The sequence below is a fragment of the Hyunsoonleella flava genome (assembly GCF_004310325.1).
Classification (GTDB): domain Bacteria; phylum Bacteroidota; class Bacteroidia; order Flavobacteriales; family Flavobacteriaceae; genus Jejuia; species Jejuia flava.
The window spans coordinates 57,672-115,342 of sequence record NZ_SIRT01000010.1 but is presented as its reverse complement, the minus strand read 5'-3'; the positions used below and the strand labels follow the sequence as shown (position 1 = coordinate 115,342).

The 57,671-nt window shown below is 34.8% G+C and carries 53 protein-coding genes (2 of these 53 cut by a window edge); 20 read left to right on the top strand and 33 right to left on the bottom strand.

The genetic code is table 11. The features are described from left to right. The 8 genes from EYD45_RS12060 to can form a co-directional block, all read left to right on the top strand. A protein-coding gene (locus EYD45_RS12060; protein ID WP_130964812.1) for a BatD family protein crosses the window boundary here: on the top strand, nt 1-112 show its 3' portion. The gene continues 1,661 nt to the left of window position 1, outside the view; the window shows 112 of its 1,773 coding nt (coding positions 1,662-1,773); the start codon falls outside the window, past its left edge; its stop codon occupies nt 110-112. 1 nt (nt 113) lies between these two features. Beyond that, a complete protein-coding gene (locus EYD45_RS12055) occupies nt 114-875 on the top strand; it encodes a tetratricopeptide repeat protein (RefSeq protein WP_130964811.1) in 762 nt (253 codons plus the stop codon). A 368-nt stretch (nt 876-1,243) separates the two neighbouring features. Continuing rightward, complete coding sequence (locus tag EYD45_RS12050; protein ID WP_130964810.1) at nt 1,244-2,689, top strand: proton-conducting transporter transmembrane domain-containing protein; 1,446 nt, start codon at nt 1,244-1,246, stop codon at nt 2,687-2,689. 3 nt (nt 2,690-2,692) lie between these two features. After that, complete coding sequence (locus EYD45_RS12045; RefSeq protein ID WP_130964809.1) at nt 2,693-5,056, top strand: DUF2309 domain-containing protein; 2,364 nt, start codon at nt 2,693-2,695, stop codon at nt 5,054-5,056. Nucleotides 5,057-5,089: 33 nt separating this feature from the next. Further along, complete coding sequence (locus EYD45_RS12040; protein WP_130964808.1) at nt 5,090-5,629, top strand: universal stress protein; 540 nt, start codon at nt 5,090-5,092, stop codon at nt 5,627-5,629. Nucleotides 5,630-5,992: 363 nt separating this feature from the next. Next, entirely contained in the window at nt 5,993-6,247 is a 255-nt protein-coding gene (locus tag EYD45_RS12035) for a hypothetical protein (protein ID WP_130964807.1), read from the top strand. A gap of 82 nt (nt 6,248-6,329) precedes the next feature. After that, a complete protein-coding gene (locus EYD45_RS12030; RefSeq protein ID WP_130964806.1) occupies nt 6,330-7,919 on the top strand; it encodes a SulP family inorganic anion transporter in 1,590 nt (529 codons plus the stop codon). A 101-nt stretch (nt 7,920-8,020) separates the two neighbouring features. Further along, the gene (gene can / locus EYD45_RS12025) at nt 8,021-8,662 is read left to right on the top strand and encodes a carbonate dehydratase (RefSeq protein ID WP_130964805.1); all 642 of its coding nucleotides are present in this window, start codon (nt 8,021-8,023) and stop codon (nt 8,660-8,662) included. Nucleotides 8,663-8,737: 75 nt separating this feature from the next. On the opposite strand, the gene EYD45_RS12020 is transcribed toward can, so the two are convergent. Further along, a complete protein-coding gene (locus EYD45_RS12020; protein ID WP_130964804.1) occupies nt 8,738-9,700 on the bottom strand; it encodes a sodium-dependent bicarbonate transport family permease in 963 nt (320 codons plus the stop codon). 92 nt (nt 9,701-9,792) lie between these two features. Here EYD45_RS12020 and EYD45_RS12015 point away from each other — a divergent pair, with 92 nt between their 5' ends. Next, nucleotides 9,793-10,719: a LysR family transcriptional regulator gene (locus EYD45_RS12015; protein ID WP_130964803.1), complete on the top strand. Its 927-nt coding sequence runs from the start codon at nt 9,793-9,795 to the stop codon at nt 10,717-10,719. Here the strand turns inward: EYD45_RS12015 and EYD45_RS12010 are convergent. Continuing rightward, nucleotides 10,716-11,237, bottom strand: coding sequence for a CvpA family protein (locus EYD45_RS12010; RefSeq protein WP_130964802.1), 522 nt, complete (start codon nt 11,235-11,237; stop codon nt 10,716-10,718). The genes EYD45_RS12015 and EYD45_RS12010 overlap by 4 nt on opposite strands. Before the next feature lie 71 nt (nt 11,238-11,308). On the opposite strand from EYD45_RS12010, the gene EYD45_RS12005 reads away from it, so the two are divergent. Next, nucleotides 11,309-11,665 (top strand): hypothetical protein, encoded by a 357-nt coding sequence (locus EYD45_RS12005; RefSeq protein ID WP_130964801.1) that lies wholly within the window; start codon nt 11,309-11,311, stop codon nt 11,663-11,665. A gap of 24 nt (nt 11,666-11,689) precedes the next feature. Here the strand turns inward: EYD45_RS12005 and dxs are convergent, their stop codons facing one another. After that, nucleotides 11,690-13,444 carry a 1-deoxy-D-xylulose-5-phosphate synthase gene (gene dxs / locus EYD45_RS12000; protein WP_130964800.1) on the bottom strand — a complete coding sequence of 585 codons (1,755 nt, stop codon included), beginning with the start codon at nt 13,442-13,444 and terminating at the stop codon, nt 11,690-11,692. 136 nt (nt 13,445-13,580) lie between these two features. Here dxs and EYD45_RS11995 point away from each other — a divergent pair, with 136 nt between their 5' ends. Further along, nucleotides 13,581-16,316 carry a T9SS-dependent M36 family metallopeptidase gene (locus tag EYD45_RS11995; RefSeq protein ID WP_130964799.1) on the top strand — a complete coding sequence of 912 codons (2,736 nt, stop codon included), beginning with the start codon at nt 13,581-13,583 and terminating at the stop codon, nt 16,314-16,316. Nucleotides 16,317-16,413: 97 nt separating this feature from the next. Further along, entirely contained in the window at nt 16,414-16,863 is a 450-nt protein-coding gene (locus EYD45_RS11990) for a nucleoside deaminase (RefSeq protein WP_130964798.1), read from the top strand. 159 nt (nt 16,864-17,022) lie between these two features. On the opposite strand, the gene EYD45_RS11985 is transcribed toward EYD45_RS11990, so the two are convergent. The 9 genes from EYD45_RS11985 to EYD45_RS11945 form a co-directional block, all read right to left on the bottom strand. Beyond that, nucleotides 17,023-17,268: a hypothetical protein gene (locus EYD45_RS11985; protein WP_130964797.1), complete on the bottom strand. Its 246-nt coding sequence runs from the start codon at nt 17,266-17,268 to the stop codon at nt 17,023-17,025. After that, nucleotides 17,268-17,621 (bottom strand): hypothetical protein, encoded by a 354-nt coding sequence (locus tag EYD45_RS11980; protein WP_130964796.1) that lies wholly within the window; start codon nt 17,619-17,621, stop codon nt 17,268-17,270. Before EYD45_RS11980 ends, EYD45_RS11985 begins: the two co-directional genes overlap by 1 nt. A gap of 8 nt (nt 17,622-17,629) precedes the next feature. Then, nucleotides 17,630-19,411: a chloride channel protein gene (locus EYD45_RS11975; RefSeq protein ID WP_130964795.1), complete on the bottom strand. Its 1,782-nt coding sequence runs from the start codon at nt 19,409-19,411 to the stop codon at nt 17,630-17,632. A 2-nt stretch (nt 19,412-19,413) separates the two neighbouring features. Continuing rightward, nucleotides 19,414-20,124, bottom strand: coding sequence for a DUF6503 family protein (locus EYD45_RS11970; RefSeq protein ID WP_130964794.1), 711 nt, complete (start codon nt 20,122-20,124; stop codon nt 19,414-19,416). A 50-nt stretch (nt 20,125-20,174) separates the two neighbouring features. Further along, a complete protein-coding gene (gene aspS, locus EYD45_RS11965; protein WP_130964793.1) occupies nt 20,175-21,929 on the bottom strand; it encodes an aspartate--tRNA ligase in 1,755 nt (584 codons plus the stop codon). A gap of 208 nt (nt 21,930-22,137) precedes the next feature. After that, on the bottom strand, nt 22,138-25,677 hold the full coding sequence (locus tag EYD45_RS11960) for an efflux RND transporter permease subunit (RefSeq protein ID WP_130964792.1): 3,540 nt from the start codon (nt 25,675-25,677) through the stop codon (nt 22,138-22,140). 17 nt (nt 25,678-25,694) lie between these two features. Continuing rightward, nucleotides 25,695-26,873, bottom strand: a complete 1,179-nt coding sequence (locus EYD45_RS11955; protein ID WP_130964791.1) for an efflux RND transporter periplasmic adaptor subunit — start codon at nt 26,871-26,873, stop codon at nt 25,695-25,697. 15 nt (nt 26,874-26,888) lie between these two features. Beyond that, nucleotides 26,889-28,229 carry a TolC family protein gene (locus tag EYD45_RS11950; RefSeq protein ID WP_130964790.1) on the bottom strand — a complete coding sequence of 447 codons (1,341 nt, stop codon included), beginning with the start codon at nt 28,227-28,229 and terminating at the stop codon, nt 26,889-26,891. Beyond that, nucleotides 28,226-28,837, bottom strand: a complete 612-nt coding sequence (locus EYD45_RS11945) for a TetR/AcrR family transcriptional regulator (protein ID WP_130964789.1) — start codon at nt 28,835-28,837, stop codon at nt 28,226-28,228. Before EYD45_RS11945 ends, EYD45_RS11950 begins: the two co-directional genes overlap by 4 nt. A gap of 180 nt (nt 28,838-29,017) precedes the next feature. Here EYD45_RS11945 and EYD45_RS11940 point away from each other — a divergent pair, with 180 nt between their 5' ends. Together EYD45_RS11940 and EYD45_RS11935 are read left to right on the top strand one after the other, a co-directional pair. Then, nucleotides 29,018-29,992 carry a polyprenyl synthetase family protein gene (locus EYD45_RS11940; RefSeq protein ID WP_130964788.1) on the top strand — a complete coding sequence of 325 codons (975 nt, stop codon included), beginning with the start codon at nt 29,018-29,020 and terminating at the stop codon, nt 29,990-29,992. Then, nucleotides 29,992-30,408 carry a hypothetical protein gene (locus EYD45_RS11935; protein ID WP_394343499.1) on the top strand — a complete coding sequence of 139 codons (417 nt, stop codon included), beginning with the start codon at nt 29,992-29,994 and terminating at the stop codon, nt 30,406-30,408. The genes EYD45_RS11940 and EYD45_RS11935 overlap by 1 nt, the downstream gene beginning before the upstream one ends. On the opposite strand, the gene EYD45_RS11930 is transcribed toward EYD45_RS11935, so the two are convergent. The 11 genes from EYD45_RS11930 to EYD45_RS11880 all read right to left on the bottom strand — a co-directional run bounded on the left by EYD45_RS11930 (nt 30,339) and on the right by EYD45_RS11880 (nt 40,770). Next, nucleotides 30,339-32,324 carry a TonB-dependent receptor plug domain-containing protein gene (locus EYD45_RS11930; RefSeq protein ID WP_130964787.1) on the bottom strand — a complete coding sequence of 662 codons (1,986 nt, stop codon included), beginning with the start codon at nt 32,322-32,324 and terminating at the stop codon, nt 30,339-30,341. The genes EYD45_RS11935 and EYD45_RS11930 overlap by 70 nt on opposite strands. Before the next feature lie 82 nt (nt 32,325-32,406). After that, complete coding sequence (locus tag EYD45_RS11925) at nt 32,407-33,252, bottom strand: hypothetical protein (RefSeq protein WP_130964786.1); 846 nt, start codon at nt 33,250-33,252, stop codon at nt 32,407-32,409. A gap of 95 nt (nt 33,253-33,347) precedes the next feature. Continuing rightward, nucleotides 33,348-33,743, bottom strand: a complete 396-nt coding sequence (locus EYD45_RS11920) for a hypothetical protein (protein ID WP_130964785.1) — start codon at nt 33,741-33,743, stop codon at nt 33,348-33,350. An 84-nt stretch (nt 33,744-33,827) separates the two neighbouring features. Further along, nucleotides 33,828-34,610, bottom strand: a complete 783-nt coding sequence (locus EYD45_RS11915) for an ABC transporter permease (protein ID WP_130964784.1) — start codon at nt 34,608-34,610, stop codon at nt 33,828-33,830. Beyond that, nucleotides 34,603-35,310, bottom strand: coding sequence for an ABC transporter ATP-binding protein (locus EYD45_RS11910; RefSeq protein WP_130964783.1), 708 nt, complete (start codon nt 35,308-35,310; stop codon nt 34,603-34,605). Before EYD45_RS11910 ends, EYD45_RS11915 begins: the two co-directional genes overlap by 8 nt. Beyond that, nucleotides 35,304-36,545, bottom strand: coding sequence for a nitrous oxide reductase family maturation protein NosD (locus EYD45_RS11905; protein WP_130964782.1), 1,242 nt, complete (start codon nt 36,543-36,545; stop codon nt 35,304-35,306). Before EYD45_RS11905 ends, EYD45_RS11910 begins: the two co-directional genes overlap by 7 nt. A gap of 1 nt (nt 36,546) precedes the next feature. After that, the gene (locus tag EYD45_RS11900) at nt 36,547-36,975 is read right to left on the bottom strand and encodes a nitrous oxide reductase accessory protein NosL (protein ID WP_130964781.1); all 429 of its coding nucleotides are present in this window, start codon (nt 36,973-36,975) and stop codon (nt 36,547-36,549) included. Beyond that, nucleotides 36,972-37,589 carry a hypothetical protein gene (locus tag EYD45_RS11895; protein WP_130964780.1) on the bottom strand — a complete coding sequence of 206 codons (618 nt, stop codon included), beginning with the start codon at nt 37,587-37,589 and terminating at the stop codon, nt 36,972-36,974. The genes EYD45_RS11900 and EYD45_RS11895 overlap by 4 nt, the downstream gene beginning before the upstream one ends. A 115-nt stretch (nt 37,590-37,704) precedes the next feature. After that, nucleotides 37,705-39,660, bottom strand: coding sequence for a Sec-dependent nitrous-oxide reductase (nosZ, locus tag EYD45_RS11890; protein WP_130964779.1), 1,956 nt, complete (start codon nt 39,658-39,660; stop codon nt 37,705-37,707). 24 nt (nt 39,661-39,684) lie between these two features. After that, nucleotides 39,685-40,266: a fasciclin domain-containing protein gene (locus EYD45_RS11885; RefSeq protein ID WP_130964778.1), complete on the bottom strand. Its 582-nt coding sequence runs from the start codon at nt 40,264-40,266 to the stop codon at nt 39,685-39,687. A gap of 6 nt (nt 40,267-40,272) precedes the next feature. After that, nucleotides 40,273-40,770 (bottom strand): c-type cytochrome, encoded by a 498-nt coding sequence (locus EYD45_RS11880; RefSeq protein ID WP_130964777.1) that lies wholly within the window; start codon nt 40,768-40,770, stop codon nt 40,273-40,275. 115 nt (nt 40,771-40,885) lie between these two features. Between EYD45_RS11880 and EYD45_RS11875 the strand changes: the two genes are divergently transcribed. Then, nucleotides 40,886-41,320, top strand: a complete 435-nt coding sequence (locus EYD45_RS11875) for an RrF2 family transcriptional regulator (RefSeq protein ID WP_233702642.1) — start codon at nt 40,886-40,888, stop codon at nt 41,318-41,320. A 1-nt stretch (nt 41,321) separates the two neighbouring features. Here EYD45_RS11875 and EYD45_RS11870 read toward each other — a convergent pair whose 3' ends face one another. Further along, nucleotides 41,322-41,840 (bottom strand): alpha-ketoglutarate decarboxylase, encoded by a 519-nt coding sequence (locus EYD45_RS11870; protein WP_130964776.1) that lies wholly within the window; start codon nt 41,838-41,840, stop codon nt 41,322-41,324. A gap of 402 nt (nt 41,841-42,242) precedes the next feature. Next, entirely contained in the window at nt 42,243-43,757 is a 1,515-nt protein-coding gene (locus tag EYD45_RS11865) for a GH3 auxin-responsive promoter family protein (protein WP_130964775.1), read from the bottom strand. Between the two features lie 44 nt (nt 43,758-43,801). On the opposite strand from EYD45_RS11865, the gene EYD45_RS11860 reads away from it, so the two are divergent. Continuing rightward, complete coding sequence (locus EYD45_RS11860) at nt 43,802-44,596, top strand: DUF2797 domain-containing protein (RefSeq protein WP_130964774.1); 795 nt, start codon at nt 43,802-43,804, stop codon at nt 44,594-44,596. Nucleotides 44,597-44,668: 72 nt separating this feature from the next. Then, nucleotides 44,669-44,893, top strand: coding sequence for a hypothetical protein (locus tag EYD45_RS11855; protein WP_130964773.1), 225 nt, complete (start codon nt 44,669-44,671; stop codon nt 44,891-44,893). Between the two features lie 2 nt (nt 44,894-44,895). Here EYD45_RS11855 and EYD45_RS11850 read toward each other — a convergent pair whose 3' ends face one another. The 5 genes from EYD45_RS11850 to EYD45_RS11830 all read right to left on the bottom strand — a co-directional run bounded on the left by EYD45_RS11850 (nt 44,896) and on the right by EYD45_RS11830 (nt 50,746). Further along, complete coding sequence (locus tag EYD45_RS11850; RefSeq protein ID WP_130964772.1) at nt 44,896-45,516, bottom strand: LysE family transporter; 621 nt, start codon at nt 45,514-45,516, stop codon at nt 44,896-44,898. 100 nt (nt 45,517-45,616) lie between these two features. Next, complete coding sequence (rpsU, locus tag EYD45_RS11845) at nt 45,617-45,811, bottom strand: 30S ribosomal protein S21 (protein ID WP_130964771.1); 195 nt, start codon at nt 45,809-45,811, stop codon at nt 45,617-45,619. Between the two features lie 103 nt (nt 45,812-45,914). Then, nucleotides 45,915-46,778: a sigma-70 family RNA polymerase sigma factor gene (locus EYD45_RS11840; RefSeq protein WP_130964770.1), complete on the bottom strand. Its 864-nt coding sequence runs from the start codon at nt 46,776-46,778 to the stop codon at nt 45,915-45,917. A 477-nt stretch (nt 46,779-47,255) separates the two neighbouring features. Then, nucleotides 47,256-49,934, bottom strand: coding sequence for an AsmA-like C-terminal region-containing protein (locus EYD45_RS11835; protein ID WP_130964769.1), 2,679 nt, complete (start codon nt 49,932-49,934; stop codon nt 47,256-47,258). A 107-nt stretch (nt 49,935-50,041) separates the two neighbouring features. Next, nucleotides 50,042-50,746 (bottom strand): queuosine precursor transporter, encoded by a 705-nt coding sequence (locus EYD45_RS11830; RefSeq protein WP_130964768.1) that lies wholly within the window; start codon nt 50,744-50,746, stop codon nt 50,042-50,044. Nucleotides 50,747-50,817: 71 nt separating this feature from the next. Here EYD45_RS11830 and folK point away from each other — a divergent pair, with 71 nt between their 5' ends. After that, entirely contained in the window at nt 50,818-51,948 is a 1,131-nt protein-coding gene (gene folK, locus EYD45_RS11825) for a 2-amino-4-hydroxy-6-hydroxymethyldihydropteridine diphosphokinase (protein WP_130964767.1), read from the top strand. 191 nt (nt 51,949-52,139) lie between these two features. After that, on the top strand, nt 52,140-53,084 hold the full coding sequence (locus EYD45_RS11820; RefSeq protein ID WP_130964766.1) for a hypothetical protein: 945 nt from the start codon (nt 52,140-52,142) through the stop codon (nt 53,082-53,084). Between the two features lie 159 nt (nt 53,085-53,243). On the opposite strand, the gene EYD45_RS11815 is transcribed toward EYD45_RS11820, so the two are convergent. The 3 genes from EYD45_RS11815 to EYD45_RS11805 are packed head-to-tail and all read right to left on the bottom strand — an operon-like array spanning nt 53,244 to nt 55,276. Then, the gene (locus tag EYD45_RS11815) at nt 53,244-53,903 is read right to left on the bottom strand and encodes a class I SAM-dependent methyltransferase (RefSeq protein ID WP_130964765.1); all 660 of its coding nucleotides are present in this window, start codon (nt 53,901-53,903) and stop codon (nt 53,244-53,246) included. 12 nt (nt 53,904-53,915) lie between these two features. After that, on the bottom strand, nt 53,916-54,740 hold the full coding sequence (locus EYD45_RS11810; protein WP_130964764.1) for an O-methyltransferase: 825 nt from the start codon (nt 54,738-54,740) through the stop codon (nt 53,916-53,918). Further along, nucleotides 54,737-55,276: an RNA methyltransferase gene (locus tag EYD45_RS11805; protein WP_130964763.1), complete on the bottom strand. Its 540-nt coding sequence runs from the start codon at nt 55,274-55,276 to the stop codon at nt 54,737-54,739. Before EYD45_RS11805 ends, EYD45_RS11810 begins: the two co-directional genes overlap by 4 nt. Nucleotides 55,277-55,441: 165 nt before the next feature. Here EYD45_RS11805 and mutS point away from each other — a divergent pair, with 165 nt between their 5' ends. Continuing rightward, nucleotides 55,442-57,671: the 5' portion of a DNA mismatch repair protein MutS gene (gene mutS / locus EYD45_RS11800; RefSeq protein WP_130964762.1), read on the top strand. It continues 383 nt past the right edge of the window; 2,230 of the gene's 2,613 nt are visible here — the first part of the coding sequence; it begins with the start codon at nt 55,442-55,444; its stop codon lies off the right edge, out of view.

The window sequence follows — 57,671 nt, the reverse complement described above, 5'->3', positions numbered from 1 at the left end:
TTTTGAAAACTGCGAATTGGCACGTTATACGCCAATTACAAACGTTACTATGCAGGAAGATTACCAAAAGGCGGCAAAAACTATTTCTTTAATTGATAAACAGGCACGTTAGGATGAAACATATTATGTACATATTAGTTGTTCTGCTATGTTTTACTAAAGTTGAAGCTCAAAACAACGCACTTTTTGAAGAAGGGAATACTTTGTATAACGAAGGCAAATATGCTGAAGCCATTGATAAATACATGGCGATCTTAGAAACTGATAAACATTCCCCAGAGTTGTACTATAATCTTGGAAATGCCCATTACAAGCTTAATAATGTTGCGCCAAGTATTTACTATTTTGAAAAAGCATTACGCCTAAAGCCAAAAGATAAGGATATAAGAAATAACCTAGCGTATGCAAATAATATGACTATTGATGCCATTGAGGATGTGCCAGAAGTAGGTTTTTCAAAGTTGATAAAGCGTGTTACCAATACCTTTAATTTTGATACTTGGGCTAAAATTGCGGTGGCTTGTGCCATTGTATACGTTATTTTGGTTTTACTCTATTATTTTTCATATTCCTCAGTGAAAAAGCGTATTACCTTTATCGCTAGTGTTGTCTGTTTATTGTCATTATGCATAGCTTTGGCGTTAGCTTTTAACAAGTACGATTTGGATAAAAAGGATAATCCGGCTATCGTATTTGCTCAAGAATCTCAAGTAAAAACTGAGCCTAACTTGAGAAGCGAAGAGTCTTTCAGGTTGCACGAAGGTACCAAGGTGCAAATACTTGATACCGTAAATAATTGGAAAAAGATTAAGCTTGTTGATGGTAAAACAGGATGGATAGTAAGCGAGGATATTAAACGTTTAGATGACTTTTAGCCGCATAAGGGGCTGACTGACTTCTACTAAACATTCCTAATACTCTCAAATCAACTAATAAATAGGCAATCTCTAATAGTCATGCTATCTTCCTGTATTTAAAGGCGAAATAGCATATTTCAAGAAAAATAAGAGATTTCAATAGTTCACTTCCTAAAAAATTCAAATAAAAGAAATTCTAAATTTAGAAGGCTTCATCTCTGAATCCCTTTAATCACATAGGTTTAAATAAAACCATAAATTTTGTTTATGATTAATATTTAATATATAAATAAAAATCAATGAGATAGTTTTTTAACATTTGCACCAGATTTTGATATATCTGTGTCGAATCATTCAAATAAAACTAAAAAAGATTTTTATTTCTTATGAAAGCAAATCAATTAGATCAATTAAACAAAAGATCTACCCTATCAAAAGTTTTAATTCCTCTTACATGGTCCATCTTTTTACTAAACGCTGCATTAGTAGCGTACTATTTTTCAAATTTCCCAACATGGAACTTTGACGGATGGATTCAAATTAATGGTTTCAGTGTAGTAATTTGGACAGTAGTGTCATTCTTTAGCGGCATAGTTCAGATGTATTCCGCTAATTACATGAAAGGTTTCAAACTACAAAATCAATTCTTATTGCTTTGTTTGGCATTTTCATTATCGGTAATGCAGTTTGTGATTTCCAACCATGTAGTACTTATGGTATTATTTTGGTTTTTAATGGGATTAATCATGTCCAAACTCATTGGAATTGATTCTGAATGGAAAGAGGCGCAACACGCATCAAAATTTGCAAGAACTAACTATTTTGGTGGAGCGCTGTGTTTTGCACTAGGTATAGTTTTGTTGACGTATACCACAGGTGCATTTACTAGAACAGAAATTTTAGCAAGTTTAGAAAACGGTGTACAATGGCAAATTACACTCGCTTCATTGTTCATTTTTGTCGCGGCTATTATTCAGTCTGCTATATTTCCTTTCCACAGATGGTTATTATCAGCAATGACATCTCCAACTCCTGCATCAGCATTAATGCATGCGGGATTCGTAAACGGTGCAGGGATATTACTCACTCTTTTTGCTCCGGTACTTTTCAAGGCAAATATCTTGTTACTAATATTCATCATTGGTGGTCTTACAGCAATTGTAGCGCAGTTTAGTAAACTACTACAGGTTAATGTAAAACAAAAACTTGCATGTTCCACCATTGCACAAATGAGTTTTATGGTAATGCAATGTGGACTTGGGTTTTTTACTGCAGCAATTACGCACCTTATCCTTCACGGATTTTATAAAGCCTATTTATTTCTAACCGCAGGAGAGGAGGTTAAAAACTCATTGCCTAAACCTCCAGAAACTATAATTATAAAGCCTGTACAAATCGTCGTTATTACACTATCTGCAATTTTAGGAGGTGTGTTTTTCGGGTTTCTAACAGGAAAAGGTATCACTTTGGATAGCGGTTTGTTTTTAACCTTTATCGTAGCCATAACCGTTGGGCAAGTGGTGTATAACATCCTAAACCATGCGAATATTGCAGGTATAAAGAAACTAATAATAACACCAATTTTAATCATTGCAGGCGTAGGAGTGTATGCTTTAGTCTTTAATGGTATAACACAGTTGATGTATGATGTTCCAATGGCAAATGTGCCTACTGCTTTAACGCCAGTACATATCATTTTTGGAATTGTATTCTTAGTGGCATTTCATATCATGCTGTCTGGCATGTATCGAAAAATACCTTGGCTTTATGTTAAGCTAATGAATGTATCACAACCGTTAAATAAATCTGTAGTTTCCTTTAAAACAAAATAAGTTATGACCAAGAGAGAACAAATACTTTTAAGTGTAGAAGCCGCATCACAACTTATAGGTACCACATGGCCATTATACTCTTTTGTAGCATCTAATCCATTGTCAGGGTATGAAAAATTACCTTTTAATGAAGCGGTTACAGAGGCAGCACACTACTTAAAATCAAAATCATACCCGAGTGCTTCTTTGTACAGAACAGCCTTGGAAAATCACGATATAGACAGAGCAGTTTTAGAGGAAATGCTAAAAGAAGCCAATTGTCTTGAGAATCCTGAAGCGTATTTGATTCAAATGGAACAGGATAACAATACGCCTTTACCTTCAACGTCAAAGCTGGATGTAATAATGACCAAATGGTTAGCGGCATTTATGGATGAAGGTATGGCAGAATGGCAAATGCCAAATAAGGAAAAAGGCTTCTTCAAGGCATGGAAAAATTTAGCTAGTTATGATAAGGACATTGGAAAACCAAGCTTAAAACATGTGCCAGATGAAAGTGTTGATGCGTTAGAGCAAGTATTGAGTGCCCATAATATTTCAAATTACAACGAGGTATTTACATCTCATATTTCAGCATTACCGGGATGGACCGGATATATTAAGCATAGAGCAGATACTAATACAGTGTGGCAGCAACATTTCCCAATAACTATTGAAGATTATTTAGCTGTAAGATTAACCATTGCAAATCATTTGGGCTTTTCGTTTGAGATGGCACCAAAAACGAATCAAAAGTCAGAAATTAAAGCTCTAAAACATGTATGGTTAAAAGCATGGGAAAAAAGCTTTCAAAACAAGCTGGTTTCAAATTTAGTTGAGAATAGTACAAACTTAAACACGCAAACAGAAGTACCTGATGCTCAAATGGTATTTTGTATCGATACACGTTCAGAATTGATACGTCGGCATGTAGAAGCCTCAGGGAATTATGAAACTTTTGGTTATGCTGGTTTCTTCGGTATTGCAGCCGATTATCAGCATTATAAAGAGGATATCAGTGTAAAATCCTGTCCTCCCATTGTAGGATCACCTTATAAGATTTCTGAGGCACCTGTTGCAAATACGTCATCTGAAAATGAAGCTTTTAAGCGCAATAAAAAGATTGAAAAATCTAAGTTACGTATCTTAAAAAGACTTAAAAATATGTTGCCATCGTCCTTTGGCTTTGTAGAGGGCTCTGGGGCATTCTATGGGCTGTCTTTAGTAGCGCAGTCTTTTATTCCAAAATCTTTTTTAAAAGTGAAGCATAGTAATAAACAAGACTATGAATCCTTTTGTGAACCTCAAATTACATACAATGGCCATGAGCATAAAACTATTGCTATTGATGAAAAAGTTGCTATTGTAAAATCTGGTTTCGATTTAATGGGATGGGAGCAATTTGCACCTTTAGTGCTGTTTGTTGGTCATGGGAGTCAAACGGCAAATAATCCTTTTGCATCCAGTTTAGATTGTGGTGCTTGTGCTGCTAATCCTGGAAGGCACAACGCAAGATTATTAGCAGCGTTAGCCAATGAAAAGGAAGTAAGACAAGTACTGGCTACGTCGTATAATATTCAAATTCCTGAGGAGACTGTTTTTATCGGTGCTGAACATAACACCACTACCGATGAAATTGTGTTGTTTGATAGTCAAGTACCTGAGACACATAATACCAAATTAAAGCAGTTAAAAGAAAACCTTGGTAAGGCTCAAGAAACCGCAACCGCCGAACGTTTAGGTGTTTCTTATAATAGTGTAAAACTAGCTGAAACTAAAGCTATAAACTGGGGAGAAACACGCCCAGAATGGGGATTAGCCAAAAATGCTGCCTTTATTGTTGGCTCAAGAAAATTAACAGCGTCCAGTAATTTAGATGGTAGATGTTTTATGCACTCCTATAACTGGAAACTAGACCCAGAAGGAAAGGCATTAGCCGGTATTATGGGCGGACCAATGGTTGTAACACAATGGATTAACAATCATTATTATTTCAGTACTGTTGACAATGATAAGTTCGGTGGGGGTTCTAAAGTAACGCATAATATTACAGGACATTTTGGAGTGGTTCAAGGTAACGGAGGTGATTTAAAAATGGGATTACCGTTACAATCTTTAAAATCTTCAGATACTGAAATGTACCATCAACCATTAAGATTAACTACCATTATCCATGCACCTTTAGAACGAGTTGAATCTATTATTAGAGATAACAAACACTTACAGATGTTATTGGATAATGAATGGATGTATTTAAAAGTGATGGATAGCAGTGATTCGAATCAAATTAAAACATATTCAAAAAATTATAATTGGATTGAAGAAAAGAGCGTGTCTTTAACTAAAAAAATAGAAATACAACAAACCCTTGAAATGGCTAGAAATTAATGCTTTAAATATTAAAACCTAAAAACAAACATTATGAAAAATAACCATTATAAAATATTAGTGCTTTCAAATTTAAGAGAAAAGTCTGCTCAAGCTTTAAGATATGCTGCTAAATTATCGAATGAAATTGGGGCAAACGTTGAGGTTTTTTACGCGAAATCAGCCACAGAGGTTGCACAAACAGAAGATCCTTTGTCAGCCATTAGTACAATTGCGGAAGTTTCTAAAACGACAGAACAAAAACTAAAAGATTTGGTTAACCCTATATCCAAAGAGAATAATATCGAAATCAAGACAACCTTTGCGTATGGGAATGTTAAAAATGAAATTAAAAATTATATTAAAACGTCCCAACCGGATATGATTATTCTTGGAGAAAGAGAGCGAAAAAAACCGAAGTTTCTTGGAAATAATGTAACAGGTTTAGTTCATAAAAACTATGAAGGTGTTGTTTTTGTAGCCTCAGATAAAACTATCTTTAATTCTAAAGGTGAAGTGTCTTTAGATAGTTTAGGACTGAAAGATAACATAGCTAATTATAATTTGAAATCTAAAAAAGAACTGACGGCTTAAAGAAAATTCACGTTGTATTAAAGCCTTAATAACACGATAAATCTTGTTATTGAGGTTTTTTTGTGCCAATAAATCTAGAGTCGTTTTTTAAATAGAAAAATAAAATTAAAGGAGAGTAAATTTTAAAAAGTAAATAGATTTTTAGGCTAAATAAAGGTTCGAAAGCATAAGTGCACGACATTATAATATTACTGGAATATAGTAAAACCTTCCAATGAAAAACGGACTGTATTTCTTCCAAAGGATATAAAAATATTTAAAGAGTTTTAAAAAGCTTAATAAATATGTATTATATTTAGTTTTTTAATAGTATAACTCGCAATGTTAAGAAGCACTATCGCCGTTTTATTAGTTTCTATATTCATGTTAATTGTAGTAACGCCTACGGTAATGATTTTTATTGATGATAACATAGATGTTTCTATGTTTTATACAGCTTCAGAAGAAGAGAAGGAGAAAAGTCAAGAAAAGAATAGCGAAAAAGATTTTATAGTTTTAGAAATAAAGAACCCCTTATCTGCCTACAGTATTGGTTTTGAGGGAAACGATTTAGAGTACCGCTTGAAAACGTATAAAAAACCGCATATCAAGCTTTCTTTTCCTCCTCCAAAAGTATAGCGACTTCCCTATAAACCCATATCAAATTTCTTACTAACTAAACTGTTAGCCTTTCAGGCTTTGGTTTACAATTATTTATTTTATGTTTAAAAATTTAAAAAGCGATCTCCCTGCTAGTATCGTAGTATTTTTTGTTGCATTACCCTTATGTTTAGGTATCGCTTTAGCAAGTGGAGCTCCGCTATTTTCAGGACTTATCGCAGGTATTGTTGGTGGGATAGTTGTGGGGAGTTTAAGCGGATCTTCAATTGGTGTAAGTGGTCCAGCAGCAGGACTTGCCGCTATTGTGCTTGCAGCTATTACGTCTTTAGGTTATGAAAACTTTTTAGTTGCTGTCGTCATTGGTGGTGCCATTCAATTGTTGTTTGGCGTGCTACGTTTGGGTATTATTGGGTATTTCTTCCCTTCTTCGGTAATCAAAGGTATGCTTACGGGTATTGGTATTATTATAATATTAAAAGAGATTCCGTATTTCTTTGGAATGGATAAAGATCCTCAAGGCGATTTTGCATTTCTTCAAGTTGATGGCAAGAATACCATTACAGAACTACTAAATGCATTAAATGCATTAATAAGTGGTAATGTAAATGTTGGGGCTACAGTAATAGCTTTAGTCTCTTTGGGAATACTCATTTTATGGGCTAATGTGCTTTCAAAGAAAGGAAGGTTTTTTCAGTTAGTTCAAGGCCCTTTGGTGGCGGTTATTGTAGGTATTTTGTTTTATGTTTTCACAAAAGGGAGCACTCTTAATTTGTCAGCAGATCATTTGGTGGCAGTTCCAGTTCCAGATGGTTTTAATGATTTTTTAGGGCAGTTTAGCTTTCCTAATTTTGCAGTTCTAGGCAAGGTTGAAATATGGGTTACTGGTTTTACCATTGCACTGGTGGCTTCACTTGAAACATTGCTTTGTGTTGAAGCAACTGATAAGTTAGATCCTCACAAAAACGTAACACCGACTAATAGAGAGTTGTTGGCTCAAGGTACAGGTAATGTTATTTCTGGTTTAATTGGAGGCTTGCCTATTACTCAAGTAATTGTAAGAAGTTCAGCTAATATTCAATCTGGAGGTCAAACTAAATTATCGGCTATCATTCACGGTTTCTTTTTGTTGACTTCAGTTATTCTTATTCCGCGATTATTAAATATGATACCATTATCAGTTTTAGCCGCAGTATTGTTTATTGTGGGGTATAAACTGGCGAAACCTTCAACATTTAAACAGATGTTTAGCTTGGGCTGGAAACAATGGTTGCCCTTTATGGTTACTATACTAGGAATTGTTTTTAGCGATTTGTTAAAAGGCATAGGCCTTGGTTTGGCAGTAGGCATCATTATTATTTTAATCAAGAGCTACCAAAATTCACACTTTTTACATAAGGAAGGTGAGGATATAGACGATGGTAAAATAAAAATGACGCTTGCAGAGGAGGTAACATTTTTTAATAAAGGCGCCATTTTGAAGGAATTGGATAGAGTTCCCCACGATTCACTTTTAGAACTTGACGTTAGAAAAACTAGGTATTTAGATAACGATATTATTGAGATTTTAGAAGACTTTTCATTTAAAGCTAAGGAAAGAAATATTACAATTCATTTAATACATGAATCAGGTGCTATAGAAAACCCTGAAAGCTTTATAGACTTCTTTAAACTTAGACCAAAAATTAGTTAGTAACTACAATATGAAAAATGTATTTACATTTTAATATTCAAACAATAATTTTTTTGATAACTTTAGCGTAACAGTAATAGAAAGAATTAAAAAATATAAACATGAAAAACACATATTATCACCAGCTACTTGAAAATAATAAAGAGTGGGTAGAGGAAATGACAGCGAAGGATAAAAACTACTTTGAAGAATTATCCAAAGGACAGAAACCGCCAGTTTTATGGATTGGTTGTGCGGATAGTAGAGTGCCAGCAAATGAGATTACAGGGACACATCCTGGAGAATTATTTGTACACAGAAACATTGCAAATATGGTAGTACATACCGATATGAATATGCTAAGTGTTTTGGATTATGCAGTGAATCATTTAGGAGTAACGCACATTATAGTTTGCGGGCATTACGGCTGCGGTGGTGTTGCTGCTGCAATGCAAAACAAATCCTTGGGATTAATTAATAAATGGATAAGAAACATTAAAGAGGTTTACAAGGATAATATCACGGAATTAAGAAAAATTTCCGATGACAAAAAAAGATTTGACAGACTTGTAGAGCTCAATGTGAAAGCACAGGTTTACGATTTGGCTAAGACCTCTATAGTACAAAATGCATGGAAGAATAATACCGGATTGGAAATACATGGATGGGTATACGGTTTAAAAGACGGTGTTATTAAGGACTTAAAAGTATCTATGGACAGTGCAGAACATCTTGATGCTATCTTTACCTTCGATTTGGATTAAGTTATTTTCATTCATATAATTTAAAAACCACCATTTCTTGGTGGTTTTTGTTTTTATACAGGACACTCTCTAATATTACATCATTTCGATAAAAGCATAGTAAATAGGCATACCCAAAGTTATATTAAATGGGAACGTTATACCCAAAGCCATAGGTATATAAATACCTGCATCTGCTCTAGGTTCAGCTAGTTTCATTGTGGCTGGTACGGCAATGTAGGATGCTCCAGCTCCAAGTATAGCAAATAATAAACGGTTTCCAGGATTATCAGTAATAAAACCACTTAGGTAGGCCACAATCAGTCCGTTGATAAGCGGAACGAGAATTCCAAAAGCAAATAAAAAGAAACCATACTTTTTAAAACCTTTAATGCGTTGTGCAGTTACCATACCCATTTCTAAAAGGAACAGTGATAAAAACCCTTTAAATATATCTGTTGTAAATGGCTCAATACCTCTGGCTTGATTTGCATCTGCAATAAGTCCGATAGCTAAACTTCCCACAAGCATTAAAACACTGCCTCCAGTAAAAGAATGTTTTATCAAAGCCCCAATGGATTTATCGGTTTGCTTACCGGCATCATATAGCATAATTAAAATTACTCCAACAATAATTGCCGGAGATTCCATAATCGCCATAATGGCCACCATATGCCCTCCAAAAGAAATACCTTGATTTTCTAAAAATGATACTGCGGTTACAAAAGTTACCGCACTTACTGAGCCGTAAGCTGCGGCAATAGCACCCGCATTAGGGACACCAACTTTTTTTCTTAAAGCGAAAAAGGTGTAAATAGGTACAAGGCTGGAAAGTAACACTGCGAAAATTATAGAATATAAAATTTCAGAATTAAATTCACTGTGTGACAGCTCCTGCCCGCCTTTAAAACCAATAGCAAAAAGAAGATAAAGTGAAATGAATTTTGATGAATTCTCAGGAATTTTTAAGTCGCTCTTTAACCAAGTAGCAAGTATTCCTAAAATAAAGAATAGCAATACGGGATTGGTCAAATTGCTAATAAGTACATCTATATTCATGTTTTAGGTTGTTTCAAGTTCGGAGGCAAAAGTATTTCATCTAATTCATATATTTTTATTTAAATTTGTTATCAGAACCATAAATTATTTTAATGAATTTTACATTGCATCAACTAAAGGTATTTAGTGTTATTGTACAAAACAAAAGCATCACTAAAGCAGCAGAAGAATTGAATATGACACAGCCTGCGGCGTCCATTCAACTTAAGAATTTTCAAGACCAGTTTGATATTCCGTTAACGGAAGTAATTGGTAGGCAACTGTACATTACAGACTTTGGTAGAGAAATTCACGCTATAGCCGAATCTATTTTAAATCAAGTTGAGACTATTGATTATAAAACTCATGCTTTTAAGGGACTATTATCTGGAAAGTTGAGGATATCTGTGGTATCAACAGGCAACTACGTGATGCCTTATTTCTTAAATGGATTTTTAAAGCAGCATCCTGAGATTGATTTGATGATGGACGTATCCAATAAAACCAATGTTATTAAAGACTTAGAGCAAAACGAGGTAGATTTTTCATTAGTAACTGTTAGTCCAGAACATTTGGATTTATACGAGGAACCTATCATGATAAATAAACTTCATTTGGTTGCGGCAGGGAGTAATAGTTTGGATAGTGAAATTTTAAAGAACAAGTCTATCTTTAAAAAAATACCATTAATTTATCGAGAAGAAGGTTCTGGTACTCGGTTTACCATGCAACAGTTTTTTGCTAAAGAACATATAGAACCTAAGGTAAAGTTAGAGCTTACTACAAATGAAGCCATCATTCAGGCAGTTGTAGCAGACATTGGGATGTCTATCGTTTCCTTATTGAGTATTAAAAATGAGTTGTCTCAAAATGAGTTAAAAATTATACCTGTAAAGGGACTTCCGTTAGAATCGCAATGGAAACTTATTTGGCTAAAAAAGAAAAGTTTGTCGCCTGTTGCTCTTGCGTTTTTAGACTATGTAAGACAAGAGAAAGAGAAGGTGTACAAAGATTATTTTAAATGGATGGAGCGGTACTAAACTGATTCAATTTGGAGCTTATCCTCATTATCATCATTCTTCTTAATTATATTTGGGAAAATTGTAGGTGCCAGGGATTTTACAGGGCCATACAAAACCGAATCTTCTAAATCCTCTGGAGCCGCAAACGGAATGGTTTTATTTAAACCATCAAAAACAATAAGTACTACGCTTAAAATTAATCCTATTTTTAAACCTCCAAAAATTGCACCTAACACCTTGTTTATAGCACCCAAAGCTGCAAAATTTGCTAACTTGGTTAAGGCTTTTCCAGCAAGCGCAATAGCTAAAACAATAATAACAAAGGTTATTGCAAAGGCAACAATATTGATGTATTTCTCGTCCCACGACACTTTTTCCATTAAAAACTCTGCTGCAAAATTACTGAAATGAATTGCTCCGTAAACCCCAGCAACTAGAGCGGCTAGAGACGCTACTTCAACAAAAAGTCCTTTCATCAGGCCACGAATAATACCAAATAAAAGAAGCGCACCTAGAATAATATCAATAATTGCCATACGATAAATTTAAACAAATATAGAATAATACTAATATTTAGGTTTAGTAACTTTACAACTTTAAAAAAATTATGTCTAGAGACGAAAAATTAAAAGAACGTTGGGAAATAGTGGTTAAAAAACTATCCGCTCAATTTGCTGATGGAGATATTCTAGATCTAGATGCCATAATTTACCTTATCGGAGTACAAGAACTTGGACAACTAAGCCGAAGTTTCAAAAAAGATCAAAAACTAGACTTAATGCACATCGCTATTTGTAAACTGTTAAGTCCTTATGGGTATTATGAGCTCGATTTTGTAGATGATGATGGCTGGCCCCATTACAAAGCGCTCGAAGCTCTTCCTTTTCTAAAAGCTGGAGAACAATCGGTTTTAATGAAAGAAGCGATTGTAAACTACTTTTTGGAAACTGAGTATATTGACTAAACTCATATTTTGAGGTTTAAACTATCAAATTAGCGTTTTAATTGTTGCGCTTATACTTTTTGAATCTAACCCAACCAAAACTTGAAGTTCCTCAATACTGCCGTGTTCTACAAATTTATCAGGAATACCAATAAGCTTCACTATATTTTTATAATTATTTGCTGCGGCAAACTCTAAAATAGCTGAACCAAAACCGCCTGTAACGGCATTATCTTCAACCGATACTATAGTATCATAAGTTTTAAAAATGTGATGAAGTAAAGTTTCATCCAAAGGTTTTACAAAACGCATATCATAATGAGACACCTCTAAATTTTCAATCGCTTTGGATATATTTTTGGCAATAGTACCAATGCTTAAAACAGCAAGTTGCTTACCTTGTTTTAATTGTTCGCCTTTACCAATATCAAGTAGTTTAAATGGTTGTTTCCAATCTAAAGTTACACCTCTTCCTCTTGGATAACGAATGGCTATGGAATGTTCTAAACCTAATTGAGCAGTATACATGATGTTGCGCAGCTCTACTTCGTTTCTTGGTACGAAAATGATAAGATTAGGAATGCTACGTAAATAACTCAAATCAAAAACACCGTGATGTGTTGCGCCATCTTCTCCAACCAAACCGGCACGATCTAAGCAAAAAATAACGGGCAAGTCTTGTAAAGCCACGTCATGAATAATCTGATCATAAGCCCGTTGTAAAAATGTAGAATAGATGTTACAAAACGGCACTAAACCTTGGGTAGCCATACCTGCTGCTAAGGTTACGGCGTGTTGTTCAGCTATACCTACATCAAAAGCTCTATCTGGAATTTCATCCATCATGTATTTAAGGGAACTTCCCGTAGGCATTGCGGGTGTTATCCCCACGATATTTTTGTTTTGTTTCGCAAGTTCTACAATGGTATACCCAAAGACATCTTGATATTTTGGTGGTTGTTTTGTGTTTGGGTTAACTGCCAAATCGCCTGTTTTAGCATCAAATTTTCCAGGAGCATGGTATTTTACTTGGTCAGTTTCTGCCTGCTTTAAACCTTTACCTTTGGTTGTAATTACATGCAATAATTTCGGCCCCTTAACGGTTTTTAATCGTTTCAATTCTGAGATAACAGTATCTAAATCATGCCCGTCAATAGGGCCTGAATAATCAAAATTCAACGCTTCAATAATATTGTTGCGTTTTTGTGTGCCTTTTTTAATGTTGGTTAAATATTGTTTTAATGCACCTACACTTGGATCGATACCAATGGCATTATCATTTAAAATTACCAATAAGTTGGCATCGGTAACCCCAGCATGATTTAAGCCTTCAAAAGCCATTCCACTCGCAATAGATGCATCACCAATTACAGCAATATGATGTTTGTTTTCGCCCTTTAATTTTGATGCAATGGCCATACCCAAAGCTGCTGAAATTGAGGTTGACGAATGTCCTGTTCCAAAGGCGTCATATTCACTTTCACTTCGTTTTGGAAAGCCACTAATGCCGCTTAATTGCCTGTTGGTATGAAAAATGTCTTTTCTTCCTGTTAAAATTTTATGTCCGTAGGCTTGATGCCCAACATCCCAAAGCAATAAATCCTCTGGTGTATTGAATACATAATGTAATGCAATTGTGAGTTCTACTACTCCCAAACTTGCTCCTAGATGACCTTCTTTAGTCGCAACTATGTTGATAATGAAATTACGTAGTTCTTTAGCTAAAACTGTAAGGTCTTCTTGTTGTAATAGACGAAGTTCTTCAGGAGTATTAATAGTATCTAGCAAACGTTTCTTCACGAGGCAAAAGTACAAGAATTTATGGTTTTCATAAGATTAAAGTAAGTTGTGTCGGGGAATTACACTTTGATCGATTATGGAAAACCATGGTTGTAAATTAGAATACTAACTCGTATATTCACGAAAAAATTATAATATGGATCTTAGACTACCCTTGTTATTTGTTACCTTTTTTGTTTTCGGTTTAGTGAATTTCAGTTTCGGACAAGAAAAATTATCAGAATCTGCTTTAGGTCAACAAATATTAGACTACATTAAAAACAATGATAAGTTGAATCATTTATCTGGCGCCGATATCTCAGACATTTACTTAGATAGAACGTCATATTCAAAGCAATCAGGTGTAACCCATGTATATTTATATCAATCCTATAAGGGCGTAAAAATATACAATGCAATTTCAAACTTGGCAATAAAAAATAATGAGATATTCTATTTTAAGAATAACTTCATTTCTAATATTGAAGATAAAGTAAATGTGTTGTCTCCTTCGTTGAAGGCTGTTGAAGCAATGCAAAAAACTGCAACCCATTTTAAAATGAAGATGGAAGGCACACCGGAGGAGGTGTCTTCAAGTGCGTTTAAAAAGGTGTTTGCTGCTGGTGATTTATCTCAAGAGCATGTACCAGTAGAATTGATGTACTTAAAGGATAAAGAAGGCAATTTAAAACTGGCTTGGGATTTAAATATTTACACCCTTGATAGTAAACATTGGTGGAGTGTACGAGTAGACGCATTATCTGGAGTTATTTTAGATAAAGATGATTGGGTTATTAATTGCAGTTTTGAGGGTGAACATACGCACACAAATGAAAATATAACTTCAGTTGCAAGAGAGGCAGAAACATTTAACGTATTCAAAAAAAGTTCGTTTTTAGTTGATAATTCTCAATACAATGTGCTGCCTTTACCGATTGAGAGTCCAAACCATGGTTCTTTTCAGGTTGTAACAGAACCTGCAGACCCTGTTGCATCCCCATTTGGATGGCACGACACTGATGGCGTTGTGGGTGCTGAACATACTGATACTAGAGGTAATAATGTATGGGCACAGGATGATTTGGACGGGAGTAATTTTACGAATGGGACTTCTCCAGATGGAACAGCAAGTTTAAATTTTAATTTCCCAACACCCAATTTAAATCAGGAGGCCGACAATTATTTGGATGCTGCAACTATAAATCTATTTTATCACAATAATGTAGTACACGATATTTTTTATCATTATGGTTTTGATGAACTTAATGGAAATTTTCAGGAAAATAATTATGGTAAAGGAGGAGACGAAGGCGATAGTGTCGTTGCTCAAGCACAAGATGGTTCTGGAACTAATAATGCAAATTTTGCAACACCACCAGATGGAAGTGCTGCAAGAATGCAAATGTTTTTATGGTCTAGAGCTGTAATAGCCGAAGATAACTTAACAATTTCGGGAGGGACTATAGCGGGGAACTATAACTCAGTTAAGCCATCTAGAGGAAACGGCGCTGATGGCCCAGGAAATATTACAGGACCTTCTTCTACACCAGTTACTGGTGCATTGGTAATTGCGGATGATGGTGGCGTAGTTCCTGAAGAAGGGTGTAGTCCTTTAATAAATTCGGCAAACATGGCAGGTAAGATTGCTGTAATTCGCAGAGGCAGTTGCAATTTTACTGCTAAAATTCAAAATGCGCAAGATGCAGGCGCCATCGCAGTTATTGTGGCAAATCACAACAATCCAGATAGTGACCCAAATTATGTGCCTTATGTTAATATGTATGGTGTAACCGATCCCGAGTTTACAATACCTTCCATATTTATTAATTTTGACGATGGCGAAACCATTATCAATGCTATTAGAAGAAGGGAAAGAATAACAGCCACTATTGTGGATAATGGCCCATTTTTTAAGGACTCTAGTTTTGACAATGGTATTATTATTCATGAATACGGACACGGTATCACTACTAGGTTAACAGGAGGTGCGAATAATTCTAGCTGTCTAAACAATAATTTCCAAATGGGAGAAGGATGGTCCGATTGGTTTGCTTTAATGCTAACAATGAAACCTTCGGATGTTGGAACTGACGGAAGAGGTATAGGAACTTTTGCAAACGGCGAGGAAATTGATGGGAGAGGTATTAGAACACGAAGATATAGTACAGATGTTGCTATAAACGAATATACTTTTAATGAAACCAATGACGATAGGGTTATAGGGCAAGATGCTGACACAGGAGAAGATATTAAACTTAATGAGTCAGTACATTATAATGGAACTATTTGGGCTACCATACTTTGGGATTTAACTTGGGCATATATTGATAAATATGGTTTCGATCCAGATTTATATAATGGAACGGGCGGAAATAACAAAGTTATGGCGCTAATTATAGAAAGCTTGAAGTTACAAGGCTGTAATCCCGATTTTATCGATGGAAGAGATGGGATATTAGCTGCTGATACAGCATTATCTGGAGGTGTAGACCAATGTTTAATTTGGGAGGTGTTTGCCGCTAGAGGTTTAGGTGTTGCTGCTTCAAGAGGAGAATTGAATGTATTTAATGATCAGGTGGAGGATTTTACCACACCAGATCCATCCGATATAAGTTTGGCCAATTGTACAACGCTAAGTAACGATAACTTTAGTGCAGCAGATTATAACGTATTCCCTAATCCAGCCTCAAATATATTAACAATTTCATCTGGCAGAAACTTAGGCGGGGTTACATTGGAGCTGGTTGATATTAATGGTAGAATCGTTTTATCGCAATCGGCTACCTTAGTGCGTAATGTTGAAATTGATATTAGCGGTTTACAATCGGGACTCTATGTGCTAAAAATTATTGGAGAATACAACAGTACAAATCATAAAATTATAAAAGAATAAAAGTAAGATTATTTCTTCTGTCGTAATGGTTGCTTAGTCGTCTTAGAACTTTTTTAAGCTTCTTGCCGACGTAAATTGAATTTGTATTTTTGCGTTTATGATAGAACCTTTTGATGATGCTTATTTTATGAGGAAAGCCCTTCAAGAAGCAGAAATAGCTTTTGAAAAAGGAGAGATTCCCGTGGGCGCTGTCGTTGTAATAGATAATAAAATTATAGCTAGAGGCCACAACCTTACCGAAACTTTAACCGATGTTACTGCTCATGCTGAAATGCAGGCCATTACTGCAGCTGCTAATTTTTTAGGTGGAAAATATTTGAAAGGCTGCACGCTTTACGTTACGTTAGAACCTTGCCAGATGTGTGCTGGTGCATTGTATTGGAGCCAGATTTCTAGAATAGTTTATGGCGCGCGGGATGTGGAGCGAGGTTGTATTAATTTGAAAACGAAATTACACCCTAAAACGAAACTAGAGGGTGGTGTTATGGCAGATGATGCTAGTGATTTGATGAAGCGATTTTTTATTATGAAGCGTAATTTGAATTAACCTTTGCAAAAAAGTAAATAGCTAGGTTTTTATAATTATGACAGCAGATAGGTGCGTTAGGGATTGAACGGCATGTTTGAAATCCCCGACGTAGGAGGGATTGAGTAGTGAAAGCCCGACCCTCCCGATAGCTATCGGGAGTGGGTAACGCCCAAATAATTAATACTTGTTTTTCTTTTGGTTTTCGCGCATTTTATCCAAATTTTCCTTGGTAAGCATGTAATCTTTTAAGTTTTTGTCTTTCCAGCGATAATAAGAAAATAACGGGAATACAAGAAGGAATAATACTGCTACACCAGAGCCAATTAATCTTTGAGAGTTTGCGGACTGTATTAAAAATCCTGAAACAATTAATATAGCCGATATAATAAATAATAGTAATGTAATAATTTTTACAATTTTCATTATTTGATATGATCTTTTAGTTCCTCTTTTAATTTATGGTATGTTTTGATTTTTTGTTCTAGTAAGTATTTGTCACTTCTTTTTTTGCTTTTTTCTTTAGGTTCATCAAAGTTACCTGCAACTATCTTCACTGAGACAATGTCGTTTTCCTTTAATTCAGTTAATTTAGTCCACTTAATGTGTTGATTCTCATCAGAATTTAGTCCAGATACATGTAATTCTAAACTTTGTTTTTTCTCTTCCTTTCTCAAAACTGCATTAACAATACATGTTACAATACCATGGTTGTTTTGCAAGCCAGCTCTGGTTAGCAACTCACCATTTAATTTTATTTCAAATCCTTTATTATTCATCCTGATAACTACTGCGTAACATTAATTAATTGGCGTCGATAAGCCGTTAATAACTTAGATTTTGAAATATAACCGTAATATTTGCCATTTTTAATAACGGGCAAATTCCATGCGCCGCTTGTTTTAAATTTTTGCATGATGGTATTCATGGTGTCTGCTTCGTAACTGATGATACCAGCGTCGGCATGCATTAAACTTTCTACATCTACCTTGTCATAAAGTTCGGTATTAAACATCATATGTCTGATGTCATCTAACCTAATGACGCCTAAAAACTCGTCGTTTTTATTGACCACAGGAAAGTGATTTCGTGACGATTTGGCTACTGCGTTTTCGAGTACTTCACGTAACTTCATCTCGGGCTTTAAGATGATGAAATTGGTTTCGATAACTTTATCAATTTCTAACATCATCAGTACGTTTTTGTCCTTGTCGTGTGTAATTAATTCCCCGCGTTGCGCAAGTTTTAAAGTGTAAATTGAATGTGAAATGTAGTATTTGGTAATGGAGAAGGATATGGCTGCCACAAGCATTAGCGGTACAAAAAGCTCATACCCACCTGTGATTTCTGCAATTAAGAAAATAGCAGTTAATGGCGCATGCAAAACACCTGCCATCAGGCCCGTCATACCAATTAATGTGAAATTAGATTCAGAGACTTGAAAATCCAGTCCTAGATTGTTGATAATTTTCGCAAAAGCATTTCCCAATGCGCTTCCCATTACAAGTGTTGGAATAAACACACCACCAACACCCCCAGCACCAAAGGTTGTGGTCATTGCAATAGCTTTGAAAATAGCAATACCTAAAAGCAAGCCTATTACAATCCAAATATTTTCTAAGTCTAAGTTAAAAGGAGTGTTCCCAATGGCTGCAATATGATCGCCTTTCAATAAGTTGTTCATTACCCCGTAACCTTCACCGTAAAGTGGAGGAATAATATAGAGCATTGTACCAATGGCTAAACCACCTATAAGTAGTCGTTTTGCGCGACTTTTAAATTGCTTGAAAAAGTTGGTAATACCAAAGAATACTTTTGAATAGTATACCGACATTAAACCGGTAACAATGCCCAAAATGGCATAGAAACCTATATCGTTGATAACGAATTTGTCGGTAAGTTCAAAACGTAATAGGACATCAGTCCCTAAGAAAAAATAGGAAGTTACAACCGCTGAAACCGAAGCTAACAACAGTGGTACTAGGGAGGCAAAAGCAATATCTAAACTAAAAATTTCTATAGCAAAAATAATGGCGGCAATAGGTGCTTTAAACATAGATGCCATGGCACCAGCAGCAGCACAAGAAATTAAAAGCAAACGTGTTTTCGTATTCATATGGAACAAACGTGCTGCATTTGATCCTAAAGCTGAACCAACGCTAACAGCAGGCCCCTGTAATCCCACAGAACCACCAAACCCTACAGTAAGCGGTGCGGTAATTAAGGCAGCATAAATGTTATATCTTGGGATAATACCATTAAGTTTTGAAATGGCATGCAGGGTAGTTGAAATACCATGACCGATATGCTTTTTTAACCAAGTTTGTTTAATGATATATACCAATAACAAACCAATAATTGGCAGAATAAAATAGAGTGAACTTTGGTAGTCCTTAAATACGTAAGAATTAAAAAGATTACGAATACCGTGCGTAAGGTTTTTAAGCATTACTGTACCCATACCCGCAAGAAATCCCACGAGAATACTAAGCATATATATAAATTGTCGTTCAGAAATATGCTTGTATTTCCAAATCAAAAATTTACGTAAAATACTCTTGAAACCCATATTTAGCGTTTCGATTTTAAAATATCAGTACCCAAATACTTATTATCTTTATTCATATACCAAGCTCTGATTTTTGGCATTTTGATACCGTTGATAACCTCTTCTTCTGAAAGTAAAATATACTCACCATCATTTTTAGATTCATCATGGAAAAACTGATACACTTCCATGGCGTATGTGTCTTTATCAAAGTAGAAATACCAAATATCATTTCCAACGTCATCTTTATAAGTAGCCTTTAATACCCAATATGTTTTGCCTTTGAAGGTTTTAGTTATAACTTCATTATGAATGATGGTGCCAGGGTCTTTCAATTTCATTGGTAAACCATACAGATAGGTGTAATAGTTTTGGTAGAGCTTAGCTCTTTTTTTACTTAAGCGTTGTTCTTTTAAAACGTCTTCGGTAGGATTTCTGTCCCCGTTGAAAACAATAGTAATACTATCTTTATTGATAGTATATTCTGAAATGGTGTCGTTAACTTTTGATTTTACTGAAAAAAACTCATTTGGCAAATCGATAACAATTTCACTATCTCTATTTGGCTTTTTAGGAATTTCCATTGTGATGAAAAGTTTGCCTTTAAAGGTATTCCATGTGCTATTAGGATCGTGATAAGCAATGGCTTTTTCTAAGAGTTGCGAGCCAGTGAGTTCTTGAGAGAACCCAGAAAGTGTTACGCACGAAATGAATAGTATTAGAAAGTGTTTCATCTGAATGTAATAAAATTAACAAAAAATCCCGCAATTGCGGGATTTTGTAGTTATGATTTTAAATTAAGTTTTAAGCTTAATTCTTCAAGTTGTTCATCATCTATTGGTGCAGGTGCGTCAATCATAACATCCCTACCTGAATTGTTCTTAGGGAATGCAATAAAATCGCGAATAGTTTCTTGTCCGCCCAAAATAGCCACCAGTCTATCCAATCCAAAGGCTAAACCTCCATGTGGAGGCGCACCATACTGAAATGCGTCCATTAAAAACCCAAATTGCGCTTTTGCCTCTTCTGGTGTAAAGCCTAAATAATCAAACATTAAGGATTGTGTTTCCTTGTCGTGAATTCTAATGGAGCCACCGCCAATTTCATTGCCGTTTAACACTAAATCGTAGGCATTGGCCTTTACAGCACCAGGTTCAGTTTTTAATAATTCTATTTGTCCAGGTTTCGGTGCAGTAAACGGATGGTGCATTGCATGATAACGTTCTGTTTCCTCGTCCCATTCTAATAAAGGGAAATCCATTACCCAGAGTGGAGCAAATTCATCAGGTTTGCGCAAGCCTAAACGTTCAGCTAATTCCATACGAAGTGCGCTTAACTGTGCACGCACTTTATTGGTGTCTCCTGACAGTACACAAATTAAATCACCAGGTTTTGCGCCAGTAACCTCAGCCCACTTAGCTAAATCGTCCTGATCGTAGAATTTATCTACAGATGATTTAAAAGAGCCATCATCATTACAGCGACAATATACCATACCTAAAGCACCCACTTGTGGACGCTTTACCCAATCAATCAATTTGTCAATCTCTTTTCTGGTGTAAGTGTTTCCTCCAGGTACAGCAATGCCAACTACCAATTCTGCTTTGTTAAAAACATTGAAATCCTTGTGTTGTGCAACCTTGTTTAATTCTCCAAACTCCATCCCAAAACGAATGTCCGGTTTATCATTTCCATACAAGCGCATCGCATCGTCATAAAGCATTCTTGGGAATTTTTCAATGTCAACCCCATTGATTTCTTTAAGGAGATGACGCGTTAATCCCTCAAACGCATTCAAAATATCTTCTTGCTCTATAAACGCCATTTCACAATCTATTTGTGTGAATTCTGGTTGTCTATCAGCGCGTAAATCTTCGTCTCTAAAACATTTTACAATCTGAAAATATTTATCCATACCACCAACCATCAATAGTTGCTTGAAGGTTTGTGGTGATTGTGGTAGTGCGTAAAATTGTCCTTCATTCATTCTAGATGGTACCACAAAATCACGGGCGCCTTCAGGGGTAGATTTTATTAAATATGGGGTTTCTACCTCAATAAATCCTTCTGTAGATAAATAGTTTCTAACTTCTTGAGTTACTTTATGCCTAAAAATCAAACTATCTTTTACAGGGTTTCTTCTGATGTCGAGATAGCGATATTTCATTCTTAAATCCTCCCCACCATCGGTTTTATCTTCAATTGTGAACGGAGGCAAGAGCGCTTGGTTTAAAATTGTTAGTTCCGAAACCAAAAGTTCAATATCACCTGTTGGGATGTTTGGATTTTTCGAAGCACGTTCCACAACGGTGCCCTTGGCTTGAATTACAAACTCTCTACCTAAGTTTTGTGCTTGCTGAATTAAATCTTTTGAAGTACGCTCTTCATCAAAAACTAGTTGTGTGATACCGTAGCGGTCTCGCAAATCTACCCAAACGATAAACCCTTTGTCTCTAGATTTTTGAACCCAACCAGCTAAAGTAACTTCTGTATTAATATGTGCGGCTCTTAATTCGCCGCAATTATGACTTCTATACATTGAATGAAAATTGAGGTGCAAATTTACATAAGATATGTGATTATATATGAATTTGTGGGCTGAATTTGCTTTTCAAATGATGAGATTCTTAAACTCTGGAAACATCGGGACAGGATTAGCGAACAAAATGAAAAGAGCCACAATAAAACATGTGGCTCCTTCCTGCTATTAATTGAATTAGTCAGACAATTAAAAGTCTTTATATCGTCTATGCTTCTTCCAAGCGTTTATTTACGTTAAATACTTCTTTTTGTGCAGCAACCAAACCTACTTTTGCATTTCGGTTTTTGTATAACCACATTTTGAATTTAGTAGATAGGAAGAATAAAATAGGAACTACAATAAGCGTAAGGAATGTTGCAATAAATAAACCATAGATTACGGTCCATGCTAATGGTCCCCAAAAGATTACGTTATCACCTCCCATGTAAATGTTCGGGTCGAACTCACTAAACAACGTAAAGAAATTTATATTCAAACCTGTTGCTAAAGGGATTAACCCTAAAATTGTTGTGATTGCCGTTAATAGTACTGGGCGTAAACGGGCTTTTCCGCCTTTTACTATGGCCTCAACTAAATCATCGGTTTGTAAATATTGCTCATCCTCTAAATCGAGTAGCACCTTTTTTCTATCGATTAGTAATTGGGTATAATCCAGTAATACCACGCCATTATTTACAACAATACCTGCAAGGGAAATGATACCCATCATGGTCATCATAATAACGAAAGCACTCCCTGTAATCACTAATCCTCCAAACACACCAATTAAACTCAAGAAAATGGCTAACATGATAATTGCTGGTTTTGAAACGGAGTTAAATTGAAATATTAAAATGAAGAAAATCAATCCTAAGCCTGTGAAAAAAGCGCCCATTAAGAATGCCATTTGCTTGTTTTGTTCTTCAATTTGTCCTGTATAGTCTACTTTTACGCCATCTGGTTTTTCAGTAAACCCTTTCATTTCATTTTGAATTTGTGAGACTATAGCACCTGCATCTGTAAACCCTGGAGCTAAAGCAGAGTAGAGCGTTACAACACGTCTCACATCTCTGTGTTTAATAGCACTAAATCCAGAATTGTTATTTTGCTTGGCTACTGTAGAGACGGGGATTTCTTTAATTTGACCAGAAGCCATGTCTCTAAACGTAATTTTTTGATTAAAAATGGCACTGGTATTATAGCGGTTTTCTTCATTAAAGCGCACATAGATATCATAATCTTCGCCATCCTTTTTATAGATACCCGCTTTTGCACCAAAAATTGAATTACGTAATTGCTGCCCTACTTGTCCTGCTGTAACCCCTAGCTCACCAGCCTTTTTTCTGTCAACTAAAACTTGCATTGAAGGTTTAGATTTGTTGACGTCAATCTTCAATTCATCGATTCCTTGAATATTTTTAGAGTTGATATAATCACGCATTTTTTCGGCAGTGGCAATTAATTCAGCGTAATCATCGCCTTCCAATTCTAAGTTGATGGGGTATCCAGCTGGTGGACCAACCGCATCTTTTTCCACAGAAATAGCTACTCCAGGATAAATACCTTGCAGCGCTTCTTGTACTTTTTTAAGCAGTACATTACTGTCTGCACCATCTCTATATTTATACTCACGCATGGTAGCCGTTATTTTGCCACGATGTGGCATTTCAGCAGCGGAACCACCATCGGTTTGTGGGTTTCCAGCACCTTCGCCTACTTGCGATACGGCACTTTCCGTTAGGAAATTGAAATCACCTTTCTTGTAAGCTTCATCGTTTATAATTTTGTAAACCCGATCTTCAATATCTTTTGTGATGGCATTGGTTTTTTCAATGTCTGTACCTTCAGGATATTCAATATAGACAATGATTTGGTTTGGTGTATTATCCGGGAAGAACTCCACTTTTGTTCTTTGACTTCCTACTGATGCACCAAAGCCCATAAATGCTATAATCAACAAAACAAACGTGCCTATAGCAATAAATTGTGGTTTTCTTCCGCTTAGTGCTGCACGCAATGTTTTTTCGTAAATACGTTCAGATTTAGGTAGAGTTTTATTTTGAAATGCGTTTGCCCAATTTCGAAGGAATAAACGATAGATCCAAAGTAAACCAACAGTTACAATCATTAGAGTGCCCAACCCTCTATAATCGCCTCCAAAAAACATGATTAAAAGCCCAAGACCACCTACTATAGCTGAAATTTTAATGATGTTTTGAAGCGGCATCTCTTTGTCTTCTGTAGTCATAAATTGTGATACCATTACAGAGTTGAAAAAGATGGCTACGAATAAAGAAGAGCCAAGTACCACAGAAAGTGTAATTGGGAAATATATCATAAATTGTCCCATTACCCCAGGCCATAGTCCGAGAGGTATAAATGCTGCAACTGTAGTTGCTGTTGAAATTATAATTGGAAATGCAATTTCTCCAATCCCCTTTTTAGCCGCTTCAATTCGACTCATGCCTTCTTCGCTCATTAAGCGATAAACATTTTCTACAACAACAATCCCGTTATCCACCAACATTCCAAGCCCCATAATTAGTCCAAAAAGGATCATGGTGTTCATCGTATAGCCTAACATGTTCAAAATCATTAGAGACATAAACATGGACATTGGTATGGCAAACCCAACAAATAAAGCGTTTTTAAAGCCTAGGAAGAACATTAAAACAGTAACTACCAGTATGATACCGAAGATGATGTTGTTTACCAAATCATCAACTTGTCCTATAGTTTTGGAGGATTGATCATTTGCAATGCTAACTTCCAAATCTGGAGGAAATACATTTTCTATGGCATTGTCAACAATTACTTGAATTTGTTCTGCTGCAGCCACCATATTTTTACCAGCCCGTTTTTTTACGTCAAGCATTACAACAGGATGCCCAAACTCTCTTGCATATGTGGTTTTGTCCTCATCCTTGAATGTAACTTTTGCTACATCTCTAAGGTAAATAGGGTTGCCTTTTTCTGATTTTACCACAAAACTTTCAAGCTCGCTTGGGTTTTCAATTTCACCAATTATTCTAATCGTACGACGTTGTCCACTGGTGATTAAATTACCTGCAGACATTGTCATATTTTCACGATTAATAGTATTGATGATGTCATCAAAACTTACTTGAGCTGCCATCATTTTGTAAATATCTACGGCAACTTCAACCTCTTTTTCTTGAGCTCCGCGAATATCAACCTGTTTTATTTCTTGAAGACTTTCAATTTCATCTTCAAGATATTCACCATATTCTTTTAGCTTATCAACTGGATAATCGCCAGAAATATTGATATTAAGAATTGGGATTTCTTCAGACATGCTTAAATCGAAGATGTTTGGCTCTACCTTGGCACCGTTAAAGGTGGGCCAATCTTCACCCGAGGTTTCTGAGTCCACCTCGTCTTTTACTTTTTGCTTTGCAGCCTCAACAGTAATATCTTCATCAAATTCAACAATTACAATAGAGTAATCTTCTTGTGAAGTTGAGGTGATTTCCACAACGTTACTCACTGTCTTTAGTTTATCCTCAATAGGATCAGTTATCAGTTTTTCAATATCCTCAGCGGTATTACCAGGATAAACAGAACTGATATAGATTTTGGTTTCTTTAATTTCAGGAAAGTTTTCCCTTGGCATACTAAAGTACGCACCAGCCCCTAGAAATAGAATGAGCACTATTAACACATACATGGTTGTTTTGTTGTTAATAGCCCATGACGATAACGGAAACTCTTTATCTACCTTTTTGTTTTTGTTATTTTTTGTCATTGGTTGTTACGTTTGGATTAGTTTCCGTTTTCATATTCAAGGATTTTTACCTCCTGACCATCTTTTACACTTCGTGCGCCTTCTTCAATAATTTCATCGCCATTGGCAATACCAGAAAGTACTTCAATATAATCACCTTGGGTTTTTCCAGTGGATATGATGGCGCGTTTCGCTTTAGCTTTTTTACCATCTTTATCTGAAATCGTGTAAACATATTGTTCGCCTTGGGCATTTTCAGAAATAATGCTTTGAGGAATTAAAATGGCTTTATCATTGGTGTAATCGTTAATCTTTAGTTTTGCCGTAAGATTGGGTTTTATAGACACATCTTTTTTGGGAAGTGCAACTTCTACTTTGAAAGTTCTATTAGCTGGATTGATGAAGTTTCCTGCTTGACGCACCTTTGCATCAACTTCTTTGCCCAAAACAGGAAAGTCAACTTCAACATCTTTTCCAGGAACGATTGCTGAAACATAGCGCTCAGGCACATCAGTTTCGATATACATGTCATCTAAATTTACAATTCTGAATAGCTGTGATTGTCCTGGCGCAACTACATTTCCTTGCTCTGTAATTACATCATCAATAGTTCCTGAAAATGGCGCTCGTACTACAGTTTTACCAACTTGTTGTTGTAGTTGATTTACCATTTCTTGTTGTGCCTCATAATTTGATTTCGCTTGTAAAAACTGAATTTCACTACCAATCTTTTGATCCCATAAACGCTTTTGGCGTTCAAAAGTAGTTTTGGCTAAATCTGCCTGAATTTTTACCTGTGCCAGTTGCTGACTTAAACCGCCATCATCAATTTTTGCTAGTGTTTGTCCCTTTTTCACATTTTGCCCCTCACGAACATAAACCCTAGTTAGCACCCCGCCATATTCAGCTGTAATTACTACATTTTGTTTGGTACTCACATTCCCTTGCAGTTCCACAAAGTGATTGAAGACTTTTTCCTCAGCTTTGAATGTTGTGATTAAAGGAATTTTTTCCTGAGGATCTAAGGTTTTTATTTCCTTTTCCAATAGTTTTAACTGTGCTGAAATTTCTTGAACCTGAGCATCTAGCTCTGTTTTTTTCTGCCGTATTTGAGCCAAATCTTGGGAAGCAATAATATCTTCCACAGATGTATTTTTATCACCACCGCATGAGGTTAGTACGATAAGGGCTAAAAGGGTTATTGATGTATATTTCATGATAATGATTGATTTTTAGTTGTCTATTTTATTTGAAACGGTTTCCAGTTCTGCCTTTCTATTAATAACGTCTAGCATAGCCTGTAAAAACTCTTGTTGTGCACTGTATAGTTGAATTTGAGCTTGCCTTAAATCAAAACTGGTAGCAATGCCTTCAAAAAATTTGGTTTGATTTTTAGTTTCTATACGCTCTGCAAGATTTAAGTTTTCTTTCTTGTTATTATAATCTTCCAAAGCAAATTGATAATCGCTTTTTGCCGATTCTATTTGTAGTTTTATACGCTGCTCGGTTTCGGTTAAGTCGTCCTTAGATTTTTCTAAGTTAATCTTGGCGCGTTGGGTTCTAGCACTTTTTTGCCCTGAACCAAAAATTGGAATTTTCATACTTACCCCAAAAAGGCCAAAACCAAAATATTCTTGATCGCTATTTAAAAAATTAAAATCATTACTGAATGAAATATAGCCACCTGTTAAAAATGTACTTAAGGTTGGCAATGCTCTACTCTGTTCTAATTTCACTAAAAGCTCTTTAGATACTTTATCATTCTCGGCTATTTGATAATCAATCGTATTATCAACAGAGAATTCTTCGCTTAACAAACCTAAATCAATATGCTGTACCGTAAGTGTTTCTAAATTATCCGTAAGGTTAGTATTTGCATTAACATCTACACCCAGGGTCATATTGAGCATTTGGTAAGCTACTTTTTTTAACCTGATAGTATTGCTAAGGTTGCTGTTAATACCGGAAAGGGTGATTTTTAATTGTTCTACACTTTCTTCTTCTTCAAGCCCGTTTTCATAAATCTTCGTGATGTCGTCCAGATTTTTTTGAAGCGTAGCTTTGTTTTTCTCTAAAATTTTGACACTCTCTTCTGCAAGCAAAACATTGCCATAGGCATTAATAACCGCTTTTCTTACTTCCAGATCGGTTTTTACTTTGGCATTTTTAGAAATCTCTAAAAACACTTTTGCAGATTGCAAGCCCACAATGTAAGAGCCATCAAAAATAAGTTGAGATAAGGTGGCAGAAGCATTTACATTTTGGGTAGTGCCAAAAATTACTGGAACCAATTCTGAATTAGGGTCGCTAAAATCACTTGGTATTACCGTAACCTGTTGTTTTAAAAAGTTTTGGTAATCTATGCTGCCGTTTATTTGGGGGAGCCCCGTAGCAATAGTTTCCCACTTTTGTTTCTTGGCTGCTTCAATGTCGCGCTGCGCATTTTTGGCGGTTCTATTGTTTTCTAAAGCAAAATCTATAGCTTCTTGTAGAGAGAAGCTTAGGTTCTCTTCTTGCGAAAATAATGTAACAGAAAAAAGCAAACAGAAATATAAAATTAGTTTTTGTTTCATGCTTTTGATTGATTAGAATTGATATAATTATTTAATATTTCTAGTCCTTTTGGAGTACAAATGCCTCGTAGGTGGTATTCCAAATAGTTATTCATTAACGAAGGCATTGAAAATTTATCTTTTGGAAATAGATCGTCATCCTTTAGCACCATCATTGCGTTAAAATAAATTCTGGAGATAAAATCTACATCTATATCTTTTCTGTATAACCCGATTGCTACTCCTTTATTTAAATTTTCTATCACACAATCTTGCATCACGCAAAATTGTCTCTCCTTCAAGTTTTTAAAAATTGTAGGATAATATTTTTGTAATTGATATTGCGGTGAAGATTTTTCATTTTTTAAATGCTCCATCACAAATTGTTTGATGCTATAAATTTCCTCAACAGGGTTTTTTTCTAAAGAACAGATATGGTTGATGCCTACTGATATGAATTCAAAAAGATGCATGGTTGTAGCTTCAACCAGTTTTGTTTTATTATCAAAATGCTGATAAATGGTTTTTTTAGACATGCCTAATTTATTGGCAATGTCGTCCATAGTAACGCTTTTAAATCCGTAGCTTAGAAATAAATTAGTTGCTCCTTGTAAAATTTTGTCCTTCATAATCGACAGCAAATATACCTAAGGAAACTTAAGAAACAATAATAGTTTCCAAAGTTTTAATGTTTTTTTAACATAACAATACTACACATAAGACGTTTTACTTGTTAAAAGGTTGGACATTTTTTTCAATATTTTTTAATTGCATCTTTCAAATAGTTCCAATTACATTATTTTTGCACAATGCTTTCCATAGAAAAATACCAACAAGAGTTTACTGTTTATTTAGAAGCGTACAACACGCTTAAAGAACCTAAGAATTTATACGAGCCTGTTGAATATATTTTAAGTTTGGGCGGTAAACGCCTAAGGCCAGTACTTACTTTAATGGCTACGGATATTTTTAAAGGCAACTATAGAGATGCTATGAATGCTGCTTTAAGTATTGAAGTATTTCATAATTTTTCATTAGTTCATGATGATATAATGGATGATGCGCCTTTACGCAGAGGGCAACAAACCGTACATGAAAAATGGGATGTAAATACAGGTATTCTTTCGGGCGATGCTATGTTGATTATGGCTTATCAGCTATTTGAAAATTATGAGCCAGAAACGTTTAGAGCTTTAGCTAAATTGTTCAGTAAAACGGCATTAGAGGTTTGTGAAGGACAGCAATATGATGTTGATTTTGAAACAAGAAACGACGTTACTATTCCCGAATATTTAAAAATGATTGAATATAAAACTGCGGTTTTGGTGGGTGCTGCAATGAAAATGGGAGCTATTGTGGCTGGGGCTTCAAAAGACGATCAACATAATATATATGAGTTTGGTAAAAACTTGGGTATTGCGTTTCAATTGCAAGATGATTATTTAGATGCATTTGGCGACCCAAAAACATTTGGAAAACAAGTTGGCGGAGATATCATTGAAAATAAGAAAACCTATTTATACTTAAAGGCTTTAGAGTTTTCTTCAAACGAAACTGCTGCTCAGCTATTAGAATTATTTTCATCAACTCCAGAAGATGCTACAGTAAAAGTGCAAGATGCTAAAACCTTATTCTTAGATTCTGGTGCTGCTGAAGCTACAAAAAAGGCCATTGAAGGTTATACCAATAAAGCGTTTACTGTCTTGCAATATTTAGATATTTCAGAAGATAAAAAAGCAGTATTAAAAGCTTTTGGAACTAACCTGATGAACAGAACCGTATAATGCAATTACCAATTGATTTTGAAGGTTTAATAGATGAGGTTAATAATGCCAATCTCTACAAAAAGTTAATACAGCAACTCAACAAGGATTTTTTACTCGCTAATATTGATTTAGATTTTCATGTTGATATTTTGCCTTCAAGTTTGAAGTTAATTTTACATGAAACGGTGTATCAATTAATTCAAGAAAAGTTCTCAGAATATTTAAACTTGCTTTATATTATTGATGTTCCAGAAAAACAAGTAAAAGATATGGATGGCGATGATGTTTTAAAACTTTCTGAAGATGTATCGTTTTTAATTTTAAAACGCGAATGGCAGAAGGTGTGGTTTAAGCATAAGTATTCTCAAAAAAGAAAAGAAGCATTCAAATATAAGTTACGCCCCTGTCTTGCTATATTATTCCAATCGGCATAAGTGGAATAATTTGTATCCAAAAGGTTTTCTACACCGTATTTTAAGATTAACTTATTTGATTGCAAATAGAATATATTTCCAAAATTAAGATGTAGCACCCCATATGCTGGTGTTTCGTTTTCACCATAAAAACTACTGTAATTGCTTTGGTTACCATTGCCTTCCAACTGTAATGATGCATTAAACTTTGGTATGCTATAGTTTATTTCGGCTAGGTATGAAAATGGGCTTATTAGTGGTAAATTTTTGTCATTACTGCCCCTGCCATAATTATAACCGATACAACTATTCAGGGATAATTTTTCAGAGAATTTATAATTTGAATTTAGAAAAACATCAAATATAACTGCATGATCCAGTGCTTGGTAAAGTCTTACTCCATTGGCACCAATGGTCATAGAATTTGCTAAGGGGTCAATTTCCCCAATGATATAATTTGAAAGGTAGAAAAACGAAGAAGCAACTTCGAAGTTTAAGGTTTTAAATTTGAACTTGGTACTTGCGTTAAACTCGATAGCCTTTTCATTTTTAAGATTTGGGTTACCTATATAATCATAGTTATCAAAACTATTAAATAAAAAGAAGCCATAACCCTCACTCACAGAAGGTGCTCTTTCGCCATAACCTATACCAATAATGGTGTTATTTTTACTATACTGTCCAGACATACTTGTTAAAAAACGGTCTCTAGTTTTTTGAGTATCTGGATGAAATATTTGTAGGCTTTCAATACCTTCTTGTTTTGCTACAGTGTTACTGTGATACCCCATTCTAAAAGTCCCGGATATCCGCTCTTTGTCATTTAGTGTAATATCGTCTTTAAAATAAATACCAGTATATAATGTTCTAATATCTGGCCATGTGTACATAAACATGGCAGGTTGATTGGTATCGTTTGGGTACATGGTCATTTCTGCCAAAGAACGATTATAAAAACCGTTAACATTAACAAGAAGATTGTGTTTTTTAAACCTAAAATTACCTTTCGAATAAAAACCATAAGTATCGCTCCACCCAGGCATATCCATTCTTATAGGAACATCGGGCCTATTACTGTCATCCATTATATGGGTTATAGTATTAAAGTATAGCTTAGTCTCTAAGGAAGTAAGGGTATTGGCGGTATTTTGATAATGGTGGCTAACCGAAGTAATTAAAGCTTCCGCTAAAGATACATCCATTGGTAGCGCAGGATAGCCAACATCGGTAGCTTTATCATAAATAATATGTGTTTCTAGGGTATGATTATCCTGCAGTTTATAGCCTCCCAAAAATGAGATATTAAATTTTTGAAATTGAGAGTACAAAACTTCATTATTGCCGCCAGCATCATAATTGTCTGATTTTCTAAAGATAAAATCGGTGTTTGCATAAAATGTCTCACCAGAGTATTCTAAATCTAATCCAGCAATTTTATAGTTTCCATTGGTTTCGTAACCTAAATCGACACTAGAATTTAATCCAGAGTTCTTAAATTTTGATGGATTTACTTTTAAATTGATACCTCCACCTACGCAGTGTCCGTTTTCTGTTCCTTCCTGTCCAGAAGCAATTATAACTTTCTCTAAATTTGATACATCAACATAGGATGTGATGGGATCCATTTTATCAGTGCAGGCGCCAAATATCTGCATACCGTCTATGGTTACATTTAATCTGTCGCTAACCATGTTGTTGATTGATGGTTCCCAAGCATAATTACCACGTTTTATCATAGTAACCCTATTTGCTTTTTCTAGATAGGTGTCAATACTTGAAAGCGTTTTTTCTTGACGATAGTTGCTAAGTTTTCGCTGTGCTACAACAATAACCTCTTTGAGCTGCGTTGTGTCTTTTTCTGGCTTTGGAGCGCTTTCTTGACCAAAACAAAAGCAACTACAAAACAATCCAATATTAATTATAATACCTTTTTTCATGGCTAATGCATTTTACTGAAGCTCTGAAATGAGACTAACTTACGTTAAGGTTAATCTCATTTCATCAGCTTGTTTGTCCTAACTAAAACTCTATCTCTAGATATAAAGAGCTTTTTTCGTTTTGTTCAGTTACATCTTCACCTTTTAAAAGGGTGTTATTGTCATCCACTAGTTTTAAGTTAAGTACCCAATACCCCGTCATTGTTAATGATAAATTGCCATGATACATGCTGTCGGTATTTTTAAAACTTAAATCGGTATTGTTTGGAGAGCTATGATTTCCCATCCCTGGCATTCTAGGATCTAGCATGATAGTATAATCCTTAACTACTGGAAAAGACATCATGTTTTCCATTTTATAAAGTCCAATCATAAGATCGTTAATGCCAATTATTGGGTCATTGGGTTCTATTAAGGCCAAAATATAACGTGTATCGTCGGCGCCCATAATGGTAGTTACATTTTGCTTTTCTGCTTGATATACAGAAATTGTATCTGTAACAGAATAGTCTACATTATTTATCGTGTAATTAAAGGTTAATGACCAGCCAGAACCATCAGTATTTGTCATTTGATAAATAAGCGATCCGTTAAACATCGTTTTTTTGCCCGATACTTTAGTAATTGCAGTTTTTGGACATGAATGTTGCATTGTAGGCATTTGCATTACTGGCACCCATGATATTGTAGCGTTTTCAAAATATGAGTTATTTTCATTATCCTTAATCCTAATAGTTACATTGTTATAGCCTGTAGAAAACTCACCTGTTTTGCTGTATAATTCTATGGTATGGTTATTATTAACTATTTCTTGAATTTTAAGAAGGCCTTCAACCTCATTTAATGTAGGTATATCGTTATCATCAGTAGAGCATCCTGTGGCTATTAATGATATAAATAGTATTGGTAATATATGTTTTAGTTTCATTTTTTTTATTTAGAATAGATTGTAATTACCCAGCCTTACACGTAAATTGGAGTAAGTTGTATAGAAATACAAGGGTTTTTTTAGAATAAAATGAATTAAATAAAAATAGGAGGAGGCGTCTCTACTTCGAAAGAAGTTGTTTTGAAACTTGAGAGTTTGTATATAGTGTTAACTTGGGGTGAAAAATATGATTTTAAAGTAGGCTGCGAGATTTTGAACGAGAATAAGCAAAAAACATCTAGCCCAGTTCTTTTATTTTCTGGAAGTGGGAGCTCACCATTAGTGTCGGTTGTGTTTTCGGCAAGTTGCTTTTTTAAATGGCATTTACCATTACAACCCTGTTGGTCTTCTTTTTGTATACAAAGGGTTTTAGCGATAAAATCTTGATTAATAACAAAATCACCAATAATGGCAAGTGTGTTGATACTATTGGTTAATAGTGATAGTATTAAAAAATAGGCTGTGGTTTTATGTAAAAACACTTTTATCATCACGCAAATTTAAACTAATGTTTTGTAGAAAAAAATGATTGCTGTCATATATTTTAGCACCCTCGCTAGGTAATTATTTTCAAGTTAAAAGTCCTTTTTTCTTGACTTAAAATTAATTCTTAATACAGGTAAAATTACCCAAATCATCAACATTACAAATGAAATAATAAGGCCCAAGCTTGTGCCAAAAAATTGTTTAAATACGGCACCTGTATAACCTAGCAAAGCCGAAATATCCAGTTTTAAAAGAATAAGTGTTCTGGACAAATCTATAGGATTTAATATAGTGCCTAACAAGGAGACTTTATCTAGCGGATATGCTTCAAAAATTATTAGCGACATTAAAAAAAGGCCGTCGTATATTATAGCTAAGAATAGCCACATCAATATGGCGTAACCAAAACCTTTAATTTTATTTTCATTAGAGAGTGCAATGTTAAAAGCCAACGCACTAAATATAAATGTTAAAAATACACCTGTTATGAGCAGTAGCGAAAAATCCCAAATGGCTCCTGATTTAAGCAAACCGTAAGCGATAAATGGAATACCTAAGCCTAAAATTAAACTCATTGAAAGCGAAATAGCAACGCCAAAATATTGCCCTAAAAAGATGGAAGACCTATTTAAGGGCTGTGCTAAAAGCAACTCTGTAAACTCTTTAGAACTATAGTAGTACATAACGCCAAAAATAGTTGCTATTAATGGCACAAGCACAATAATAACATTCATTAAGGTAATAACGGCTTTTGATAAATTATTGTTTAAAAAAAGCAGTACAATCCCTAATACCAAGTAAAAGGCAAAATATACATAACTCCAGCTACTTCGCATTAAATCATAAAAACTATATTTTAAAATTTTAAGCATCTTCTTTAGTTAAAATGTTTGCAATAGCATGTTCAAAATCCTTTTGTTTTGTTTTAGTCTTTAGTTTGGCGATACTGCCTTTAAAATATATTTTACCTTCAAGAATAAAAACGATTTCGTCTGCAACCTCTTCCACAAAACTCATGATGTGTGAGGTTATCAAAATTGTTTTACCTTTCGACTTTTCAGCCTTCAGTAACTCTTTTAAGTGTATTAGCGAAATAGGATCTAGCCCTGTGGTTGGCTCGTCCAAAATAAGTATGGGGCTGTTAAACATAAATGTAAGTACAATATTTACCTTTTGTTTGGTGCCCCCAGATAGTGTGCCAAGTTTTTTATCTAAAAAAGGTTCTAGTTTAAATGTTTTTATTAGTGTTTTGTCATGATGTGTGTCACCTCTTAAATCTTTAATCATCTTGATTAATTCATTAACTTTTAGATTGCTTGGGAAATTTGCAATTTGAGGTAGATAATCAATTTTATGTCTGTAAATAGAGTTATTTTTTATTGAAACATCACATACTTTAATGAGTCCGTTATCTGGAATTACCATGCCTAAAATAGATTTGATAATTGTAGTTTTTCCGGAGCCATTAGGTCCAAGTATAGCAAAAACACCACCTTCATTGATGTTAAGATTTACACCGTTTAACACGTTGTTTTTCCCAAAGGTTTTATGTAAATCTGTAATTTCTACCATGTTATTTGTGTCATTAGCGGTTCACTATCAATCAGGTTTTCTGGCGTAAATACTGGTGATACTTTTTCAGAAAAATCAATAATATCTGTAAAAAGGCTCCTAAGAAGTACAATACTTTCAGGTGTTCTATTTACCAAATATGAAAATAGTTTTACGGGCCTATATGGAATATCACCTATACCATTTTTATCTAAATCGTATCCGGTGTAGTTGCTCCAAAAATTATGTTTGAAGGAATTATTATTGAGGTTTCCAGAATACGACAGATCAAAAGAATTATATAAAAAATTGTTTTTAGTATACCTATTGTCATAGCAAGCGCCATGAACTTTTATGGCATATCCATTATTTTTAAATGTGTTTTCACTGTAATTTATTCTATTGGTGCCGTCGGCATTTATACCTACGGTGTTCTCCTCAAATATATTGTGCTTTAATTCTGCATCATTAATTTCTTTTAAAAGTATCCCGTAAGAAGCTGTTCCCCAGTTTTTCTTGAAAATGTTACTATACATTTTAATTTTTTTTGAAAACATAACGGCTACACCAGCTCCATTGGCTTCAAAAATGTTGTTCTCGTAAGTATTGTTGTTAGAAAACATAAAATGCAAGCCATAGCGCATGTTTTTGGTAGAGTAATTATTTGCAATGTATGAGTTGTTGCCAAACTCAAGATAAATACCATCTCGCATACGGCGTACATCATTATTTATGATTTTTATATTCTCACAATGCCAAAGGTGTATAGCATTTCCAGAATCTGCCTCTGCTTTTCCTTCGCCAGATATAATGTTGTTACGAATGAAACCGTCTTTAGATTTTTGAATTAAAAAGCCAAAAAAAGCATTTTCAACCGTTATATTTTCAATAATAAAATCGTAAGATTTGAATAACAAAATAGCAGCATACTCTTTGGTATAGCTAACTTTAATATTTTTAAAAGTAAGATTTTTGATGCTGATATCGGTAGCTTCAACCGAGAAACCATAACCGTTTTCTTGTGTGTCTACAATGGTACCTTCTTCACCTAAGATGTGCAACGATTTTTTGTAGATAACAATATTAGATTCATTATAGACTCCAGTTTTGATAAAAATAGTATCACCACTTATAGCATTATCAACAGCCGCTTTTATACTCGAAAACATGCAACCCTTTTTACAAACGGTAATAGTATTAGCTTGAATAAAGCAGGTTGAGATTAAAAAAAATAAAATGCTAAAATGGATTTTCATTTTAATTGAGTTTGTTGAAAATACCATTCCAGTCGTAATATTTGGCCGATGTGCTATTGATGGTTTGTTTTGCAGTTTCAGTGGATTTAAAGCCTGTAAGGTTAGCGCCCATTGGACTTAAAATTTCTTCGCTTATAACATAGCTCGCAGTTTTTGCATCTATCATAATACCAGGAGTATTGTAGTTCACTATTAATACCTGGCTTTCTGGAATTAAGTCTTTTTTTGGTTCAAGAAAGCGAATCATACATTCAATAGCATCAAATTTATATTGCTTGCCCTTACCAGTTACTATTTGTGCTGCATGAGTTTTTGTAACAATGGTCATTTTACAATAATGGCACATGTCTGTTCCGTAGTTTATAGGTTCCGCTGTTTTGCTGCAACCAATACAAGTGTACATTAATAATAGGAGGGCAAAACGTTTCATGTTACCACAGTTTTAGTTTTTTTATTACCTATCCAAAACCCCAAAAATGTTAAAAACATACCAAATCCCATCATATAGGCACCAGTATGAGGATAAGAGTGTGCCACAAAATTTAGGATATTTTTTGTTCCAAATAAAGGCGGTTTGTAGCTTAATGGATTTCCGTTAGCATCAGTCATTTTCATAATGGCTTTTGGATCTAGATTGGTACCGTATTCTATCATCCAGTTGTTAAAATCGTACATGCCCAAAACACCTAAAACAATCATTATTACTAACCACCCTAAGAACCATTTAGGAGAAATACCTTTAAAAAACCCTAATAATCCAATAATAATTCCTAGAGCTGCCATACTACCAACTACTTTTGGGAATACGCTAAACTCCCACATCTCGTCTGGTTTTGGTAGTTTACTCATGCCAATATAATGATTAAGGCCATCAATATTTTGTAAATCGTGTTTCTCTTTTCCCTCTAAGCCATCTAAATGAATATTCATACCAATACCATTTGGATATTGAGGTGCTTCAAGTGAAATGCTCCAAAGAGGAAAGATAAATAGCCCAAGTAGTAATGCTGAACCAATAATCATAAAGGTGCTTGCTGATTTCATCTGCTTAAAATTTAAAAACGAATTTTAAAACATTTTTTTAGAAAAAGGGCGAGCAGTTACTACTCGCCCTGGTGAGTTAAATGTATTGTAACACTAAAAAACAATTCAACTCTAATTATTCACCATCCAATGTATACGAAATAGGTACACTAGAATTTTTACCAGACACTCTTACATATCCTTGCATTTCTTGGTGAAGCGCAGAACAAAAGTCAGTACAATAAAATGGCCAAACACCTTCGCGTTTTGGTTCCCAAATAATAGTTTTGGTTTGCCCTGGCATTACTAAAATCTCTGAGGTATTTGCACCTATGATTGAGAATCCGTGTGGTACATCAAAATCTTGCTCTAAGTTGGTTAGGTGCAAATATACTTTGTCTCCCACTTTTACGCCTTCAATATTGTCGGGTGCAAAGTGACTGCGAATCATCGTCATGTTAACATGAACTTCATTACCGTTGCGAGTTACTTTAGCTTCACCTTCGCTTTTTGCGGCGTAAGGGTGTTCATTTTCAGAGAGTTCGTAGTACTTCTTGCTCTTATCTTTTATAATATCTGCTCTTATCCCAGCAGCATAATGAGGTTCTCCATGAGTTGGAAAATCAGATAGCAATTCCATTTTGTCGCCAGAAATATCATAAAGCTGTGCAGAGTGTTCTAACTCTGGACCAGTAGGTAAGTAACGATCTTTTGTAATTTTATTCATCGCAACCATGTATTTACCAAAAGGTTTACGCGAGTTACCTCCAGGAATCATTAAGTGGCCTACAGAATAGAACGTAGGTTGTCTGTCTAAAACCTCCCAAGTGCCTAGTTTCCATTTTACTACTTCAGAAGAAATAAAGAAAGTGGTATACGCGTTTCCTTTACCATCAAATTCAGTATGTAGAGGACCTAAACCTGGCTGTGCTACTACGCCTGCAATAGTGTTTTCATAACTCAAAACAGGTACTCCGTAAGCATCTGCAACAAAGTCTTTGTTTTTAATTGCAGTTTGAATTTTTTCAAATGAATATACACTTAAATCGGTGGATAATTTACCACTACCAATTATATACTCGCCTGATGGATCAACATCACATCCATGTGGTGATTTTGGAATAGGAATATAGAATACAGCACCTTCTACATCTTTGGGGTCAATAGTAATCACACCATCTTTCATTGTTGAGGTTGCAGTGTGTGTTTTTTCATCATAAACGTTGTGCGCGTATTTTCCCGGTACTCTTTTACCACCACCATTTTTAACATATTCGGCAATTTTCTGCCAGTTAACTGCGGCGATATAATCTTTATCGTTTTGAGATGCGTTTACTTCCATTAATGTATTGGCTTCCTCCGTATTGTAACTCGTAAAGAAGAACCACCCGTGAGATTTATGGCGTCCTGGATGTGCCAAATCGTAGTTAAATCCTGGCATATTTAGTTGAAACTCGAGATTCATACGTCCATTCTCTGCTATACTAACGAAAGAAAGCGGGCCTTTAAACTGCCCTTTCATCTCGTTAATTGGCATATCACGTTGTGGATTTGGTACAGCAAAACGAGTTCCAGCTACAATATATTCTGTGTTTTCCGTAACAAAAGAAGATGCATGGTTACCGGCACTATTAGGTAGTTCTATTATCTCTTCGGTTTCAAAAGTAGCTAGACTAACGCGAGCTATTCGAGGTGTGTTGTTCTCGTTAATAAAAATCCAGCGTCCGTCAAGTTCTCCATTAGTTTGAGAAATATCTGGGTGATGCGCATCTCCCCAAGGCACAAATCCGAAAGATGTGTTTAGCATTGGTTTAGTTTCTTCAGAATAGCCATAACCGGATGTAGGGAATTGAGAGAATACAGGGATTTCTTTTAGCATACGTCCACTGGGAAGTCCTGCTACTGTTATATTACCACTATAACCTCCTGAAAAGAATGCATAGTACTCATCGTGTTCGCCTGGTGCTACATAAACTTTTTCTGCTTTACTGGAAGCCAAAGCGCCAGAGTTGTTTCCGCCATTGTTATTACCACAACTTACAAAAATGGTTAGAGCTGTAATGGCTAGTATGTATTTACATATTTTGTTCATATTTATTTATTTTAGTTGTTGTTTTTAATCTCTTGGAAGCATTACATTTTCCATAACATGTACCCAACCATTACTTACGTTTACGGTACCGAGTATTTTGGAACCGTCAATGTAAATATCACCATCTTTTTCAGTTACCTCCAGGTATTTACCTGATGCCATGTAAAGTTTACGCCCTTTTTTAGCGTTTTTTTTCAACATATCAATTGGGTAATTTGATGGTGCTACATGGTGGGTTAGAATAAAAGCCAGTTTGTCTTTGTTTTCGGGCTTAAGCAAATCATTAAGCGTTGCTTCATCTATTTTAGCAAAGGCATCATTATTAGGTGCAAATACACTTAAGGGGCCTACATTTACTAGTGCATTTTCAACACCTGCGGCTTGAACCGCTGCCACTAGTGTACTATGGTCTTTAGACTGTATTGCTAATTGTAATGCATTTGGTGTACCGCCTTTATCTTCAATAAAAGCTTGTCCTGTTTTTTCAGAAGGTGTTTCAGAATTAACATCTGTAGAGGTCGAAGGGGTTGCTTTGTTTTCATTTTTACAAGAGCAAATTAATGCTCCGACTGCAAAAACAAAAAATAGGTGTTTGATGATTTTCATATATAGTTATTTTAGTGTTCTGAAATACTCTAATACCGCTCTAGCTTCTTCTTCGGTTAAATTTTGATTTGCCATTGGTGAGCCATTAAATTCTATTAAAAGTGCTTTGGCTAAAGGGTCTTTTTTAACCATTTCCTCTGGATTTAAAATCATATTCATTACCCATTCAGGGGAACGTCGTTCTAAAATACCTTGTGGAGAAGGACCAATAAATTTTTTATTTGTGCGATGACATGCGGTACACATCTTTTTATATACCTCGGCACCTCTTGTGGCCATTGACTGATCTATTTCTGCTGGTAAATTCAAAGATGTTATAGGACCAACACCTTTGTTCGTTAAATCGATCGTTTTAGATGCAGGTAGCTTTTCGACCTTTTTTTCAACTTTTTTTTCAGTCTTTGTTTGTAGCTTAATTTTTTCTTTCTTTTTTTCTTCCTTACCTCCGCATGAGATAAGTATGGTTACTAGTAGTAAGCTTAAAATTTTTAGTATTGTTTTCATCTAGGTTTGGTTTTAATAGAGCAAATCTATGTTGTTAAAGCATAATATTTCATGATAAAAATCATATTTAAGATAAAAATATCTTTTTTAATGTCGCAAGGAATTTTTATTTTTGATGATGCTTTCAAATTCATCCAAATATGCAGTAAAGGCAGTTTTGTTTTTGGCTTTACATTCGAGCGAAGAAAATAAAATTGTAGTTAAAGATATTGCGGCTCCAATTAACGTTCCGCTAGCTTATATCGCAAAATTGCTCCAAGAACTTTCTAAGGAAAATATTATTTCGTCTACCCGCGGTCCTAAAGGAGGGTTTTACTTAAGCGATAGTAATAAAGAGCAACCTGTAATTAATATTCTGAAAATTATTGATGGAGAAAAACGGTTAACGTCTTGTATGCTAAGCTTAGAAAAGTGCAATGAAGAAAAACCGTGCCCGTTGCATAATATTTTAAGTTCCTCAAGACAAACCATACTGAAAAGTTTACAAGAGAAAACGATTAACGAGTTAGCTTTAGATATTGAAAAGGGCAATTCTTTTTTGCCGTTGTAGACTAAAAGAAAAACCGAACAAACGGTACCCAGGGATCAATGTAAATGCTTTTTTCACTATCGTGCAGAACATTGTATCGAATTCCAAAAATCATGTTCCCATTTCGGAAACCAGCACCCAAGAATAGTGCAGGCGACCAGTAGTTGTCATCATCAGCATTGACCTTAATATCATATCTACGGCTCACATTGAGTTGTTCAAATTCTCCTGAAAGTTGAATCTCTGGAATTACATTATAAAGCCCGATTAGGCTACCTCCTAGAACGGTGGTTTTATAAACGTCTTTTTGATTGTTGAATGTAGCGTTCAACCCCAAGCCCAATGCAACCTGACCGTTGAATTCATAAATAGCACTTGGCGCAATGGTAGCGGTAAAAAATCCATTTCCGAAGTTTAAGCCCAGGCCTCCGCCATATCTAACATTCTTCCAAAAGTCGTTTTGGACGTCTTGGGCTTCACTTTGAAAATTCCCAAAAAACAGAAGCACTAGTATTACTGGTGAAGTTTTAAAAAAAGACATGCTTAATTTTTTTAATAAAGATAATAGATTTTAAGTATAAAAAAACCACGCTGTAAAAGCGTGGTATATTTTCAAATGGATATTTAATTAATATGTAATACTTTGATTGTTTCTTGATTTCGAAATCAAAAATATGTCTACTTCAAGTATTCAGCAAACTCGTAATATCACTTTTAGACGATACGACGAATAACTCGTTAAAACCACAAAACGATTTGCAGTTTATCTATTCATCGGATTTTTTTATGAAACCATGACAGGTATATTTATTAAAAAGCCATAACCTGATTCTGAATATTTTGAATTCACGTCAGTATCTAACATATCAAAATTTATTCGGACAAATTGCATACATTAAACTTTGAGCCATTGATCTACGGTTTATTCTGAAAACAAATTTGTTTAAGAATTTAATTTTAGTAGCTCATCAAGGTAATCTCTGGTATTGGAAAGTCTAGGTACTTTATGTTGTCCACCCAACTTATTATTCTGCTTTAACCAATCATGAAATAGTTGTGGTCTTGCAACATTAATGGTGGGTTTATTTAAGGTGATGTTGTTGTAGCGCTTTGCTTCATAATCGGAGTTTAATGATTTTAATGCGTTATCAAACAATTCATTGAAATATCCCATGTCCTTGGGTGGCGTTTTAAATTCAATAAGCCATTCGTGCGCCCCTTTTTCTTTGCCTTCCATAAAAATAGGCGCAGCAGTAAAGTCCACAATTTCTGCCTTTGTGCGTTTGCATACTTTTTTTAATGCAGCCTCAGCATTTTCGATAATTAATTCCTCCCCAAAAACATTAATATGGTGTTTGGTTCTGCCAGTAATTTTTATACGATAAGGATCTAAGGAAGTAAATCGTACTGTGTCACCAATTTTATAGCGCCACAATCCAGCATTGGTTGTAATTATAACTGCATAGTTTTTTTTCAGTTCGACTTCACTTAAAGGAATTGCTTTTTCTTCTGAAGTGGCATAAATATCAATAGGGATAAATTCATAAAAAATCCCATAATCCAGCATGAGCAACAATTCATCTGAATCATTTTGATCTTGAATCGCAAAAAAACCTTCCGAAGCATTATAAATTTCGTAATACTTAAATTGCTTTCCTGGTAATATTTTTTTGTATTGATCTTTGTAGGGCACAAAGCTTACACCACCATGGAAATAGACTTCAAGATTTGGCCATACTTCTAAAAGACTTTCCTTTCCAGTCGTTTCTAAAACATTGTTTAAAAGTACTAACATCCAGGATGGAACGCCCGCAAGACTCGTTACATTTTCATTGATGGTTTCATCTACAATAGCCTGCATTTTATGTTCCCAGTCGCTCATCAAAGACACCTTATTACTTGGAGTGCTACTAAACTCTGCCCAAAATGGCATGTTGTCAATTAAAATAGCCGATAGGTCTCCAAAGATAGTTCCGTTCTCTTTATACAATTCTTTGCTGCCTCCTAAACGCAAACTTTTACCAGTGAATAATTGTGAATCTTCGTTATTATTTAAATACATACACAACAAATCCTTGCTTGCTGCATAATGACAATCTTCTAAGGACTCTTCGCTAACAGGAATAAATTTACTTTTTGCTCGGGTAGTACCACTAGATTTAGCAAACCATCTAATGGGTGTGGGCCAAAAAATATTGTTCTCACCTCTTCTGGAGCGCTCAATTACATCTTGCCAGCCATCGTAGTTTTTAATAGGAACGCGACTAGCAAAAGTTTCATAGTCTTTTATCGATGCAAAATCATGCCTTCTTCCAATTTCAGTATTTTTTGCAAAATCCAAAAGATTTAGTAGCAACTCGTTTTGTACTTCATTAGGGTATTTTAAAAACAATTCAATTTGATGAAATCGCTTTTTGAGGAACCAGGATGCAATGGAATTAACTAATGGAATTGGCATATTTATGCTATCTTTAAGTTTTTAAAAATAATACTTTTTTTTATATGACCTATCAAGGTGTTTTAAGGAAAATGGAGACTGAATTTTCTAGTCCAATTCAATATTATTTGGTGTTTGAAAATGATTTTATTCATATAAATCAGCTATTGAATAAGCACATAAAAATGCAATTTGTGAAGTATCAGTGCTTAAACTGCGGATTGGACAAAGAAATATACAGACAGGGTTTTTGCAAGAGTTGTTTTTTCGATATCCCTCAAGCTGCTGACTGGATTATGAGACCAGAATTAAGTACTGCACATTTAGGAAAAGAAGACCGCGATTTGGAATACGAAAAGAAAGTACAGTTACAGCCTCATATTGTGTATTTAGCTAACTCAAGTAACGTAAAGGTGGGAGTGACTAGAAAAAGTCAAGTGCCAACACGTTGGATAGATCAAGGTGCGCACGAAGCTATCGAAATTGTTGAAGTCCCCAATCGTTATTTGGCAGGAATAACCGAAGTGGCTTTAAAAGACCATGTGGCTGATAAAACAAATTGGCGCACCATGCTTAAAAACGACATTAAGGATGAAAATTTAGTGGAATGGCGAGAGCGCTTAAAAACTTACATTCCCGATGAAGCTAAGGAGTACTTCATTGAAAGCAATTCTGAAACTAATCTAGAATTTCCAGTACAAAAATATCCAGAAAAGCCTAAAAGTTTAAATATTAAAAAAGAGCAATCTTATGAAGGAATGCTAGTTGGTGTAAAGGGACAATATCTCATTTTTGAAGATGACACTGTTTTTAACGTACGGGCTAATGAAGGTTTAGTTTTGGATATATCCATACTCTAATCATTTAGTTTTTTTAACAAGATCATAACATCAATAAAAATAGCTATTTACTATCTTGTAAATAAAAAAGCTATGAAAATTCCAGTGATGTTTTATGTGGGGCTTACCACATTTCTTTTAGTCTTATTAACGCTTATGGTGTCTATGAATATGGCGTTTACTTGGGTGTTTTACACCATGTGTATAGGTCAGGCTTTAGTGATTGTGATGGTATATAAAGTATTGAAGGATAAATACACCACAGATAAGACTTTTGAACACTTTTACGAAGACAGACCAATTAATTATCGCAAATAGTCTTATACTAGATAAAGGTTTAAACTCTGTGCCAAAGCAATAAAAACAAGTAGCACTCCCGTTACTTTGTTGATCATTGTGGATATATTGTCGATTCTGTTTTTAATAAGAATACTCACTTTGCTGTAACCATAAAGTGTGATGAGTTTTCCCAGATACACCCCAAAGAAAAATAGAAAAAGCACCAAAAGTGAAGACTCTAATGAAAGCATGATATCATTATTTTGCATCACACTAAATGCTATGACCCAAAATAGTAATACAGGAGGATTCAACACGCCCAAAATAAATCCTGTAGCATATTTAGATTGCGATATTTTTAGTTTTTTAGGTGTATTCTTAGATTGTTCCTTAAAAAATAGATATAATCCAACGCTAAATAATATGACTATTATACTAATTTGAACCCAGATATTTTGCTCAAAAAAGTCTCGTATTGCCATATTGCAATCTAAAGCAAAATAAGACAATAATACTTCTGCTATACCAGCTGTAATAGCTATTTTGAAAGCTTGATTAGCATTTTCTTTTAAAGTTGTGTTGATGACAGCAATATTTGAGGCTCCTAGCGGCAATGCGCTTAGTGTAGCAGAAAAAATACCAACAAATAGATACAGTACCATAATAGATAGTTTGTAGCTTAATAGTTAAAAAGCTTACAATAAAAAATCCCATTTGCTTTTAGCGAATGGGATTTCATAATATTATTTTAGAAAGATATACTTATATATCCTCTTGGTCTCTTAAAGTTTGGATATAAGCCGCTTTCTGGATTTCACGACGTCTCTTAACAGAAGGTTTTGTAAAATACTGCCCTTCTCTTAAATTTTGCATTACTTTAATATTTCTATGCTTTCTTTTGTAGCGTTTTAAAGCTCTCTCGATGTTTTCACCATCTTTAACAATAATCTTTAACATATGTATATTTTATAATTTCGTTATCAAGGTTTCCCAAAAGGGATGCAAATTTCTGTTTTTTTATTAGGAAAACCTAATAAATTTTGGTCTTTGTTTCTCAATGTTAGCCTAAATACGTTTTTAACACCTTATTTCTTGAGGTGTGGCGCAATCTGCGAATGCCTTTTTCCCTTATCTGTCTTACACGTTCACGGGTTAAGCCAATGTTATCACCAATTTCCTGTAAAGTTTTGGGTTGTTTTACATTAATACCAAAATAATGTTTAATTACGTGCGCTTCGTTTTCAGATAACGTTTCCAAAGCACGATTTACCTCAATATTCAAAGATTTTTTTATGAGTTCATCATCAGGACGTGGTGATTCATCCGATTGTACCACATCGTATAAATTTGAAGATTCTCCTTCCCTAAAAGGAGCGTCCATCGAAACATGCCTGCCCGACACACGCATAGACTGTTTCACATCAGCAACTGATAGGTCCAAATTCTTAGCAATTTCATGGGCATTGGGCTCACGCTCATGCGTTTGCTCCAAATGTGAGTATGCTTTTCTTATTTTATTAATCGAGCCAATTTTATTCAACGGCAAGCGTATCACCCGCGATTGTTCTGCGATAGCCTGCAATATGGACTGTCTAATCCACCATACCGCATAACTTATAAATTTAAAACCACGTGTTTCATCAAAGCGTTTTGCTGCTTTTACCAATCCTGCGTTGCCCTCGTTAATCAGGTCCGATAGTGTTAACCCTTGGTTTTGATATTGTTTAGCAACCGAAACCACAAATCTCAAATTAGCCGTAACCAGTTTATCCAATGCTCGCTTGTCTCCTTCCTTAATCCGTTGCGCCAATTCCACTTCTTCCTCGGCGGTAACCATTTCTAATTTGCTAATGTCTTGTAGGTAGTTGTCTAGCGATTTGGTAGCTCTGTTGGTAATTTGTTTCGTGATTTTTAATTGCCTCATAAAATAAAAATGTGTTTTTAGGATTTTACATCATAACAACTTACACTAAAAATTGACAAATCCAAAAAAATGGGCATTTTTATCCAAAAATCATTAAAAATTGACCGAAACTGACCAATTTTAAGAGTTTTTTGGTCGTTTTTTATGAAAAACGTAAATTCTGTATCACTGCGCGTGTGCCGAATTCATTGTAGGATGTATTGACAAGTTAGTATTCCAAATATTTAGCCAGAGCTGTTTAGCATTAAAACCTGAGTTAGATTTTATAGATAAGCAGAAAGTATGATGTATGAAACACAATTGGCAAGTACGCCCGCGTTAGTGATTGCAACGACATCCTTTGTGCGGAGCTTAAATATTAATTTTTTTATTTTAAGAACGATGTTAATTAACTAACAAGATCCCGAAACAAGTTCGGGACTGCTTCGCAGAAAGATATAGTGGAAAGCGCGACCCGCAGGGTAACGCCCAAAAAAATCAATTTATGGAATCTTTCTCCTTCTTTTTCTTATTGCCCAATAAGCCACCGAGTACATTTTTAATGGCTTTTTCGGTAGAGTTTGTACTGTCTACTTTTGTAGAATCTTGTTGTGGCTTGCTCTTAACTATATCATTAAGTACGTCTTTTACTACGTTATCTTGTTCTTTTTTTATGGAGTCGGTTTTGGTTTTGTTGCCTCCAATAACGTCGCCAATTAAATCTTTCACCTTGTCCTTGCCTTGATTGAGCAATTTTTGCTTTTGGATTTCAATCAACTGGTTGGTGAGGTTTTTTACACCACTCGTTAAATCGGTTTTGACCGTTGGGTTTGTAAACGCGCCTGTAATATTGGCCGTTACAGGAATAGAAATAGTATTAACCTCGGCATCATTTATTTGCCCAATAAGCCGGTTTACCTCGCTACCTAAATATTTTGCGGGCACATTAAATACGGCGTTGTAGTTAAGTGTTTTGTCAAAACCATGTGCTCCAGAAACCTCAATTTCAATGTCTTTATACTTAAAATCAAATGGTTTTACGGCCACTTTCCCATCAGCAAATTCCAGTTTGGTTTTAAGATCTTTTAAATCTAGTTTGTCGAAATCGATAAAGTTTAGTGAGCTTTCCAATTTCCTCAATAGCCCATCTTGGGTGTTGATTTGAGTGGTCAACAATTCGGCAAGTGCATCACCAGAAACCGAACTTAATTCTGGAGAAAACTCTTGATCTAAAGATCCCGAGAGGTTTAGCGTGGTATTCAATTTCCCTTGAAGCAGTTTAGCAATCGGTGCTAAATTTTGAAGTAATTCCATACTCCTAAAGGATTGAGCGATATCAAAATCCTGAGCACCTAACTTTAAGTCAAAAATAGGTGTTTCGTCCTTTGTTGATACCGCCCCGTTAATGGTCAATTTCCCATTAAAGAGCGATGAGGTCATGTTTTGCAACGATGCCTTTTGGTCTTTAATGAACAAGGTTCCGGTAACATTTTTAAGATTTAAATTGTCATACATCACAGTTTCCGCATTCGCATTTATGGTACAATCTAAAAACTTAGTAATTTTAAGGGACTCCTCTTCGGTGGTAGTTTTATTTTCTGCTGAAGTTTCATCTTCAGTCATAAAATCGCTTACTTTAAACAGATTCGAATTCACATTAAAATTACCTTTTAATGTATTATCACTCAACAGAAAACCTAGCAGATTATTTATGGTTCCTGTGGCGTTTAAATCACTATCCCCTGTTTTAGCCTTAAAATTATTAAGTGAAACTTTCCCTGGGTTAAAGGTCATGTTTGCTTCTGAAATATGAATAGGGTTCACAATGTCTTCCGAAGAAAACACAAAATCGGTAATGCTTGCTGAACCATTATTCTTTATACGTTCGTAGGCATTAGTTTCGATAGCATTCATATCAAAAGCAGTATTGATTTTTCCCTTTAAAATCCCTGTAAGTGTGTTTTCCAACTCTACAGGATACACTTTGGTGATGTTTCCTAAATTCAGTACACCATCAACATTGGCATTTACCAGCATGTTTTTTGTTAAATTCTTTAATGTGGCCGAAGACTTAAAGACATCTTCGTCAATTTTAAAATTTAAAGTTTTAATATCTATGTAGGTGTCATCTGTTTTACCAGTCGTGTTTATAATGCGAGTGTCAACATAAATATTACTTACACGTTTTGGCAAATCAGGATATTTAAACGACGCATTATTTGATGAAATACTAATATCTAAATTTGGAATGGTTTCTTCAGAACTCAAACCCTTAAGCATCCCTTTTACTTTAAAATCTCCTGTGGTTTCGACGTTTTCAATGTTTTTGGAATATGCCTTCGGAATAACTGCCAAGAAATTTTTAAAGTCGGATTCTGGGTTTTCAAACGAAATATCAATCTGTTGTCCGTTATCAACTTGCTGCACAAAACCTTGGAATTCCAGAGGTAAATCATTAATAAATCCTTTATTATCTTTAAAGGTGTATTTCTGGTTTTCTAAATCTAAATCAATTAAAGCATCTAGTTTTACTGGATTACTACTTAGATAATTGGTGCTATCCAGAGTAATACTCACATTAGCTTCACTTTGAGTGTCCAATTCTGATGCTTCTGCGGAAAATGTGCCATGGCCTTCATGGTTTAATTCTGTAACATGAATTAAAATATCTGAACCTTCATCAATGTAACTAAACGCACTATTTTTAATTTGATAATCTTCAATATCAAAACCGAAGCTATTAGTGCGTTCAGAAGACTTTTGGTTATCATTTTCTTTTGTTATATCGTAGTTGTTATTACCTAATTTATCGGTTTTTAAAGTTAAAAGTGCTTCTTCAATATCTATGGTGTTCACCACAATAGGGTCTTCGTCTGCAGACTTAAAAAGTTCGTTAACATTCATAGTAAACGAAATGTCCTTCGCCGTGGCAAAGGTTTCATCTTTAAAAGGTTCAAAATTGGTAATTACTAAGTCACTAATGCTCACGTGCGCCTCTGGAAAACTTCGTATAAAACTGAGGCTTACATCGCTAAACTCTACCTTGGCATTAACGTTTTCGTTGATAAAGCGTTTTACCATATCCTTTATTTGTCCTTGAAAAGCGAAAGGAATAGCTATTAAAAGTGCAATAATGATGAGTAAAGTAATTCCAACAATTTTTAAAGCTTTCTTCATAAAAAACGGATTTATATAAATATACGAGGGAGATTAGTTTTCGGATAACTTAACTAAAAGTTTAATAAAAATTTAACCTATGCCGTGCGATTGTTGACGGATATGAATTAAAGCAAATCGATTTCTTCGTTTACTTTTAAATTAAAGCGCTTTCTAAATAAATATACGCCAAGATATAAAAAAGGTGTGTCGCAGGCCGCAACTAAAACCTTGAAAAGAAACCCGCTAATTAAAAGCCCTTTAAAGCTACTCCATGGCAATACTTCAAAGAAGCAAAGCAAGAAAACTACTGAAAATGTATCAACGAATTGGGATAACCAAGTTGAGAAATTATTTCTCAACCAGAGATGTTTACCTTTTGTAAGTTGCTTCCAAAAATGATAAATTCTAATATCTACAAACTGAGCGAACAAATAGGCAAACATACTTGCGCCTACAGCTAAAATTGTACGCCCAAAGACATTTGAAAAAACATCATCTTGTATTGGAGAGTTCGATAAAGCGGGAACAATATCAGCAAAAAATATAATTCCAACTGAAAATAAAGAAGCAAAAATCCCAACCACTACAACATCATTTGCGCGCTTTTTACCATAAATTTCACTAATAAGATCTGTGATTAAAAACGTGATGGGATAAGGTAAAATACCAACAGAAATCTCAAAAAGCTTACTCCCAAATATTTCAATATCAAATGGATACCAATAAAAAAACTTCTGAAAAATAAGGTTTGAAACTACCAGAGACGTGATAAATAACCCACCTAAAAGTATATAAATGCGTTGGGCGGCAAGTTTGTCTTTTTGTATCATTAATCGTTGTGGATAAATAGGCTTTGTAAATATAACCTAAATCCATTTACTTTTTATTATTTTGCTTTTCCATGGAAAAACCCACAACCTTCCATATCGCATTGGGCAGTAATAAAGGTGATAAGTTTAAAAACTTACAAGCTGCGGTAGATGCTATTTATAAGCGTGTTGGAAACATTAAATTAATTTCTAAAGTCTATAAATCTCCGGCTTTTGGGTTTGAAGGCGATGATTTTTTAAACTGTTGCTTAGTCCTGGAGAGTTATTTAAAACCTCAAAGCGTTTTAGAACATTTACTTGAAATTGAAGTCGAATTAGGGCGTACGCGAAGTACCGCAAAAGCTTATGAGGCTAGAACAATAGATTTGGATATTGTTTTTGCGGGAGATGCTGTAATTGATACAAAAACCTTGCAAGTGCCACATCCTGAAATGCAAAAGCGTAAATTTGTGTTGCTGCCCTTAAATGATATTGCTTCAAAAGTAAATCATCCGAAATTGGATAAAGAAGTTTCTGTTTTACTTAAAGAGTGTGATGATGAATCTCAACTCGAACCCATTAAAATTTGGTTGAAAAACCCGAGTAGGAAATACGATTTCTCAAAATTTAACTATATCGCTATTGAAGGAAATATTGGTGCAGGAAAAACGAGTTTAGCTACTAAAATGGCTCATGATTTTAATGCGAAATTGATTTTAGAACGATTTGCAGACAATCCCTTTTTACCAAAATTTTATGAGGATGCCAACCGATATGCCTTTCCTTTGGAAATGTCGTTTTTAGCAGATAGGTATCAACAAATTTCAGATGATTTATCGCAACTAGATTTGTTTAAAGATTTCATTGTAAGCGATTATTATGTGGTAAAATCATTAATCTTCTCTAAGATTAACCTAAAAGGAGATGAATTTAATTTGTACAGAAAACTGTTCAATTTGATGTATAAGGACGTCGCAAAACCTGAATTATATGTTTATCTATATCAAAATACTGAGCGTTTGCAGCAGAACATTAAAAAGCGTGGGCGCGAATATGAACAAAACATTTCTGATGACTATCTAGAAAAAATCAATGCTGGATATTTAGAGTTTTTAAAAACTCAGAACGATTTTGAAGTAAAAATTATAGATATTTCAGATAGGGATTTTATCGAAAATCGAGCAGATTATTTATGGATGTTAGATGAAATTTATGCTGAATAATGTTTATTTTCGAAGATTTTCGAATCCATTTTAGAGGCTGAAACATCAATATATTTCAATTAAAAGAAATATAATTACAGATAAAACGAATATTATCTGTTGAAGTGTTAAAAAAACGCTTAAATCAGGATAGTTCAGGACAGTAAAAATGATTTAATACTGTATTTTTATAGTCAAAATTGCAAAATATTATGAAAAAATCAAATTTAATACTCAAGCTCGGAACAATTGCTGCCGTTTGTTTTTGTGTGGCTTTCTTTTCATGTTCATCAGAAGATGGGCCCTCGGAAGATTCAGTTTTTGAGGACGATGTAAATCTAAATCCAGATCCAGACCCTAATCCAGACCCAGGTTCATTGGTAGCAGCTGACGAAGATGCAGGACCTATTACAACATGTACACCAGAAGGGGAAAATGCTACCAGAACATCAAACGATTTACCAAACCCTGTTAATGTTGGAACCATTGACGATAGGAGTTGTTATGCAAATTACAAAGAAGTTGAAATTGATGGACTTACTTGGGGAGTATATAATATAACCGCTGGCTCCAATAATCAAGATGCAGCAAATACTTTACAACCAAGAATAGAACGCTCATTACCTGTAGCGAACTCTAATGTAGGATCATCTGTAAAATTTACAGGAGACTTTAGAATCCTTGAAGTAGCTGATGCAGGTTCATTCAGTCAAGATGGGACTTACATAGCTCAAGCAAAAGGACAACACACTGGTGGTGGTGGTTCTCCAGACCCTGCTATTTGCTTATATAGGGCACATCCTGTTTACGGTGAAGGTAGTAATGCTGATAAGCAAGTTGCTTTTGATATTTATGCTGAGCGTATACTAGAACGCGGTGGATCAGGAAGCGGTAGAGAAGTAGTTTTACTAAAAAGAGTTAATAAAAATGAAATAACTTCTTTCGTGTTAGAGGTAGGTTTTAAAGTAGACCCAAACGATTCTTCAAAAAAAATACACTATTGTAATGCCATAATTGGAGGGGAAGCATTTAATTGGAATATTCCTGACCCTGAAAGAGGCACGCAATCGAAAATTAGATATGGTGCATACAGAGTTAGAGGTGGTAGAGCACAGATTAGATGGGCGAATACTACGCATGATAGAGTTCAAAAATAACTTTAATTAGAAGCGTTTTGATATATAACATAAAAAGGCTGCCCTTTCAGGTAGCCTTTTTATTTGTCGTGAGTTCAACGTAAATAGGCAGTTACATCAGCTAAACGACAATAAATAAGACTTGTGCTGTCCCTTCGAATGAATCCCAATATCGATTTTTTAGGATAATTGATACATTGTCGTAGTGATTTGACTTTTGGTGGGGCTCTCAACATAATATGTCGTTAAGTTTTTAGCATCCTTAATTTTTAAATTAAACGGAGGTCTTAATAGATCAACTCCACTATTCTGCTTTAACCGAATACCTTGTCCAGAGATAATATCCTTATTCGGTGTAAAATTCCCCATCGGTATATGTTCTGTAAGAATAACATATTTATAACTGACTAATTTGTCTAATATTTTTTGTATTTCAGCATTAGATACATGTTGCAGTACTTGTCGTAAAATAGCACAATCACCGATAGGTAATTCATCTTTTGCAATATCCAAGCTATGGAATTCTAAATTATCAGCATGGAAACGTTTTTTATTTCGCTCAATTAAAGGGGCAACAATATCTATAGCAATATATTTTTTAGATAACGGTATAAGCTGCTTTCCGATATTAAAATCCCCACATCCTAAATCGCAAATAATTAAAGGATCCCTAAAGGATGCCAGAAAATGTGTTACTGCTTCTAAATACGTGTTTACAATAGTGTTGTCGTGTGAACCATAACCTGAATAAAAGTCAAACTCAGTCCCACCCCAAAGGTGCTTATCATAAATCTGGGTCATGATGTCTTTGGTAGGCCAAGGTTGCTTTTTTCGTTTCATTTTTAACTTAAATCAATAGCTAAGATGTAGACTGAAATGCTGATTTTTAGTGCTTTCGTTCTTGTCTAAGATCACAACACCTTGCTCGTAAAGATCTATCGTGAAATTCACGTCAGTATCGTTTTTGATGTCGTCCCATGCATCTTTCATGTCTTCGCTCCAATAAATATCATCAAAAATCAAAATTGCTGGAGATGTCATTTTCGATTTTAAATCATTGAAATATTGAAGGGTTGGTGCTTTCTTGTGATTACCATCTATGAATAGCAGATTGAAATACTGGGTTTTCTGTAAAACCTTCTTGAAAGTATCTTCATATAAACCTTGTATTACTTCAAAACTATTGGAATTTACAATAGTTTTAAATTGGTCCCCAGCTATTTTACAGAGTTCTGGTAAGCCTTCCATAGTAATAAAATATCCATTTTTACCTTTAATTGCTTCCAAGAGATAAGTTCCAGAAATCCCCAAATTGGTTCCTATTTCAAGAATACTTGGATTGTCAATAGTTTTAGCAATCCCGTACAGTAATTGACACCATTTTGCTTTGGATGCCGCCTTTTTACAAATTTCTGAAACAATTGCAGTTTCGTTTAATCCGAATACTTCATAGTTAATCTCACTTTTATCTTTAAGAAGTGATTGCCTGTAAGTTTCGCACCTTTTAAAAGCAGAAATATCATCAGCTGAAAAATCTTTACTTTTAACTCTAGTAAAGGCATCCAAAAATAGCTGAAGCGTTGCGTTTTCAACTTTAGCCATTTTGGTTACGGTCGTTTTTTGATGTAATCGATTTTTTAGGATTAATTTATGTTTTGCTACTTTTTTAGCTATCATGTATTACTTGTTTTAAGCTTGTTAAAAACATCCCAAACTATAACACCGCAACTTACTGAAATATTTAAAGAATGCTTGGTGCCAAATTGCGGGATTTCAATAACCACGTCACTTGCCGACACCACATCCTGTGCTACACCTTTTACTTCATTACCAAAAACTAGGGCGTACTTTGTATGTTCTTTGGGTGTAAAGTCGTTAAGCATAGTTGCGTTATCAGCCTGTTCTATCGCACATATTTTTACATTTTTAGCTTTTAGTTTTTTAACTAAATCTAAGGTATTTTCAACGTATTCCCATTCCACTGTTTCTGTACTTCCCAATGCTGTTTTATGAATGTCTTTGTGCGGTGGTGTAGCCGTAATGCCACATAGGTAAATTTTTTCAACTAAAAATGCATCACTTGTTCTAAATACCGAGCCAATATTATTTAAGCTTCGGATGTTGTCAAGGATGATAATTATAGGTACTTTTTTTGCAGCTTTAAATCCATCAACGCTTAATCTTTTAAGTTCGTTGTTTTTTAGTTTACGCATTAATAACTGTTATTTTTCATTTCGGTGAATTTGGAAATCCCATTTGTTGAAATCTCGCTGTAATTGTAGATAACTTATGGAGTATCAACTTCAAAAAACATGAAATTAATAGTACATTGCATGCTACAATTTTTTCAAAAGTAACACATAAAAATAACTTTTCAATTGGCTAAAAAAGCAAAAAAAGAAACCCCATTAATGAAACAATATAATGCCATTAAGGCAAAGTACCCTGATGCTTTATTGTTGTTTCGTGTGGGCGATTTTTATGAAACTTTTGGTAGCGATGCGGTAAAAGCTGCTGGAATTTTAGGTATTATTCTAACCAAGCGTGGTGCTGGTAGTGAAAGTGAGACAGAGTTGGCTGGATTTCCGCACCATTCCTTAAACACTTATTTACCAAAATTGGTAAAAGCAGGAGAGCGCGTTGCCATTTGCGATCAACTTGAAGATCCAAAACAAACAAAAAAAATTGTAAAACGTGGGGTTACAGAATTGGTAACTCCCGGTGTAGCCTTAAACGATGAGGTTCTTGTCTCAAAATCGAATAACTTTTTGTGTTCTGTGTATTTTGATAAAAAATATATTGGGATTTCATTTTTGGACATTTCAACAGGTGAGTTTTTAACTTCACAGGGTAATGCAGAGTATATTGATAAACTACTTCAGAACTTTAGCCCTAGTGAAGTTTTGGTTTCAAAACAAAAACGCACGCTTTTCAATGAAACATTTGGGGACGATTTTCATACCTTTTATTTAGAGGAATGGGTATATCAAACGGATTATGCCTATGAAACTTTAATAAAACATTTTAACACGAAAACACTAAAGGGTTTTGGTGTTGAAGATTTGTACGAAGGCATTATTGCTTCTGGTTCCATATTGCATTATTTAGGTGAAACGCAGCACCATAAATTACAGCATATTACAGCTATTTCGAGAATCGCAGAGGATGACTATGTATGGATGGATAAGTTCACCATTCGAAATTTAGAGCTCTATAATTCTACCAACAACAATGCGGTTACGCTTTTAAATGTTATTGATAAGACCATTTCGCCTATGGGTGGGCGTTTGTTAAAGCGCTGGTTGGCACTACCCCTTAAAAATGTTGAAAAAATAAAACACCGTCACGAAGTTGTAGACTTTTTGGTTAAAGAAGAAACCTTACTCCAAAAAATTCAGAATTACATTAAGCATATTGGCGATTTAGAACGCCTCATATCTAAAACAGCAACAGGAAAAGTAAATCCAAGAGAAGTTATTCAACTTAAGAATTCATTGGAAGCTATTGTGCCAATTAAAGCTTTGGCTTCAAACTCTAAAAATGAGTCGTTGAGAATTATTGGTGATAACCTGCAAAGTTGCGAAGTACTCCGAGAAAAGATAAAAGAGACCTTAAATGAAGAGGCTCCTGTAAATATGTTAAAAGGCAATACGATAGCCCAAGGGTTTTCATCCGAATTAGATGAATTGAGAGGCTTATCTAAATTGGGAAAAGACTATCTGGATAATATGCTGGAGCGCGAAAGTGAGCGCACCGGTATTACATCGCTCAAAATAGCATCAAACAATGTGTTCGGCTATTATATTGAAGTACGAAATACACATAAAGAAAAAGTCCCTGAAGAATGGATTAGAAAGCAAACTTTGGTTAGTGCAGAACGCTATATTACCGAAGAACTTAAAGAGTACGAAGCTAAAATTTTGGGTGCGGAAGAACGGATTTTAGCCATAGAACAGCAATTGTTTTCTGAATTAGTGAGTTGGATGAATCAATACATTAAGGCGGTTCAGCAAAATGCCTATTTAATTGGCCAATTAGATTGCTTATGTGGTTTTGCCCAATTGGCAAAGCATAATAACTACGTTTACCCAAAAATTGATGATTCTTTCGATTTAGAGATAAAGGATGGGCGTCATCCTGTTATTGAAAAACAATTGCCAATTGGTGAAGCATATATTGCCAACGATATATTTTTAGACAGAACGTCTCAACAAATCATTATGATTACTGGGCCAAATATGTCTGGTAAATCAGCAATTTTGCGTCAAACTGCTTTAATTGTTCTGTTGGCTCAAATAGGAAGTTTTGTTCCTGCCCGGGAAGCGAATATTGGTTTGGTAGATAAAATATTTACAAGAGTGGGTGCCAGTGACAATATTTCTATGGGCGAATCAACTTTTATGGTTGAGATGAATGAAACGGCTTCAATTTTAAATAATATCTCAGATAGAAGTTTGGTGCTCTTAGATGAAATTGGACGTGGTACAAGTACATACGATGGTATTTCAATTGCTTGGGCTATTAGCGAATATTTGCATGAGCATCCTTCAAAGCCAAAAACGTTGTTTGCAACACATTATCACGAACTTAACGAGATGAGTGAAACCT

What these genes read in the sequence shown, in the direction of transcription:
- EYD45_RS11860 (WP_130964774.1), top strand. Translation starts at nt 43,802, where the DNA reads ATGACCTATCAAGGTGTTTTAAGGAAAATGGAGACTGAATTTTCTAGT.
- EYD45_RS11830 (WP_130964768.1), bottom strand. Translation starts at nt 50,746, where the DNA reads ATGATACAAAAAGACAAACTTGCCGCCCAACGCATTTATATACTTTTA.
- EYD45_RS12055 (WP_130964811.1), top strand. Translation starts at nt 114, where the DNA reads ATGAAACATATTATGTACATATTAGTTGTTCTGCTATGTTTTACTAAA.
- EYD45_RS11810 (WP_130964764.1), bottom strand. Translation starts at nt 54,740, where the DNA reads ATGATAGCTAAAAAAGTAGCAAAACATAAATTAATCCTAAAAAATCGA.
- EYD45_RS11945 (WP_130964789.1), bottom strand. Translation starts at nt 28,837, where the DNA reads ATGAAGGACAAAATTTTACAAGGAGCAACTAATTTATTTCTAAGCTAC.
- can (WP_130964805.1), top strand. Translation starts at nt 8,021, where the DNA reads ATGAAAAACACATATTATCACCAGCTACTTGAAAATAATAAAGAGTGG.
- nosZ (WP_130964779.1), bottom strand. Translation starts at nt 39,660, where the DNA reads ATGAACAAAATATGTAAATACATACTAGCCATTACAGCTCTAACCATT.
- rpsU (WP_130964771.1), bottom strand. Translation starts at nt 45,811, where the DNA reads ATGTTAAAGATTATTGTTAAAGATGGTGAAAACATCGAGAGAGCTTTA.
- EYD45_RS11940 (WP_130964788.1), top strand. Translation starts at nt 29,018, where the DNA reads ATGCTTTCCATAGAAAAATACCAACAAGAGTTTACTGTTTATTTAGAA.
- EYD45_RS11905 (WP_130964782.1), bottom strand. Translation starts at nt 36,545, where the DNA reads ATGAAAATCCATTTTAGCATTTTATTTTTTTTAATCTCAACCTGCTTT.
- EYD45_RS11820 (WP_130964766.1), top strand. Translation starts at nt 52,140, where the DNA reads ATGAAAAAATCAAATTTAATACTCAAGCTCGGAACAATTGCTGCCGTT.
- folK (WP_130964767.1), top strand. Translation starts at nt 50,818, where the DNA reads ATGGAAAAACCCACAACCTTCCATATCGCATTGGGCAGTAATAAAGGT.
- EYD45_RS11970 (WP_130964794.1), bottom strand. Translation starts at nt 20,124, where the DNA reads ATGAAACACTTTCTAATACTATTCATTTCGTGCGTAACACTTTCTGGG.
- EYD45_RS11880 (WP_130964777.1), bottom strand. Translation starts at nt 40,770, where the DNA reads ATGAAAACAATACTAAAAATTTTAAGCTTACTACTAGTAACCATACTT.
- EYD45_RS11865 (WP_130964775.1), bottom strand. Translation starts at nt 43,757, where the DNA reads ATGCCAATTCCATTAGTTAATTCCATTGCATCCTGGTTCCTCAAAAAG.
- EYD45_RS11925 (WP_130964786.1), bottom strand. Translation starts at nt 33,252, where the DNA reads ATGAAACTAAAACATATATTACCAATACTATTTATATCATTAATAGCC.
- EYD45_RS12050 (WP_130964810.1), top strand. Translation starts at nt 1,244, where the DNA reads ATGAAAGCAAATCAATTAGATCAATTAAACAAAAGATCTACCCTATCA.
- EYD45_RS12010 (WP_130964802.1), bottom strand. Translation starts at nt 11,237, where the DNA reads ATGGCAATTATTGATATTATTCTAGGTGCGCTTCTTTTATTTGGTATT.
- EYD45_RS11835 (WP_130964769.1), bottom strand. Translation starts at nt 49,934, where the DNA reads ATGAAGAAAGCTTTAAAAATTGTTGGAATTACTTTACTCATCATTATT.
- EYD45_RS11995 (WP_130964799.1), top strand. Translation starts at nt 13,581, where the DNA reads ATGGATCTTAGACTACCCTTGTTATTTGTTACCTTTTTTGTTTTCGGT.
- EYD45_RS11980 (WP_130964796.1), bottom strand. Translation starts at nt 17,621, where the DNA reads ATGAATAATAAAGGATTTGAAATAAAATTAAATGGTGAGTTGCTAACC.
- EYD45_RS11900 (WP_130964781.1), bottom strand. Translation starts at nt 36,975, where the DNA reads ATGAAACGTTTTGCCCTCCTATTATTAATGTACACTTGTATTGGTTGC.
- EYD45_RS11990 (WP_130964798.1), top strand. Translation starts at nt 16,414, where the DNA reads ATGATAGAACCTTTTGATGATGCTTATTTTATGAGGAAAGCCCTTCAA.
- EYD45_RS11985 (WP_130964797.1), bottom strand. Translation starts at nt 17,268, where the DNA reads ATGAAAATTGTAAAAATTATTACATTACTATTATTTATTATATCGGCT.
- aspS (WP_130964793.1), bottom strand. Translation starts at nt 21,929, where the DNA reads ATGTATAGAAGTCATAATTGCGGCGAATTAAGAGCCGCACATATTAAT.
- EYD45_RS12005 (WP_130964801.1), top strand. Translation starts at nt 11,309, where the DNA reads ATGTCTAGAGACGAAAAATTAAAAGAACGTTGGGAAATAGTGGTTAAA.
- EYD45_RS11850 (WP_130964772.1), bottom strand. Translation starts at nt 45,516, where the DNA reads ATGGTACTGTATCTATTTGTTGGTATTTTTTCTGCTACACTAAGCGCA.
- EYD45_RS11960 (WP_130964792.1), bottom strand. Translation starts at nt 25,677, where the DNA reads ATGACAAAAAATAACAAAAACAAAAAGGTAGATAAAGAGTTTCCGTTA.
- EYD45_RS11910 (WP_130964783.1), bottom strand. Translation starts at nt 35,310, where the DNA reads ATGGTAGAAATTACAGATTTACATAAAACCTTTGGGAAAAACAACGTG.
- EYD45_RS11975 (WP_130964795.1), bottom strand. Translation starts at nt 19,411, where the DNA reads ATGGGTTTCAAGAGTATTTTACGTAAATTTTTGATTTGGAAATACAAG.
- EYD45_RS11805 (WP_130964763.1), bottom strand. Translation starts at nt 55,276, where the DNA reads ATGCGTAAACTAAAAAACAACGAACTTAAAAGATTAAGCGTTGATGGA.
- EYD45_RS11955 (WP_130964791.1), bottom strand. Translation starts at nt 26,873, where the DNA reads ATGAAATATACATCAATAACCCTTTTAGCCCTTATCGTACTAACCTCA.
- EYD45_RS12020 (WP_130964804.1), bottom strand. Translation starts at nt 9,700, where the DNA reads ATGAATATAGATGTACTTATTAGCAATTTGACCAATCCCGTATTGCTA.
- EYD45_RS11920 (WP_130964785.1), bottom strand. Translation starts at nt 33,743, where the DNA reads ATGATAAAAGTGTTTTTACATAAAACCACAGCCTATTTTTTAATACTA.
- EYD45_RS11950 (WP_130964790.1), bottom strand. Translation starts at nt 28,229, where the DNA reads ATGAAACAAAAACTAATTTTATATTTCTGTTTGCTTTTTTCTGTTACA.
- EYD45_RS11930 (WP_130964787.1), bottom strand. Translation starts at nt 32,324, where the DNA reads ATGAAAAAAGGTATTATAATTAATATTGGATTGTTTTGTAGTTGCTTT.
- EYD45_RS12045 (WP_130964809.1), top strand. Translation starts at nt 2,693, where the DNA reads ATGACCAAGAGAGAACAAATACTTTTAAGTGTAGAAGCCGCATCACAA.
- EYD45_RS11855 (WP_130964773.1), top strand. Translation starts at nt 44,669, where the DNA reads ATGAAAATTCCAGTGATGTTTTATGTGGGGCTTACCACATTTCTTTTA.
- EYD45_RS12035 (WP_130964807.1), top strand. Translation starts at nt 5,993, where the DNA reads ATGTTAATTGTAGTAACGCCTACGGTAATGATTTTTATTGATGATAAC.
- EYD45_RS11815 (WP_130964765.1), bottom strand. Translation starts at nt 53,903, where the DNA reads ATGAAACGAAAAAAGCAACCTTGGCCTACCAAAGACATCATGACCCAG.
- EYD45_RS11935 (WP_394343499.1), top strand. Translation starts at nt 29,992, where the DNA reads ATGCAATTACCAATTGATTTTGAAGGTTTAATAGATGAGGTTAATAAT.
- EYD45_RS11840 (WP_130964770.1), bottom strand. Translation starts at nt 46,778, where the DNA reads ATGAGGCAATTAAAAATCACGAAACAAATTACCAACAGAGCTACCAAA.
- EYD45_RS11870 (WP_130964776.1), bottom strand. Translation starts at nt 41,840, where the DNA reads ATGTCTTTTTTTAAAACTTCACCAGTAATACTAGTGCTTCTGTTTTTT.
- EYD45_RS12015 (WP_130964803.1), top strand. Translation starts at nt 9,793, where the DNA reads ATGAATTTTACATTGCATCAACTAAAGGTATTTAGTGTTATTGTACAA.
- EYD45_RS11885 (WP_130964778.1), bottom strand. Translation starts at nt 40,266, where the DNA reads ATGAAAATCATCAAACACCTATTTTTTGTTTTTGCAGTCGGAGCATTA.
- EYD45_RS12030 (WP_130964806.1), top strand. Translation starts at nt 6,330, where the DNA reads ATGTTTAAAAATTTAAAAAGCGATCTCCCTGCTAGTATCGTAGTATTT.
- EYD45_RS11915 (WP_130964784.1), bottom strand. Translation starts at nt 34,610, where the DNA reads ATGCTTAAAATTTTAAAATATAGTTTTTATGATTTAATGCGAAGTAGC.
- EYD45_RS11895 (WP_130964780.1), bottom strand. Translation starts at nt 37,589, where the DNA reads ATGAAATCAGCAAGCACCTTTATGATTATTGGTTCAGCATTACTACTT.
- EYD45_RS11875 (WP_233702642.1), top strand. Translation starts at nt 40,886, where the DNA reads ATGATGCTTTCAAATTCATCCAAATATGCAGTAAAGGCAGTTTTGTTT.
- EYD45_RS12040 (WP_130964808.1), top strand. Translation starts at nt 5,090, where the DNA reads ATGAAAAATAACCATTATAAAATATTAGTGCTTTCAAATTTAAGAGAA.